Annotated in this window: 51 protein-coding genes (2 of these 51 running past the window's edge); 30 read left to right on the plus strand and 21 right to left on the minus strand. The window is 67.2% G+C overall.

The genetic code is table 11. The features are described from left to right. The 3 genes from EDF74_RS07335 to EDF74_RS07345 form a co-directional block, all read left to right on the plus strand. Positions 1-87: the 3' portion of a sensor histidine kinase gene (locus tag EDF74_RS07335; protein ID WP_123729446.1), read on the plus strand. 1,599 nt of this gene lie to the left of the window's left edge; 87 of the gene's 1,686 nt are visible here — the last part of the coding sequence; the start codon falls outside the window, past its left edge; it ends in the stop codon at positions 85-87. 96 nt (positions 88-183) lie between these two features. Then, positions 184-1,059: an acid phosphatase gene (locus tag EDF74_RS07340; RefSeq protein ID WP_428999148.1), complete on the plus strand. Its 876-nt coding sequence runs from the start codon at positions 184-186 to the stop codon at positions 1,057-1,059. A 134-nt stretch (positions 1,060-1,193) separates the two neighbouring features. Continuing rightward, positions 1,194-1,778 (plus strand): fasciclin domain-containing protein, encoded by a 585-nt coding sequence (locus EDF74_RS07345; protein WP_123729751.1) that lies wholly within the window; start codon positions 1,194-1,196, stop codon positions 1,776-1,778. Positions 1,779-1,976: 198 nt separating this feature from the next. Here EDF74_RS07345 and EDF74_RS07350 read toward each other — a convergent pair whose 3' ends face one another. The 3 genes from EDF74_RS07350 to EDF74_RS07360 all read right to left on the minus strand — a co-directional run bounded on the left by EDF74_RS07350 (position 1,977) and on the right by EDF74_RS07360 (position 8,298). Continuing rightward, the gene (locus tag EDF74_RS07350; RefSeq protein ID WP_123729448.1) at positions 1,977-2,840 is read right to left on the minus strand and encodes an OmpA family protein; all 864 of its coding nucleotides are present in this window, start codon (positions 2,838-2,840) and stop codon (positions 1,977-1,979) included. Positions 2,841-2,911: 71 nt separating this feature from the next. Then, positions 2,912-7,081: a YadA-like family protein gene (locus EDF74_RS07355; RefSeq protein WP_123729449.1), complete on the minus strand. Its 4,170-nt coding sequence runs from the start codon at positions 7,079-7,081 to the stop codon at positions 2,912-2,914. 227 nt (positions 7,082-7,308) lie between these two features. Beyond that, a complete protein-coding gene (locus EDF74_RS07360; RefSeq protein WP_123729450.1) occupies positions 7,309-8,298 on the minus strand; it encodes an AraC family transcriptional regulator in 990 nt (329 codons plus the stop codon). Positions 8,299-9,103: 805 nt separating this feature from the next. Here EDF74_RS07360 and EDF74_RS07365 point away from each other — a divergent pair. From EDF74_RS07365 to EDF74_RS07430, 14 genes are all read left to right on the plus strand, one after another. Next, positions 9,104-9,292, plus strand: a complete 189-nt coding sequence (locus EDF74_RS07365; protein ID WP_123729451.1) for a Flp family type IVb pilin — start codon at positions 9,104-9,106, stop codon at positions 9,290-9,292. 100 nt (positions 9,293-9,392) lie between these two features. Continuing rightward, complete coding sequence (locus tag EDF74_RS07370; RefSeq protein ID WP_123729452.1) at positions 9,393-9,935, plus strand: A24 family peptidase; 543 nt, start codon at positions 9,393-9,395, stop codon at positions 9,933-9,935. Beyond that, the gene (locus EDF74_RS07375; RefSeq protein ID WP_123729453.1) at positions 9,932-10,420 is read left to right on the plus strand and encodes a pilus assembly protein; all 489 of its coding nucleotides are present in this window, start codon (positions 9,932-9,934) and stop codon (positions 10,418-10,420) included. The genes EDF74_RS07370 and EDF74_RS07375 overlap by 4 nt, the downstream gene beginning before the upstream one ends. A 19-nt stretch (positions 10,421-10,439) precedes the next feature. Then, positions 10,440-11,471, plus strand: coding sequence for a Flp pilus assembly protein CpaB (cpaB, locus tag EDF74_RS07380; protein ID WP_123729454.1), 1,032 nt, complete (start codon positions 10,440-10,442; stop codon positions 11,469-11,471). A 19-nt stretch (positions 11,472-11,490) separates the two neighbouring features. Continuing rightward, the gene (locus EDF74_RS07385) at positions 11,491-12,855 is read left to right on the plus strand and encodes a type II and III secretion system protein family protein (protein WP_123729455.1); all 1,365 of its coding nucleotides are present in this window, start codon (positions 11,491-11,493) and stop codon (positions 12,853-12,855) included. Positions 12,856-12,922: 67 nt separating this feature from the next. After that, a complete protein-coding gene (locus EDF74_RS07390) occupies positions 12,923-14,158 on the plus strand; it encodes a fimbrial protein (protein WP_123729752.1) in 1,236 nt (411 codons plus the stop codon). Beyond that, positions 14,143-15,495 carry a CpaF family protein gene (locus EDF74_RS07395; protein WP_123729456.1) on the plus strand — a complete coding sequence of 451 codons (1,353 nt, stop codon included), beginning with the start codon at positions 14,143-14,145 and terminating at the stop codon, positions 15,493-15,495. The genes EDF74_RS07390 and EDF74_RS07395 overlap by 16 nt, the downstream gene beginning before the upstream one ends. Before the next feature lie 2 nt (positions 15,496-15,497). Beyond that, a complete protein-coding gene (locus EDF74_RS07400) occupies positions 15,498-16,439 on the plus strand; it encodes a type II secretion system F family protein (RefSeq protein WP_123729457.1) in 942 nt (313 codons plus the stop codon). A gap of 37 nt (positions 16,440-16,476) precedes the next feature. Then, positions 16,477-17,427 (plus strand): type II secretion system F family protein, encoded by a 951-nt coding sequence (locus tag EDF74_RS07405; RefSeq protein ID WP_123729458.1) that lies wholly within the window; start codon positions 16,477-16,479, stop codon positions 17,425-17,427. 5 nt (positions 17,428-17,432) lie between these two features. Continuing rightward, entirely contained in the window at positions 17,433-18,323 is an 891-nt protein-coding gene (locus EDF74_RS07410; protein ID WP_123729459.1) for a Flp pilus assembly protein TadD, read from the plus strand. Next, entirely contained in the window at positions 18,320-18,757 is a 438-nt protein-coding gene (locus tag EDF74_RS07415) for a DUF3613 domain-containing protein (RefSeq protein ID WP_123729460.1), read from the plus strand. The genes EDF74_RS07410 and EDF74_RS07415 overlap by 4 nt, the downstream gene beginning before the upstream one ends. 13 nt (positions 18,758-18,770) lie before the next feature. Then, positions 18,771-20,942: a TadG family pilus assembly protein gene (locus EDF74_RS07420; protein WP_123729461.1), complete on the plus strand. Its 2,172-nt coding sequence runs from the start codon at positions 18,771-18,773 to the stop codon at positions 20,940-20,942. A gap of 93 nt (positions 20,943-21,035) precedes the next feature. Continuing rightward, positions 21,036-21,755, plus strand: a complete 720-nt coding sequence (locus EDF74_RS07425; RefSeq protein ID WP_123729753.1) for a DUF2968 domain-containing protein — start codon at positions 21,036-21,038, stop codon at positions 21,753-21,755. A gap of 120 nt (positions 21,756-21,875) precedes the next feature. Beyond that, complete coding sequence (locus EDF74_RS07430) at positions 21,876-23,264, plus strand: serine hydrolase domain-containing protein (RefSeq protein WP_123729462.1); 1,389 nt, start codon at positions 21,876-21,878, stop codon at positions 23,262-23,264. 20 nt (positions 23,265-23,284) lie between these two features. Here the strand turns inward: EDF74_RS07430 and EDF74_RS07435 are convergent, their stop codons facing one another. Continuing rightward, positions 23,285-23,707 (minus strand): hypothetical protein, encoded by a 423-nt coding sequence (locus tag EDF74_RS07435; RefSeq protein WP_148045925.1) that lies wholly within the window; start codon positions 23,705-23,707, stop codon positions 23,285-23,287. 140 nt (positions 23,708-23,847) lie between these two features. After that, the gene (locus tag EDF74_RS07440) at positions 23,848-24,315 is read right to left on the minus strand and encodes a GNAT family N-acetyltransferase (RefSeq protein WP_123729464.1); all 468 of its coding nucleotides are present in this window, start codon (positions 24,313-24,315) and stop codon (positions 23,848-23,850) included. A gap of 29 nt (positions 24,316-24,344) precedes the next feature. Here EDF74_RS07440 and EDF74_RS07445 point away from each other — a divergent pair, with 29 nt between their 5' ends. Together EDF74_RS07445 and EDF74_RS07450 are read left to right on the plus strand one after the other, a co-directional pair. After that, positions 24,345-25,208, plus strand: coding sequence for an AraC family transcriptional regulator (locus EDF74_RS07445; RefSeq protein WP_260232204.1), 864 nt, complete (start codon positions 24,345-24,347; stop codon positions 25,206-25,208). Between the two features lie 74 nt (positions 25,209-25,282). Further along, positions 25,283-25,921 (plus strand): LysE family translocator, encoded by a 639-nt coding sequence (locus EDF74_RS07450; RefSeq protein ID WP_123729465.1) that lies wholly within the window; start codon positions 25,283-25,285, stop codon positions 25,919-25,921. Positions 25,922-25,982: 61 nt separating this feature from the next. Here EDF74_RS07450 and EDF74_RS07455 read toward each other — a convergent pair whose 3' ends face one another. Beyond that, complete coding sequence (locus tag EDF74_RS07455; protein WP_123729466.1) at positions 25,983-28,706, minus strand: TonB-dependent receptor plug domain-containing protein; 2,724 nt, start codon at positions 28,704-28,706, stop codon at positions 25,983-25,985. A gap of 163 nt (positions 28,707-28,869) precedes the next feature. Here EDF74_RS07455 and EDF74_RS07460 point away from each other — a divergent pair, with 163 nt between their 5' ends. Beyond that, a complete protein-coding gene (locus EDF74_RS07460) occupies positions 28,870-29,586 on the plus strand; it encodes an MgtC/SapB family protein (RefSeq protein WP_123729467.1) in 717 nt (238 codons plus the stop codon). A 74-nt stretch (positions 29,587-29,660) separates the two neighbouring features. Here EDF74_RS07460 and EDF74_RS07465 read toward each other — a convergent pair whose 3' ends face one another. The 4 genes from EDF74_RS07465 to EDF74_RS07480 form a co-directional block, all read right to left on the minus strand. After that, positions 29,661-30,428 (minus strand): SapC family protein, encoded by a 768-nt coding sequence (locus EDF74_RS07465; protein WP_123729468.1) that lies wholly within the window; start codon positions 30,426-30,428, stop codon positions 29,661-29,663. Between the two features lie 83 nt (positions 30,429-30,511). Further along, the gene (locus EDF74_RS07470; RefSeq protein ID WP_123729469.1) at positions 30,512-31,288 is read right to left on the minus strand and encodes a CDP-diacylglycerol diphosphatase; all 777 of its coding nucleotides are present in this window, start codon (positions 31,286-31,288) and stop codon (positions 30,512-30,514) included. Positions 31,289-31,387: 99 nt separating this feature from the next. Beyond that, positions 31,388-32,014 carry a decarboxylase gene (locus EDF74_RS07475; protein ID WP_123729470.1) on the minus strand — a complete coding sequence of 209 codons (627 nt, stop codon included), beginning with the start codon at positions 32,012-32,014 and terminating at the stop codon, positions 31,388-31,390. A 100-nt stretch (positions 32,015-32,114) separates the two neighbouring features. Further along, entirely contained in the window at positions 32,115-32,609 is a 495-nt protein-coding gene (locus EDF74_RS07480; protein WP_123729471.1) for a DUF1543 domain-containing protein, read from the minus strand. A gap of 171 nt (positions 32,610-32,780) precedes the next feature. Between EDF74_RS07480 and EDF74_RS07485 the strand changes: the two genes are divergently transcribed. Next, entirely contained in the window at positions 32,781-33,086 is a 306-nt protein-coding gene (locus EDF74_RS07485; protein ID WP_123729472.1) for a hypothetical protein, read from the plus strand. Between the two features lie 39 nt (positions 33,087-33,125). Here the strand turns inward: EDF74_RS07485 and lldD are convergent, their stop codons facing one another. From lldD to EDF74_RS07505, 4 genes are all read right to left on the minus strand, one after another. Beyond that, positions 33,126-34,325, minus strand: coding sequence for an FMN-dependent L-lactate dehydrogenase LldD (gene lldD, locus EDF74_RS07490; RefSeq protein ID WP_123729473.1), 1,200 nt, complete (start codon positions 34,323-34,325; stop codon positions 33,126-33,128). A 98-nt stretch (positions 34,326-34,423) separates the two neighbouring features. After that, complete coding sequence (locus tag EDF74_RS07495) at positions 34,424-34,855, minus strand: VOC family protein (RefSeq protein ID WP_123729474.1); 432 nt, start codon at positions 34,853-34,855, stop codon at positions 34,424-34,426. Further along, positions 34,852-35,310 carry an MgtC/SapB family protein gene (locus EDF74_RS07500; protein ID WP_123729475.1) on the minus strand — a complete coding sequence of 153 codons (459 nt, stop codon included), beginning with the start codon at positions 35,308-35,310 and terminating at the stop codon, positions 34,852-34,854. The genes EDF74_RS07495 and EDF74_RS07500 overlap by 4 nt, the downstream gene beginning before the upstream one ends. A gap of 99 nt (positions 35,311-35,409) precedes the next feature. Then, on the minus strand, positions 35,410-36,168 hold the full coding sequence (locus EDF74_RS07505; RefSeq protein WP_123729476.1) for an SDR family NAD(P)-dependent oxidoreductase: 759 nt from the start codon (positions 36,166-36,168) through the stop codon (positions 35,410-35,412). A gap of 207 nt (positions 36,169-36,375) precedes the next feature. Between EDF74_RS07505 and EDF74_RS07510 the strand changes: the two genes are divergently transcribed. Continuing rightward, on the plus strand, positions 36,376-37,470 hold the full coding sequence (locus EDF74_RS07510; protein ID WP_123729477.1) for an alkene reductase: 1,095 nt from the start codon (positions 36,376-36,378) through the stop codon (positions 37,468-37,470). Between the two features lie 11 nt (positions 37,471-37,481). On the opposite strand, the gene EDF74_RS07515 is transcribed toward EDF74_RS07510, so the two are convergent. The 4 genes from EDF74_RS07515 to EDF74_RS07530 all read right to left on the minus strand — a co-directional run bounded on the left by EDF74_RS07515 (position 37,482) and on the right by EDF74_RS07530 (position 43,219). Continuing rightward, positions 37,482-39,353 (minus strand): hypothetical protein, encoded by a 1,872-nt coding sequence (locus tag EDF74_RS07515; RefSeq protein WP_148045926.1) that lies wholly within the window; start codon positions 39,351-39,353, stop codon positions 37,482-37,484. Positions 39,354-39,477: 124 nt separating this feature from the next. Beyond that, positions 39,478-41,373, minus strand: coding sequence for a CocE/NonD family hydrolase (locus EDF74_RS07520; protein WP_123729479.1), 1,896 nt, complete (start codon positions 41,371-41,373; stop codon positions 39,478-39,480). A gap of 98 nt (positions 41,374-41,471) precedes the next feature. After that, positions 41,472-41,867, minus strand: coding sequence for a hypothetical protein (locus EDF74_RS07525; RefSeq protein WP_123729480.1), 396 nt, complete (start codon positions 41,865-41,867; stop codon positions 41,472-41,474). Further along, positions 41,864-43,219 (minus strand): MFS transporter, encoded by a 1,356-nt coding sequence (locus tag EDF74_RS07530; RefSeq protein WP_123729481.1) that lies wholly within the window; start codon positions 43,217-43,219, stop codon positions 41,864-41,866. The genes EDF74_RS07525 and EDF74_RS07530 overlap by 4 nt, the downstream gene beginning before the upstream one ends. A 106-nt stretch (positions 43,220-43,325) precedes the next feature. Here EDF74_RS07530 and EDF74_RS07535 point away from each other — a divergent pair, with 106 nt between their 5' ends. Continuing rightward, positions 43,326-44,222 carry a LysR family transcriptional regulator gene (locus EDF74_RS07535; protein WP_123729482.1) on the plus strand — a complete coding sequence of 299 codons (897 nt, stop codon included), beginning with the start codon at positions 43,326-43,328 and terminating at the stop codon, positions 44,220-44,222. A 43-nt stretch (positions 44,223-44,265) separates the two neighbouring features. Here EDF74_RS07535 and EDF74_RS07540 read toward each other — a convergent pair whose 3' ends face one another. Beyond that, entirely contained in the window at positions 44,266-47,085 is a 2,820-nt protein-coding gene (locus EDF74_RS07540) for a beta-glucosidase (RefSeq protein ID WP_123729483.1), read from the minus strand. A 267-nt stretch (positions 47,086-47,352) separates the two neighbouring features. After that, on the minus strand, positions 47,353-47,796 hold the full coding sequence (locus EDF74_RS07545) for a winged helix-turn-helix transcriptional regulator (protein ID WP_123729484.1): 444 nt from the start codon (positions 47,794-47,796) through the stop codon (positions 47,353-47,355). 75 nt (positions 47,797-47,871) lie between these two features. Between EDF74_RS07545 and EDF74_RS07550 the strand changes: the two genes are divergently transcribed. From EDF74_RS07550 to EDF74_RS07575, 6 genes are all read left to right on the plus strand, one after another. Continuing rightward, the gene (locus EDF74_RS07550) at positions 47,872-49,209 is read left to right on the plus strand and encodes an MFS transporter (RefSeq protein ID WP_184997121.1); all 1,338 of its coding nucleotides are present in this window, start codon (positions 47,872-47,874) and stop codon (positions 49,207-49,209) included. Then, complete coding sequence (locus EDF74_RS07555) at positions 49,131-49,565, plus strand: VOC family protein (RefSeq protein ID WP_070425312.1); 435 nt, start codon at positions 49,131-49,133, stop codon at positions 49,563-49,565. Before EDF74_RS07550 ends, EDF74_RS07555 begins: the two co-directional genes overlap by 79 nt. A gap of 223 nt (positions 49,566-49,788) precedes the next feature. Further along, positions 49,789-50,406 carry a translesion DNA synthesis-associated protein ImuA gene (imuA, locus tag EDF74_RS07560; RefSeq protein WP_123729486.1) on the plus strand — a complete coding sequence of 206 codons (618 nt, stop codon included), beginning with the start codon at positions 49,789-49,791 and terminating at the stop codon, positions 50,404-50,406. 9 nt (positions 50,407-50,415) lie between these two features. Beyond that, complete coding sequence (locus tag EDF74_RS07565; RefSeq protein ID WP_123729487.1) at positions 50,416-51,831, plus strand: Y-family DNA polymerase; 1,416 nt, start codon at positions 50,416-50,418, stop codon at positions 51,829-51,831. After that, positions 51,828-54,929, plus strand: a complete 3,102-nt coding sequence (locus tag EDF74_RS07570; RefSeq protein ID WP_123729488.1) for an error-prone DNA polymerase — start codon at positions 51,828-51,830, stop codon at positions 54,927-54,929. Before EDF74_RS07565 ends, EDF74_RS07570 begins: the two co-directional genes overlap by 4 nt. 111 nt (positions 54,930-55,040) lie before the next feature. After that, complete coding sequence (locus tag EDF74_RS07575) at positions 55,041-55,547, plus strand: hypothetical protein (RefSeq protein ID WP_123729489.1); 507 nt, start codon at positions 55,041-55,043, stop codon at positions 55,545-55,547. Positions 55,548-55,549: 2 nt separating this feature from the next. Here the strand turns inward: EDF74_RS07575 and ptsJ are convergent, their stop codons facing one another. Beyond that, the gene (gene ptsJ, locus EDF74_RS07580) at positions 55,550-56,842 is read right to left on the minus strand and encodes a transcriptional regulator PtsJ (protein WP_123729490.1); all 1,293 of its coding nucleotides are present in this window, start codon (positions 56,840-56,842) and stop codon (positions 55,550-55,552) included. A gap of 88 nt (positions 56,843-56,930) precedes the next feature. Between ptsJ and EDF74_RS07585 the strand changes: the two genes are divergently transcribed. Then, positions 56,931-57,186 carry the 5' end (the start) of a YggS family pyridoxal phosphate-dependent enzyme gene (locus tag EDF74_RS07585; RefSeq protein ID WP_123729755.1) on the plus strand. The gene runs 527 nt beyond the window's last position, so 256 of the gene's 783 nt are visible here — the first part of the coding sequence; the start codon lies at positions 56,931-56,933; the stop codon falls past the right edge of the window.

The raw sequence follows: 57,186 nt of genomic DNA on the forward strand, positions 1-57,186 counted from the left end.
CTCGGCGGCACCCGTATCGAAGTGCGTTTTCCGCTGTCCGGTACCGTCCGTTCGATGCCGCCGCTGCGGAGCGCCGTGCACCAGTAAAGATACTGATGGGGACCACGTAGAAAGGCGGTTGTACGCGCGGGCCAGGGCCGACAGAGTGAGCCGACACCCCTGCGGAGCGCCCGTATGCACAGGATTGCCTTGCCCTCCTTCCGCCGCCACAGTGCGGTTGCACTGGTCGTGGCCGTCACGCTCGCCGGCTGCAGCACCACCCCGCCGCTGTCGACCGCACCCGCGCCGCCTCCGCCGACCGCCGCCCCCACGCCGGCGCCCGTTCCGGAACTGCGCCCTGGGGTGCCGGCCGGTTACCTGGGTCGCGCCCTGCCCGACAGCCTGGCACTGCTGCCGCCGCCGCCAGCCAAAGGCTCGCCCGCATTCGCCAACGATCAGGCCGTCCATCGCGCAGCGCAGCAACTGCGCAGATCACCGCGCTATGCGCTGGCCACTACCGATGCGGACCTTCGGTTCCCGCAGGTTGCCAACACGTTTTCCTGCGCGCTGGGGGTGCCGATCAGCCAACAGACCTCGCCGGCGCTCTATCTGCTGCTGCAGCGGACCCTGGTGGACGCCGGCCTGGCCACGTATGCGGCCAAGGACCATTACAAGCGCACCCGCCCCTTCGTGCTCTTCAAGGAAAACACCTGCGCGCCCGCCGATGAGGCGTCGCTGCGCACCGATGGTTCCTATCCTTCCGGCCACACCGCGATCAGCTGGGCCTGGGCACTGGTGCTGACCGAGCTGAGCCCGGGCCAGGCCGATGCGCTGCTCGCCCGCGGCCGCGCCTTCGGCGAGAACCGGCTGATCTGCAACGCGCACTGGCAGAGTGACGTGCTCGAAGGCCGTGCCGTGGCGGCAGGTGCCCTGGCGATGCTCCACGCCAATGCGGATTTCAATCGCGACATGGCGCTGGCCCGTGCGGAAATACAGGCGTTGCGCAGCAACAGCGTCGAGCCGACCGGCTGTGACGCCGAGAAGGCCGCGCTGGCGGTGAAGATTCCCGGGGTGCTGTAGCCGTCGCGCCGCCTCGACGCGATCCTCACCTGCGCCTGACGAAAAAATATAGTGCGGAGGTACTGCATCCGCCGGCCCACTCCCGCCGTAATTGAAGGTGCGTCATACCGGCGCATCCATTTGGGAGTTTGGTCATGAAGATCCAGTTTGCAGGCCTTGTACTGATCGGCTGTCTTGCTGCTACCGCATCCCCGCTCGTCTTCGCGCAGGCGCCCGCCCCCATGACGGGCGCGCAGCACAGCAACCCGATGGTGGGCGGCGCAGCGATGTATGCCAACAAGGACATCATCGACAACGCCGTCAATTCCAAGGACCACACTACCCTGGTGGCTGCGGTCAAAGCAGCCGGTCTGGTCGATACGCTCAAAGGCGCCGGCCCGTTCACCGTGTTCGCACCGACCAATGCAGCGTTCTCCGCCCTCCCCAAGGGCACGGTGGAAGGCTTGCTGAAGCCGGAGAAGAAAGCGGACCTGACCAAGATCCTGACCTATCACGTGGTGCCGGGCGCGGTCACCAGCACCGACCTGATGGCCAAGATCAAGCAGGGCGGCGGCAAAGCCAGCCTCACCACCGTCGAAGGTGAAGCGCTGACGGCCCGTGTGGTCGGCAAGGGCATCACTCTGACCGACAGCAAGGGCCAGGTGGCCAACGTCACCATTGCCGACGTGAAGCAGAGCAACGGCGTGATCCACGTGATCAACAAAGTGCTGATGCCGTAACAGGATACGGCGGCCGCAGCATGCCTGCGGCCGCCCCGGGTGGGAGGAAGAGATGACCTGGCGCGCCGTCTTCAGAACGATGACGGGGGAGACATCACGCTGTGCGAACGGCGCGCCAGGTCAAGACGGTTCCTCGCCGGCGCACGTTTGCGCCGACGGGGTATGCGGGAGTGTGGCCGTTTGTCATGACGCCGCGGTTCAGCGCGGCAGTGCCCTGCCCGACAGCTCCACGCGGCGGTTGGGTGCCAGGCAGACGATCAGGGCCTGGCGCTGCGCCTGCTCGCACTGCACCAGCGGGTCCGCTTTGCCGCGTCCTTCGGCAACGATGGCCGCTGCTGGCACGCCGCCAGCAATCAGTGCAGCCCGTACCGCCTCCGCGCGACGCTGGGACAGCACCAGGTTGTAACGGTCGCTGCCGATCCGATCTGTATAGCCGATCACCTGGATGGTCTGCACCCGGCTGGCATCCCGCACCTGCTGCAGCAGGGCCGTGACGTTGTCGCGCCCTTCGGATGTGAGCACGGCACTGTCGAAGGCGAACATCGCATCGGCGGACAGGCGCAGCGGCTCAGCCGGCATCGGCGCAGGTGCGGGAGGTGCGGGTGCGGGAGGTGCGGGTGGACGTGGCGGTTCAAGCACGGCCGCGCAGGCCTGCGGCTTCCAGTGCGCGGCCTGGGCGATGCCCTTGCGGTCGAACTCGACCTTGAACTGACAGGTGAAGTAGTCACCGCCCGGGCTACTGCGGAAGTTGAACAGGTAGTTCCATTCGCGAACACCCCACATGCCCTCGCCGAAGTGCGGTGTGCCCAGCAGGACATACAGCTGACGTTTGCTCATGCCACGTGCGAACAGGCGCAGGTTGTCGACGTCCACGAACAGTCCCTCCTTCAAGGTGGCGTTGCCCGGATCCGGGAAGTTGTCTGCGTCGGTTCCGGCGGTAGTGCCGGGCGATGCCGGACGCGGGTCGCCGTGACTGGCGCAGGCACTCATCAGCAGTGCGGCCAGGCTCAGCCCCAGCGACCGCATCAGCGGCTGGGCCGTGGATGTGGGTTGCGTGCACATGGTGTTCCCCCTGTAAGCGTTGTATGCGGGCCGCGAACCCGGTGCCGGCGGCTGACCGGCACCGGATGCGATCACCACTGGATGCCGGCACCTACCGCGACGCCACCCTCGCCGCGGCTGTTGGTAGAACCGCTGAACTTGTAGATCCAGCGCCCGCCCTCGGACACCCCCGAAATGCCCACCGCCACGCCGGATTCGCCGTTGAAGCTGCCTGCGGCAAGCGAGGCCATGCTGCGGCCAGCCTCATAGGGCTGCGGCAAGGCCGCCACTGCCATCGCCGAGGCGACGCCCGCCGAGGCTCGGTTGTCAGTCTTCTGCAGGTTCCGATCGAACGAATCCATGCGCTCGTCGGTGTAGGCCTTGGACCAGTCCAGGGTCTGCGCCATGCCGGTACGCAACTGATCCACGTTGACGGCATCGGTACCGGCGGTGCCGGCGGCGACATTGCGCACCGTGGTCGGGCCGGTGGCGGTGCTGCCCAGGGTCACACTGTTGAGGTTGGTGGTTCCATTGATGTTGCTGTCATAGCGGATCGTGCCCTGCTGCGACGCCTGCAGCTGGCGGACGTTGACCGCGTCGGTGGCCTGGCTGCCATCGGCGACGTTGGCGATCTGCCGCTCCGCGCCACTGCTGCCCACCGAGACCGTGTTGGCGCGGTCGGCCACCGAACCCGCCCCCAACGCGACGCTGTTGCTGCCCTGCGCGCTGGCACCGTTGCCCAGTGCCGTCGCGTTGTTGCCTGCGGCGCTGGCACCGGCGCCACCGGCCACGGCGTTGTCGCCGGTCGCTGCCGGCGCAGCCAGGGCCTGCGTGTTGTTGACCTGGAACATGCCGGACGTGCCGTTGTTGAGGTTGTTGATCTGCGTATCGGTGTAGGTCCTGGACTCGCTGATCGCGTAGTTCACGCCGTTCTGCAGCTGGCCGACGTTGACCGCGTCGTAGCGCTCCGAGCCATCGGCGACATGGGTGACCTTGCGCTCGGCCCCGATGCTGCCGACGGCCACTTCACCCACCGAGTTGCTGGCCCCGGCCTGGCCGTAGGCACCGGTGTAACCGGTCTGTGCCCCCACGCTCGCCACCGAACCGGCACCGAGCGCGACGCTGTTGTCCGCACTGGCATTGGCGCCGTCACCGATGGCCGCACTGCCGCTGCCCGCCGCGCTGGCCAGCGGCCCGATCGCGACACTGTCTGCTCCCCCTGCGCTGGCCGCCGCCTTGGTCGAGTTGATCTGCACGTACTGGCTGTTGCCGCCCGGCTGCATCTGGTCGATGCGGGTGTTGAGGGTGGTCAGCGAGGTATCCACCGCCGAGAACGCCACGGTGACGTCGCTGTAGTCGTTGGCGATCACGCTGCCATCGGTGGCGATCGAGGAGATGCGAAACGTCGGCGCGGTCCAGATGCCGGTGTTGCCGTCGACGTTGGTGGTGCCACCAAAGTAGCCGACCAGCGCGTTGTTGGTCTGGAACAGCTGGTTGCCGTTGATCGCCTCCAGACTGCCGGCCAGCACGCGGCCGTCGGCAAGATTGGCCAGCGTCACGGCCGCACCGCTGGCATCGCCGGCCAGGGTGATGGCATTGGTGGCGTTGCCACCGGCATCGGCGTCGTACTTCACCGCCAGCCGATCCACAGTGTCGGCCTGGTCGGCGACGTTGGCCAGCGAGGTGCTGACCGCATCGAAGGCACTCCCGACGTTATCGTAGCTTCCCGACGTGACCTGGCCATCAGTGGCCACGCTGTTGAGGGTGTACGTCGGCGCGGTGACCTGGCCATTGGCATCCAGTGCCGCGCCGCCACCAAGACGGGTGGCCACGGCCTGGTTCGCATTGAGCAGCTGTCCCAGGTTGACCGCGTCGGTCGCCTGGGTGCCAGCGGCGACGTTGACCACCTGGCGCTCTGCACCGACCGCGCCAACGGACACCGTGCCATCCCGGTCAGCCATCGCGCCGGCGCCGACGGCAATGCTGCTGGCCGCCACCGCCGTTGCCCCGGTGCCCACTGCGATGCTGTCCAGCCCGGTGGCGGCAGCGTCGGCTCCGATCGAATTCACCTTGAGGTAGCGGCTGCCTGCGCCGTTGCGGATGTCGGTGATCTGGGTGTTGAGGTTGACCAGCGAACCGTCGACGGCAGAGAAGGCATCGCTGGCGTTGTCGTACACACCCTGGGCGACCACGCCGCCCGTAGACACCGTGGAGATCTGGAAGCTCGGCGCGGTCCACGCACCGGTACCCGGGTCATAGGCGGTGGCACCCCCGAAGTAGTCGACGATCGCGCTGTTGGTATCGAACAACTGGGCGCCGTTGATCGCCTCGGTGCTGGTCGCATCGACCGCGCCGGTGGCAAGGTTGGCGATCGTGGTCGTCCCGGTGCCGCCACCGAGGGTGATGCGGCGGAAGTCCGCCGCGCCGGTGCCGTCGTCGTCATAGGTCACCGCCAGCGTGCCGACCGCGTCGATCTGCGAGATAGCACCCTGCAACTGAGCGACATTCACCGCATCGTTGGCCGCGCTGCCCGCAGCGACATTGCTGATCTGGCGTTCCCCGCCGGCGAAGCCGACCGACACTTCACCGGCCGACACCTGCGTGCCACTCAGGCCGAATGCGGTGTAGCTGGCCTGTGCACCCCGGTTGGCCGCCGAACGGTAGCCCAATGCCACGCTGTTGGCCTGGCTGGAGGTAGCCTCCGCGCCCAGGATGGTCTGGCCGTTGGCCGTGCCCAATGCACTGTCACCGACGATCACGGAATGACCCATGCGCGCTGCGTAGTCCGCGGTCGGTACGCCGGTTGGATCGGTCGCGTCGTTCAGGCCCGCTCCCGGGAAGGCCAGGTTGGCATCCTGCCCGGGCAGCTCGTGCCGCGCATTGGCACCGATCACGACCTCCTTGGACCCGTTGGCATACGCGCCATCACCCACCAGCACCTGATAGTCCTGTGCCGCATTGACCGCCCAGCAGTCCACGCTGGCGATGAGTGCGTTGACGCAGGTGTTCGACCAGGCCGGCGAGCCGTCCGGCAGCAGCAGCCCCAGCAGGCCATTCGGGTTGCCGTTGTTGATGTTGTGGATGTAGCTGTCGGAGGTGACGCCACCAATCAGGGTGAGGTGCGAGCTTCCGCCCGTGCTCGCATTGCCCAGACCATCGAGCAGCGTACCCACCGGCGTCAGGTTCACGGTCGGGATGCCCAGCACGTTGGTCACCGCATACGTCTGCATGACGTTGGCGCTGCTGACCGCCAGGTTGCCGTTGCGCACATAGCCATCGCCGCCCAGCAGCCCCTGCCCGGTCGGACCCACCAGCTGCGACAGCGAGCCGACCAGCCCGCCGGTACCGATGATCAGCCCGGCATTCGGGTCGGCCGGCGCCGGGGCCTTGGGGTGACCCGGCGGCAAGGAGGTCGGTGACGGAAGTACCGTACCGATGATCGGCGAGGTGATCGCGCCCACCGTGCTGCCGACGCCATCGAGCAAGCCGCCCACAGCGCCACCTACGCCATCGAGCAGGCCGCCCAGTGCGTTGCCCAGCCCATTGGGTGCCAGCGCCATTGAGCTGGTCTGCACTGCCGTGATGCCGGCATCGACAAGCTTGGGATTGCGGTCGGCGGCATCGACCACATGGCCGAGCGCATCCACACGCACGCGGCCGGCTACGTTGCCGGCCAGCGCTCCGTTTACTGCGTCAGGTGCATCCGGCGTGACGGTTGCGTCGGCGATGAGCGCCGCCGTCGCCTCCACATCGGCCGCCGCCAGGCGTGCCTGTGCGGCAACATCGACCTTGGTGGACAGGGCAGCCTTGAGCGCGGACGGCGACGCCGCAACGGCGACGTTCGCGTTTGTGCGGACCTCTGCACGCACCGCGGGTGCGGCAACGCGCGTTGGCGGCGCCGGTTGGCTGGCCGGCGGTGTGCCGAGCGTAAGATGGACGTTGGCATCGGCACTCAGCAGCGGCGCGGTGCCACGGTCCCGTGCGGCCACCGCCAGAGCAACCTCGGCGTCCAGCTTGACCGGCAACGGCGCGGTGTACTTCGCCGCCAGTGCCTGGAGATCAGTGAGCGTCTGGTTTTCTCCAGCCCATGCACTGCCTGTGCACAGCGCCAGCGACAAGCCCAGCGACAGGACCGACATCGGCACCTTCAGGTGCACCACCACCGGGCCCGCGGCCAGGCTGCCGCGCGCGGTGGCGATTTCGGAGACGACCACCAGGGCATTCAGCCGGTGGCTCCACACCAATCGAAAGATACGGTTCATCAGGTATTCCCCCGTGTACGAACGCGTTGAACATCACCGGTGCCTGAGGGCACGTGGATGTCATTACAGACGAGGGGTCAAACCGCGGGCACTTCATTCCGGCAGCACGAACGTGCGTTCCGGCAAGACGACGGGTAAAACCGGCAGCGGCATAGGCAATTCCGGCAGGTTGCCGAATATGTGCACGCCGCATCGGCGCGGTGCAGAAGTCAATCAAACGAAGACGATCAGGCCGGGCTGCCCATCTGCGCAGGCGCGCGCATCAAGGTATCTCTCGGCAATTCACCGAATACCCGACGGTAGTTGTCGGCAAAGCGCGAGAGGTCCCACAGGCCGCAGCTCAGTGCGATGGCCTTGACCGATTTCCGGCTTGAATCGGCCATGGATAGGCCACGGCACGCTGCGCACAGGCGAAGCATCGAGAGATAGCGGTTGGGCGAGGTTCCGAAAAGATCTTCGAACGCATAGCGCAGCGCCCGTTCGCTGACACCGGCCGCATCACAGATTTCATTCATATAGATATAACGACGCAGATTCAGCCGCATGAAATTCTCGGCCCGCTGCGCAATCAGATAGTGCGTCCGCCGGCCACGGCTGCAGACCGGGTGGTCATCGCCACCGGCGCCAAGCAGCGCTTGGATGTGGTCGTGCAGCAGCGTGTCCACGGCATCGGTGGCGAGCGGTTCCTGCTGCACGGTCAGGCAGTGGTGCAGTGCTGCATAGCGTTCCCGCAACCGGATACCGACAGGCCCGCCACCGGTCTGGAACAATGAGAGGCCCTGGCCGGAAGGCAGTGTATTGCGCAGGCTGAGCTCGGTGAGTTTGCGCTGCACGCGCTGCACCGGTGCCAGCAACAACGTCAGATGGGTGCCGGCACTGAGTGTGAACTCGCTGATGCCTTCCGGCAGTACGGTCAAGGCCATGCCTGCCGCCAGCGGCATTCCGTGGCACCAGCTGATGGCCTCGTCGGTGTCATGGATCAAGCCCAGCAGGCACCAGTCCTGGGGCAGCATGAAGCGGCCGCGGAAGTGGAAGCCGCTCGTTGCGGTGCAGAACAGCGCCTGGTCGTGGACCTGCGATTCGATCGACGCGCGCGGGCCGTTTCCGTCCAGCAGCACCATTTCCAGATCGCAGACACGCAGCACGCCGCTGAGCGTGGCCAGGTCGAATGCCCTCAGCCCGTTCTCGATCCGGTTGTCCACTACACCATCTACCATGACAGTGATGCCCCCTCTGGCCTGGATCCCCGGTGCCACTGCTGCACGCCTACCGGGTTCGCACTCCTGCGTTTCCTGTTGCGCCTTGTGTTGCAGCGCACCTGCCGCGACGATGTCCACCGGCATCGCCTTGGTAAATCAGCCGGCGCTGCCGATTAAGTCACTCCGCCAGGTTACCTCCCGGCTGCGCACGGGATTATCAATGCGCATTTTTGGCAAGTATGCCCGAACTGCACGCAGGATAAACAGAATCACGCTGGACGTCACAAATATGGCCCAGCACTGCGAAACCCAGCGTTTATGCGCCGCGCGAGCGCGTCAATTAAATGACATCACGCGGCCATCACATAATGTGCACCCGTGTTTCACTTTGCGGCAATTACATGGGTCCCTATCCATCGCAAGCACGCGGCATGGATATCTGCTCAAGTTGACGCGATGCCTGCCGATTTTGTGCATTGGATACCGTGTGATTCGCCGAGCATCCAGATCAGGACGCCCGGCTGCACCGAAGCGGTCATCACGACGTAGAGAAACAAAAGGGGGAACGCCATGGACAGCAACCTTCACCGCAACTGCCGTCACCGCCGATGCCGCGCATCGGCAACAGTGACCGCATTGTCCAACGCGATCTGCCACCAATGACGTCGACCGGGCGCTGCCCGGCCGACAGCGCAGGCCAGTAATGGCCGCACCACGCAGGACGCGTGGTCTGGATGGCAGTCCTGGCGGAGCCAGGCAACGCCATCGGTACAGGGGCTGTATCCGCCCGTTCGGGCTCTGATTGGGAAAGGGAGAAACCGTCATGAATGCATCCGTTCGCAAGTTCCTCGTGGAAGAAGATGGTGTGACCGCACTCGAGTACGGCCTGCTGGCCGCGGTGATCGCGGGCATTCTGGTAGCGGTGGGCAAAGACCAGATCACGGATTTCTTCGAGAATCTGTTCACCAAGCTGGGCGAAGTCGTCGACGACGCCACCGCGAAAGCCGCCTGATCCAGCGGTGTTGACTGCGAGCCTGTCGCCCGGTGCTGCCGCGGCGACAGCGCAGCGTGGGCCGGAACGTCGCACGACTGATTCGGGGGACTCAACGCATATGGAACTTCTTCCCCTGGTGGCACTGGTGCTGGGCGTACAGGTGGTGATCAACGACCTGTACGCCCGGCGCGTGTCCAACCGCGGGTTGCTGATTGCCTCGGCAGCAGCGCTGGTCGGGTTGGCCTGGCAGTGGCTTGGCGCCGCTCGGGGCTTCCCTGCCACGCATCTGATCGGCTTCGCGTTGGGCCTGCTGTCGCTGTTGCCGTTCTACGCGATCGGCTGGATGGGCGCGGGAGATGTGAAGTACTTCGCCGTGCTTGGGCTGCTGCTCGGGGCCGCGCCGTTGCTGCCGATCTGGATTGTCGCCAGCCTGCTCGCCGGTGCGCACGCGGTGTGCGTGATCGTGGGGCGTCGACTGGCGCCGCGCCTGGCGGGGCTGCCGCTTGTCGATGCAAACGGCCCGCTGACACGCCGGCTGCAGCCGGTCTTCGCGCAGTGGCGGCAGGCCCGCCAAGGGCGCGTCGGCATTCCGTACGCCGCCTACCTTGCACTTGCCAGCATGGGGTGGGTATTGCAGCAGTATCCGGGAGCTTTCAGATGAGAAGCGGCTTCCCGCACCCCGGAACCAAACGGCGGCAGCACGGCATCGCCACGCTCGAGTTCGCGCTGATGCTGTTGTTCGGTCTGTTGCCCTTGCTGCTGGTGATGTACTCCGGCGTGATGATCATGGCCGTGCAGCAGACCCTCTCGGCCGCTTCGGCGGAGGGCGCACGCGCCGCCTTCCGGCATGCGACGCCCACAGAGCGGCGCACCGCGGCCTGCCTGGCAGCGCGCCGCTCGATGCAGTGGCTGCTGACCTACTCCAGACAGGCGCCCAGCTGCACCACGCCGGGCGCCGCACCGATCAATGTCTCTTCCCCTGCCCCATGCGCGGACCTGCCCAGCGCGCAGTGCATCAGCGTGCAGGTGAGCTACGACTACCGCACGCACCCCTTCCTGCCGGGCACCGGGCGTGTGTATGGCTGGGTGATGCACACGCCCTTGCGCAGCACCGCCGTGTCGCAGCTGGATCTGGGCGGCAACTGATGATTCTCCGGAGAACCCCATGCTCAAGTTGACCCGCGTCGCCGCGGTACTGCTGATCGGACTGGCAGTGATCCTGGCGATCGTCGCCTTCGGGATCAGCCGCCGCGCCGCGCCGGTGCCGCCGGGGATCCCTGCCACGGCCAGTGCGCCGGCCCAGCCAGCCACCTGGCCGGTGGTCGAGGCCGCCGCCGCATTGCCGGCCGGACGCCCCATCGCGTCCAGCGATCTGCGTCTCACCGGCCACGCTGAACAACCGACCGGCGGCTACACATCGATCAATGCACTGATCGGCGCGGTCCCCACGCAGGACATCGCCATGGGGACCCGCATCACCACCGGCCAGATCGCCCAGGGCTTCTCACTGCGCCTGAACCCGGGCGAGCGTGCGCTGGCCGTGCCGGTCGATGAACTGGCCGCGGCCGGCAACCGCATCCAGCCGGGCGACTTCGTGGACGTATTCCTCAACCTGCGCGCCTCCGGCGGACTGCGCAACGACGGAGACGCCCAGACGCGGTTGTTGTTGTCGCGCCTGCGCGTGCTCAGCTATGGCGCGCACGATCTGCAGACCGCGACCGACCTTGCCACCGATGGCAGCCAGGCGACCACGGACAGCCGCGCGCAGGACATCACCGGCGGTGGGCGCACCAGCAGTTCGCGCAGCGACACGGCCACAGCCCCGGCACGCAGCGCCGTGCTGGCGGTGCCGGTCGCCGAGGCGAACAGGCTGCTGCTCGGCGCGCAGCAGGGAAAGCTGTTCCTGGCCCTGCGCAACCCCGCCGATATCGGCCTGCCTGACCCGTCCTTGTACCCCGCGCCAGGGCGCGTGCTCAGTCCGCGCCGGGAACTGTCCGCCGAGGAACGCCTGGCGCTGCAGCGACCCGAGAACGACGCCTATGCGGGGCTGGATACCGACGCACTGGCCGGACGCGGCCGCAGCAGTGTGGCGGCGCTGCCCGGTCCATCCAGCACGCCGCGCCGGGCATCACCGCGAGCGGATCGCGGCATCGAAATCATCCGTGGCGATGTTTCCTCCCACAGCGGGTCGCGTTGAGCCCATGCCGAGACAGCCCATGACCGAACGCCTCACCTCCGCACGCCGCCTTCGCCACGCCCTGCCACGCTGCCTGCTGCTGGCCATGTTGATCGGCAGCCCGTTGCTGGCCAGCGCCGATGCCGAGCTGGTGCTGCAGACGCGCGAGCAGCGTCCGTGGTCATTGCCCGCCAACCTGGAGCGGGTGGCGATTGCCGACCCCAGCGTGGCCGACGTGGTCATGCTGCGCGGCCGCGAGGCCCTGCTGGTCGGCAAAGCGCCGGGCAGCACTACGCTGCTGCTGTGGCGCAACGGTAACCGCGAGCCGGAGCGGCTGCAGATCGAGGTACGCAGCGCGGTACAGGGCGCGTTGACCGCACAGGGCGGCGGCACCGGGCTGCTCGTGCAGGATGGCCAGGGCCTGCTGCAGGGCCTGAGTCCGTCACTGCTGGATCACCAGAACAGCATCAAAGCCGCGGCGATGGCGGTGGGCAAGGAAGGTCAGCTGGCCGACATCTCGACCATCGCCAGCGGCGGCGTGGTCCAGGTGGAGGTGAAGATCGTGGAGTTCAACAAGTCGGTGCTGCGCCAGATCGGCATGAGCTTCGGCAACAAGAACTTCAACCGCAACAACGGCTTCTATTACGGCATCACCCGCCCGGGCGCGACCCTGCCCGGCGTGCTGCCGGCCGGAGAGTCGGCAGGTGATGACCTGATCGTCACCAACCCGCTCTCCTCCGCATTCGGGCTGGTGTTCAAATCCCTCACCCACGGGTGGGATGCCAACATCGAACTGCTGCAGAGCAACGGCATGGCCCGCGTGCTGGCCGAACCGACCCTGGTCGCGCTCTCCGGGCAGAGCGCGAGCTTCCTCGCCGGTGGCGAACTCCCGATCCTGGAACCGCAGGGACTGGGCACCACCACGGTGACCTTCAAACCATTCGGCATCGGCCTTACCGTGACCCCCACCGTGCTCGGACCCAATCGCATCGCGCTGAAAGTCGCCCCGGAAGCGAGCGATCTGAACTATGCCGCCGGCATCACCTACAACGATGTGCAGGTGCCATCGATCACCACGCGCCGCGCGGATACCACCGTGGAGCTTGGCGATGGTGAGACCTTCGTGATCGGCGGCCTGGTCAGCAACAACGTCTCGTCCAACGTGGACAAGGTGCCGCTGCTCGGCGATCTTCCGATCATCGGCTCGTTCTTCCGCACGCTCAATTACAAGAAAGAGGAAAAAGAACTCGTCATCATCGTCACGCCACGGCTGGTGCAGCCGCTGGCCCAGGGCACGGAAGTTCCGTTGCCGGGTCAGCGCGAGGCATCGCCGAACCTGCCGGTCTGGGGCGCCTGGCTGTTGAGCCCGGCCTCTTCGGACCAGCTGCCCGGGTTCTCGCGCTGAACCCGATGCCAGGAACCCGCCCGTCATGTCCACCGCCCTGCAGCTTGTCCACCCCCAGGATGCGTCGATGAAGCTCGTACTGTTCGCGCCCGATCGCGAGCTGGCCACGCTGTTGTCGGCGTTGCTGCCGTCGCTGGGCGTGCAGTGGCTGGACAGCGCGGCGCCGGCCTCGGCGCTGGAACCGCTGCGCGATACCGGCTGCGTGGTGCTGCTCGATTTCCGTCATCAGCACGCGGTGTTTTCCGCAGCGCTGACCCGTCAGCTGCAGGCGCAGGCACCGGAGCTGCCACTGGTGGCGATCGGATCCACCCATGCCGAGCACATGGACGGCGTGGTCGCCGCGCTGCGAGCGGGGCTGCGCGATCTCCTCGATCTGGACGGTGCGCCGCAGGAAATGGAGGCGGTGCTGCGCCGCGCCGCTGCACTGGCCCTGCGCGGCGAGGGCGCCGCCACGGCCGCGCTCCCGGCACCGGCCAAGGCGCGGATGGTGCTGCTGCTCGGTGCCCGCCCCGGCGTGGGCAGCAGTACGCTGGCTGCGCACCTGGGCGTACTGGACCAGCAACTGGCCGCCAGTCAGACGCCGCCACCCGATGCCGCACACCCCGGCAACCATCTGCTGCTGTTGGACCTGGGCCAGCCCACCGGCGATGCAGCGCTGTACCTCAATGTCGACGCGACCTTCCACTACGAGGATGCGCTGCGCAACGTGGGTCGGATCGATGCCACCCTCGTCCGCACCGCGATGGCGCAGCATCCCACCGGGCTGACCCTGCTGGGCCAACCACCGGGCATGGAAGGCACCGCACTGGCCGATCCGGGCATGCTCATGCAGCGCCTGCGCGGGGTCTTCCATACCGTGCTGTGCGATCTGGGCGGCATCTGCCCGCGCCAGTTGCCGATCTCTCTGCTCAACAGCGCCGACGAAATCTGGCTCATCGCCGATCAGTCGATCGGCACGCTGGTCTCGCTCGATCAGCTGCTGCGCCACCTGGAACAGGTCGGTGCACGCGACGCCCGCCTGCAATTGGTGATCAACCGCCACGACGATGCCAGCGGACTGAGCCCGGACCAGATCGCCGCGCGCTTCTCGCTGCCCCTGCTGGCCACCCTGCCCGACCGCGCCGCCCTGCGCTCCAGTGCCAGCCATGGCCGCCTGTTGCTTCAGGATGCCCCCCGTGACCCGTATGTGCGTGCCCTTGCCCCGCTGTTGTCGCACCTGGACCCGGCGGCTCCCGCGCCGGCCAGGGGCTGGCGGGAACACCTCGCCCTTCGCCTGAGTGGTTCCCCATGGAAGACAAAGTGACCCCGTTCCCTTCCGGTGCCACGCGTGCCGACGCCGGTCCCGAACCGGACGGCCAGCCGCCCTCGTTCGAGCAGTCCGAGCAGTACCAGAAGGTACTGATCGCCGCGCATGAGCACCTGCTCAACAGCATCGAGGATGAGCGCATCGACATCGACGCGTGGGCGCCGGATACCGTGTCGCGCTATGTGCACGCGCAGACCGCCGGCTTCGTCCACGAATGGCGTATCCCGATCAACGAAGCGGAGAAGGACATCGTGGCCAATGCGCTGGTCAAGGAGCTGACCGGCTTCGGCCCGCTTGATGACCTGCTGCACGATCCGGAGATCGAGGACATCCTGATCAACGGCTACAAAGACATCCACGTCTCCCAGGGCGGCATGCTCAAGCGCGCGCCGCAGCGCTTCAGCGATGACAGCCACCTGCTGCGCATCCTGCGCCGCATCCTGGCCCCGCTCGGGCGCCGCCTGGACGAATCCAACCCGATGGTGGATGCCCGCCTGCCCAATGGTGGGCGCCTCAACGCCATCATCTCGCCGCTGGCCGTGGATGGGCCGATGGTCTCCATCCGCAAGTTCCGCAAAGACCCGTTCACGCCGGACGAGCTGCTGCGCATGGGCACCTTCGACCGGCCGATGCAGGCACTGCTGCACGCGATGGTGCTGGGCCGCTGCAACATTCTCGTGTCCGGTGGCACCAGCTCGGGCAAGACCTCGCTGCTCAATGCACTGGCCAACTACATTCCGGCCAATGAGCGTGTGATCACCGTGGAGGACACGGCCGAGCTCTCGCTCAACCACCCGCACGTGGTGCGACTGGAAAGCCGAATCGGCGGTGCCGACGGCAACGGCGCGATCAGCATCCGCGATCTGGTCCGCAACAGCCTGCGCATGCGCCCGGACCGGATCGTGGTCGGCGAAGTGCGTGGCGCCGAAGTGCTGGAAATGCTGCAGGCGATGAACACCGGGCATGACGGATCCATGGCCACCATCCACGCCAATTCGCCGCGCGACTGTCTCTACCGCATCGAGATGCTGGCCGGCTTCGCCGGTTTCCAGGGCAGCGAGGACAGCCTGCGCCGGCAGATCGCCAGTGCCATTGATTTCATCGTGCAGATTTCGCGTCTGGGCAGCGGCCGCCGGGTGCTGGTCTCGATCACGGAAATCACCGGCGTCACCGACAACATGATCGCGACCCAGGAGATGTTCCGCCACGAAGTGCAGCTCGATGCCGACGGCAAGGAATACGACCGCTGGGTCGGGCTGGGTTTCCAGCCGCATTCGCACAAGCTTGAGCCGTTCCGTCGTCAATTGCGCGAAGCGCTCGGTGGAGGTTTCTGAGCATGGTCACGGTCCTGCTCCTGTGCAGTGCGGCGCTGGTGCTGGTGGCGCTTGCCGTCGGCCTGTGGAGCAGTGCCAGTGCGCGCGAGCAGCGCCGGCTCTCCACGCAGCACGCCGAGCAGCGCCTGACCCGGGCCTACAGCGCACCGCGGCTGGCAGGGCTGGGCGACGCGCCCGCACCGATGCCGGTCAGCAGCGCCGTGCCGGCCGGTGCGCCGTGGGACGCACTGATGCGCCGTGCCGCCCTGCCGACCGGCTGGCGGGTACCGTTGCTGATCCTTGCGGGCGCCGCGTTGCTGGCATGGATCACCGCCGCACGCCTGGGCACTGCGTGGGCGGTGCCGATCGTCCTGGTGCTGAGCGCATTGGCAAGCGGGTTCTGGATATCGCGACGGATCTCTCGCCTGCAGTCCAAGCTGCTGCGCCAGCTGCCGGACTTCCTGGACAACCTGGTCCGCCTGGCGGCCCTCGGCAACAGCCTGCAGATGGCCTTCCAGACCTCGGCGGCACAGGTGCCGATGCCGTTGCGCGGGCTGCTCGACACGACGCTGTCCTACACGCGCAGCGGGCTGGACCTCGATCGTGCCCTGGCGCAGGCCGCCCAGCCCTATCGGCTCGAAGCGTTGAACGTGCTGTCGGTCGTGCTCGGGGTCAGCGTGCGCATCGGTGGGCGTGCCGACCAGATCCTGCAGCGCATGGCCGATTTCATGCGCGACCTGGATCAGGCTCAGCAGGAACTGATGGCCACCACCTCCGAGACGCGCATGTCGGCGTGGGTGCTTGGCCTGCTGCCACCGATCAGCGCCGTGCTCATGGCGATCACCAGCCCGGACTTCTTCCAACCCATCATCCACGAGCCGCTCGGCCACAAGCTGCTGCTGTGGGCGCTGGGCCTGGAAATGATTGGCGGCTTCCTGCTGTACCGCCTGGCGAAATCGATATGACAGGTCTTCGCAGCACGCCTGCCCAAGGGGGCCATCGATGACCGCCGATCACTGGTGGATCGCGGCCCTGCTGGCGCTTGCCGCCGGGATCGCCCTGCTGGGCCTGCGCGGCTGGGTGGTGAGCAACCGTGATCAACGCAGCCAGCAGGCCCTGCAGTCCGCCCTGCGCCCCCGCGATGCCGCAGCCACACCAGCAGCGCCGCCCACGCCCAGGCGGTCGCTGCGGCAGCACTGGCTCGATGCTATCGCCGCGTTCGGCGAGCGCTTCAACGGCGGGCGCATCGAGGCTGCCCTGCTGGCGCCGGAAGATCGTCTGCTGCTTGACCAGGCCGGGTGGAACACCCAGGCCGGTACCGCGATCTTCCTGGGTCTGCGCGTGCTGATCGCCGTGGCCACCGTACTGGCGGTGCTCGCCTTCAATGAGAGCACCGGCTTCAGCCGCGTCATGGTGATATTCGGAGCACTGGCGTTTGGCATCCTGTTGCCCAAGTTCGCCCTGCGTGCATGGGCCATGCGACTGCGCAAGCAGGTCCGTGCCGAACTGCCGCTGCTGATCGACCTGCTGCGCCTGCTGCAGGGCGTCGGCTTCAGCATGGACCAAAGCCTGCAGACGCTCGGCGACAAGCTGCGCAACGCCATTCCGGTGCTCGGCCGTGAAATCCACCAGGCCAACCTCGCCTACATGCACGGGCGCAGCCGCGAGCAGTCACTGCGCCGGCTGGGTGAATCCTTCGATGACGAGGATCTGCGCAGCCTGGTGCAGCTCATCCTGCAGGTCCACGCACACGGCGGCGCGGTGCAGGAGCCGCTGCGTCAGTTCAGCCTCCGCCTGCGCGAACAGCGCCGGTCCACCCTCAAGGAGAAGGTCGGCAAGCTCTCCGTAAAGATGACCGTCGTGATGATGTTGACGCTGCTGCCAGCGCTGATGCTGGTGCTGGCCGGCCCGGCCATCATCGCCCTCGCCTCCGCCCTGACCAAACTGGACTGACCACCATGCGCCATGCCGTGCTGTCCCGCGCCTGCCTGCTGCTCGCCGCCACCGTGGTGTGCGCCGCGTGTTCAAACATGCGCAACGGTTACCGCCAGGACCCGATGGCGCTCGCCTCGCCCGAGGTCCCGCCGCAGGATGACAAGCAGCTGTATGCCGAGCTGATCGCCAAAATGCAGCAGCAGGGCGCGTACTACGCCTCGCTGGCGCATGTGGATGCCTACCGCCAGCGCTATGGCGACAGCCCGCAGCTTCGACTCTTGAACGCTGACGCCCTGCGCGAGACCGGTCAGCGCGAGGCTGCCGTGGCCATGTACAGCAGCCTTACCAACGGGCCGCAGGCCGCCGCCGCCTGGCACGGGCTTGGCCTGATCGCCGCCCGTGATGGTGACGCTGCCCGCGCCGAACAGGCGCTGGCCCGCGCCGTCCAGCTGCAACCACTGAACACCGGCTACCTTGGCGATCTTGGGTTCGCGCGGCTTCGCGCGGGCGACTGGTCGCGCGCGCAGGAACCCTTGGCCAAGGCCGCCGAGCTGTCTCCGGGCAGCGCCAAGGCGAATGCGAATCTGGCGGTGTGGGCTCTGCTGCGCGGCCAGAATGAGATGGCCGAGACGATCATGCGCAATGCACGGCTGACCGATGCAGCACAGGCCGAAGTCCGCCGCCTGGCCGACCAGCTCCGCCAGCAGGCGCCCCCCGCCCCCTCGATGCAACGCGCCCCGGCCAGCGTGGCAGCAACGGACGTCACGCCCACACCCCGCGCCGCGCGAGTGCCCGCAGCAGCACGCCGCGTCGCGCTCGATACCGAACGCCGCAGCAGCGCCGACGCGCGGCTTGCCCCGTCCATGCTCGAGCGCTTCGGCGCCTCCACCCCTGCCAGCGAGATCACCCCATGACCCGGTTGCCACGTCTTTCTGCCCCGCTGCGGCGCGTTGGGACGACCACGGTGCTTCTGGTCGCTGTGCTGCCCGCGCTCGCGGCTGCGCAGCAGCCCCCCCTGACGGGCCAGATGCTGGGGGGACACAACGCCGCCCCAGCCGCCCCTGCGCCACTCCCTGTCGCTCCGCCGGCAGGACCTGCCGCGCTCCCCGCGGCGAGCGCGCCGGTCGAGCGGTACACGCCTCCGCCACCGCCATCACGGACCGAGATCGGCCAGACCACCCGCGATCTGCTGCGCATGCAGGCCGAAGGAGCACACGCCGGGCCGCGCCTGCCCATCCTGGGCGATCAGGCCGCCGCCAGCTACCAGCGCTACCTGAAAAGCTTCGAGCATGAGATTCCCGAGTTCCTCAAAACCAGCGTGAAAAAGGACGTCAGCGGTACCAACTAGGGAGGTTGAGGCCATGTACCAGTCCAGCGCCCGTGCGCCGCGCCCCTCCAGGCAACGGCTGCGCGGCGGGATGTCGGTCACCATGATGCTGGTCCTGTTTGGCTTGGTCGGCATGCTCGGCCTGGTGGAAGTGGGCTATCTGTACTGGGCCAAGCGTGATGCGCAGAAGGTGGTCGATCTGGCCGCGCTCGCCGGTGCGCAGCGGCTGGACCTGTGCGCTGCCGACCACCGCGACAACAGTGCCGCACGCGGCAACGCAGAGGGCGACAACGGCTTTGCGGGCACGCTGACGATCCAGTGCGGCAACTGGAATCCCGCGCACAGCAGCCATGATCATTTCACCGTGACGCTGGATGCGGGCAACCCGCTCAATGCGGTCAAGGTCGAGGCGACCCGCTCGATCGTGCCGTTCTTCGGCCAGAACGCCCGCCTGCCGATGATCCGCGCACAGGCGGTGGCGACGCGCGCACCACCAATGGCCGTGTTTTCGGTGGGCTCGCAGCTGCTGCGGGTCAATGGCGGTACGCCGCTGGGCAACGTGCTCAGCCTGGTCGGAGTGAACCTCGACCAGACCACCCTGCTCGGCTATGACGGTCTTGCCCAGGCTACGATCACCCCCGGCGGCCTGCTCCAGGCACTGGGCATTCCGGTAAAAGCCGATATCGGCGTCGCCGAGTTCAACGCGCTGCTGGCTGCCCATCGCGTGTCGCTCGGGCAACTGCTCGATGCCACGGCCACGGTGCTCACCAACAGCGGGGTCGCCAACGTGGATCTCACTGCACTGCGCGCTGCGCTCGCCGCACGGATGGATCTGAACCAGCTCAACGTGCAGCTCGGCAGCACCGACAGCACGGGCGGCCTGTTCGCGCGCGTCGTGGCACCCGAGGGCCCTGCATCGCCCGCCCTGCAGGCCGACGTCAGCGCGCTGGACCTGATCACCACCAGCATCGGCATCGCCAGCGGCGGCAATGGCGTTGCAGTGAACAACCTGGACATCCTGGGCCTGGTCCAGACCCGTGCGGCGATCATCGAGCCGCCATCCATCGCGATCGGTGGGGTCGGCACACGCGCTTACAACGCACAGGTCCGGTTGAAGATCCACATCGATACCGCCGGAATGACGCTGCTCGGACCGGTACTCAGCGGGCTGGGCATCCGCCTCAATCTGCCGATCCATGCCGACGTGACCAACGCGATGGGCACGCTGGAATCGCTGCAGTGCGGCGCCACCCCGCCCACCGCGACGGTGCGTGTGCAGTCCTCGCTGCTGCGCGCCTGCGTCGGCAAGGTCGGCGAAGCGAATCAGTTCTCCCAACGCAACGTCTGCGATGCCGGGCTGCAGAACGAACAGCTGCTGACCCTGCTCGGCGCGCCGCTGGTGACCGACAAGATCATGCTCGATACGTTGACGCACACCGAGAGTGTCACCCTGGCCGCGGGCGAGACCGCCTCCACCCGCTTCAACCAGGCCCAGGTAGGCGCTGCGGTTTCCGGGCTGGTGAGCGAGCTGCTGCGCGTGCTGAGCAATGTGGTCACCCCGGGCAAGCAGGGCAGTACCGATGCCGCCACGGCCACCCGCCTGGCAGATCAGTATCTCAAGGCAGCCAATCCGGGTAACGGGTTCTACGATGCAAAAAAAACCATCGAGCTGCTGCGCAATGGTGATCCGGCCCGTGGCATCGGTGCGTTGGGTGACTGGGACGTCCCCAACGGCGTGCCCTATCCGTGCGGCCTTCTGAATCTTGAAACCTGTTTCAAGCCGGGCTCGGTCTGGGTCGGTTACAACGCCACAGTCACCGGTGAAGGCATGGGCGGACTGAGTGGTGTACTGGGCCCCATTCTCGGCGGATTATTGATCAACCGCTGCAACAGCCTGCTCAGCACGCTGCTCAACTACAACAACTGCGTCAAATCCAATCTGACCTCGTACCTGCAGACCCGGCCCGGTGGTCTGCAGGACCTGGGCGGCGGCACCGGGGTGACCGACCCCGGCACCGATCAAGTCCGGTGCAGCGGCCTGCTGTGCCTGGCACTGACACCGGTACTGGAAACGCTCAAGCCACTGCTCAATGGCGTCGGCACACTCCTCTCGCAGACGCTTGGGCAGATACTCGGCGTGGAGCTGGGGCGGACCGACGTGCACATGCAATCGATTCAATGCACGCCGGCACAGTTGGTTTACTGACGCAGTCGTGGAATGCAGACCGGGGGAAAGTGCATGCTAGACTCCGGCTGGGGACATTACTTCACTGATAATCCACTTGTGGATGGCCTGAATATGCGAGAGAGAAAAGGGGTTGCTTCAATCGTCACGCACACGCTGACCGGTGGAATGGTTGTGCTGCTGTCGTTGAGCGTTGTACCGCAGGCGCTGGCCGCGCGCGCGACGCGTGCCGAGCCGGCGGTCGACGCCGAAGCGCGCCAGGCGCCGGCGGTCCGCAATACCGTGGACGAACTGCGCCAGCTGGTGGACTCCAAACAGCTGACCGAACTTCGGACCACCTATAACGGCAGTTATGGTGCCAGCCTGCTGTTCAATACCAGCACGCTGAATTACTACGTGGCGCTGTTCCACGAGAAAGACTTCTGGCGCGTGATCAAGACCGATTCGGTGGACAACGCCGAAAAGGTCTACCGCACGTTCGTCGAACAGACCGAACAGCTGGCCCAGGTGTATATCGACACCACCCGCCTGCAGGCCGGCAAACGCTATACGGAAAACCTGGTCGCCTACAACGAAGAGCGCCTGCGCAGCCTGCAGCAGGAAGCGGATCTGCAGCGCCAGCAGTCGCTGCAGGTCAGTGCCGCGCTGGAACAGGCCAAACAGCAGGCGGTCAGCCTGAGCACGGACCTGCGCAGCAGCCACAGTGAACTGGACGCGTTGAACCAGCGCATCCAGACGCTGCAGGCCCAGCAGCTGAACCCGGCCCTGTCGCTTCCCTCGGCCGAGGCGGCCACCTCGCAACCAGCGCCGCAGGGCAACCCGGGCAGCCCGTAGCGGCACTGAACGGCCTGCCTCGACAGGCCACCTGACGGACGGCGCCGATGGCGCCGTCTTTCTTTGGGGTGCAGTACCCTTGGCGGCGCAGACGTACTGCGCCTCAGCAAGGAGTGCACCATGCCTGTTTCACGTCCTCGCATCACCCTGTCGCGCGCACGCTGGTCACAGGCATCATCGCGCGCCCAGCTGGCCGCGGCGCTGGTCGCGATGCTCGCGCTGCCAGGTGCCACCGCGGCTGCCCCGGTCTCGCCTGCCTCATCACCGCTGTCGGCAGAAGCCTCCGATCCGAAACGGCTTGGCTGGATGCAGGGCGCGCCGCCGCCGGAAGACAAGCGCATCCGCTACACCGACGACGACTATTTCAGCTTCCCCAAGCTGCGCTGGACGGCCTGTCACTTCCGTCAGCTGATGCCCACCGTCGGCGTCAGCCGTGGCCCTGGCGCTGCCCGTGCGCTGCCGCGCCGGCTGGACGACGCGATCGATGCGTTGCCATTTACACCCACCGGCAGCAACACCCGCATGACCTGGGCGCAGTCGTTGGCCGCCAACTACACCGATGGCATCGTGGTGCTGCATGACGGCGTGGTGGTGTACGAACGTTATAGCGGCTGCCTGGACGAGCTCGGCCAGCACGGCGCGATGTCCGTCACCAAATCGATCACCGGGCTGCTCGGTGAAATGCTGGTCGCGGAAGGCGCGATCGATGAGACCCAGCGTGTCGGCGCGATCATTCCCGAATTGAAGGACAGCGCCTTCGGTGATGCCACGGTCAAGCAGGTGTTGGAGATGACCACCGCGCTGCGCTACAGCGAAGACTACGCCGATCCCAATGCCGAGGTCTGGGCGTACGCCGCCGCCGGCAGCACCCTGCCCCCGCCCGCCGGCTACACGGGCCCCCGCAGCTACTACGAGTACCTGCAGGCCGTGCAGAAACAGGGTCGCCACGGCGAGGCGTTCGGCTACAAGACGATCAACACCGACGCCCTCGGCTGGATCATCGCCCGCCGCACCGGTCAATCGGTGGCGCAGTTGCTGCAATCGCGGATCTGGCAACGTATCGGCGCCGAGCAGGACGCCTATTACACCGTCGATTCCACAGGCACACCGTTTGCGGGCGGTGGCTTCAATGCCGGCCTGCGCGATCTGGCCCGGGTTGGACAGCTGCTGCTCGACGAGGGCAAGGTGGACGGCCAGACCGTGGTCCCCGCCGCGGCGATCGACCGGATCCGCGCCGGCGGCGACACGCAGGCCTTCGCCAAGGCCGGCTATCCACAACTGCCGGGCTGGAGCTATCGCGGCATGTGGTGGATTTCGCACAACGACCACGGTGCCTACATGGCGCGCGGCGTGCATGGCCAGGCGCTGTACATCGATCCCACCGCACGGGTAGTGATCGCGCGGTTCGGCTCGCACCCGGTGGCCGCCAACAGCGCGAATGACCCGACCACCCTGCCGGCGTTCGATGCCGTGGCTCGATATCTGATGGAGCGCCACCGGGGGCAGTGATCGTTCACGATGACTGGACCTCAGCGGCAGGCATCGTGCACCAGGTCATCCATCTTCCGGCTCAGCGCCAGGCTCGGCCGGTCGCCTGCCTTGCGGTAGGTCACCTCGCGCTGACGGCGCGCGGCGGCGCAACGGACCGGATCGGCATGCACGGAGATGACGGCACCCCGGATGGCAGGCAGCGGCCGCAGGCCGGGCCGCTGCGATCGGCGCGGGCGCACCGGCGTCGCTTTTTCGCGCTGTCTGGCCTTGAGCGACTGGCGAAGCGATTCGATGTACAGCGCATTGGCCCAGGTATCGGTCGCCGGCGGCATCTCGCGGATGCGCTCGGTCGGGCCTGTGCAGGGCATGGACTGGTACTGGCGGAGGCCATCCACGACACAGGTATGTACCTGTCGCGGCGCAGGTAGGTTCACGACAGCACCCATCATCATGGCGAACATCCACACAGGCATGGCTCAGCTCCATCCAGGATGGCTGCAGCATGGCTTCGTCCCGTGGCCCATGGCCGTGACCGACCGCACGCTGGCCGCGCGATGCGCAGGATCCCGACACGGAATCACTGCCACGCCCTACGCACCTGTTACGGCGCCGCACCCACGTGCAGTTCCAGCACTTCATCGCCCAGCGCATCGATTTCGCCGGTCGGCCGCCAGCCCAGGTAGCGGTAGAACCCATGCGAGCGTACCGCCGGATCGGCCGCGCACCCCAGGATCAGACGCGCATGCCCGGCCTGCACCAGATCGGCGATGGACAGATCCAGCAAGCGCCGACCGATGCCCTGCCCTTCATACGCCGGGAGCAATGCGAGCACCACGATCTCGCCGCCCTCGCGATCGCCGAAGCAGTAGCCGACCATACGTTCGCCATCCAGCGCGATATGTCCCGGCAGTCCGCCGTCACGGATACCGGCGGCCCAGCTGTCTTCGGTGATGCCAAGCTCGGCAAGGTCGGCCGCGGAAAAGGCATTCTCGCGGGTGCGGCCACGCAGATCGATGCAGGCAGCGGCATCGTCGGGTAGCGCGCGGCGGTAGTGGATGTGATTTACCATGGCGCATGGACTGCAGTAAGTTTCAGGCGGTGAGCATACGCGACGCGCCGAGCGTGCGCAGCCCACTCGCCAGCGATATGACCTCGGCGGCGGAGTTCTGGCGCGATCCTCGCCTGCCGTGGGTTGAGTCACGCCGCGCGTGCAACAGCCGGGCCTGTTACCGCCCGCACAGTCACCCCACCTGGTCGATCGGCGCCGTGGATGCGGGCGAGAGCATCTTCAGCGGCGCTCCGGGCGGACAGCACCGCCTTCAACCGGGCACGTTGGTCATCGTGCCGGCGGACCGTGTACATGCCTGCAATCCAGCGCCCGACACCGCCTGGAGCTATCAGATGCTGCATCTGGATGCGGCATGGGTGGAGGCAGTCAGTGCAGACACGCAGCCGCCCGACGCAGACGCCGCAACAGCGTCGTTGATCCGGATCGAGCGCAGCGCGGCGCGCTATCGGATGTTCTGCCACATGAATGCGCTGCTGTTCTCCAGTGCCGATCCTGCGGAAAAGGAAGCAGCGGTCGTCGCTTTCATCGACGACCTCGACGTCGCCGCCGCGACACCGGTTCCTGCCCCGCACGCAAGCCCGCAACAGCACCGGCGACTGCAGCCGGCATTCGCCCTGCTGGACGCCGCGCCGATGTCGAGCGTATCGCTGGACGATCTGGCCAGCTGCACCGGTATGGACCGCTACGCGATGATCCGTGCGTTCCGCACTGCCACCGGACTTACGCCACATGCCTGGCAACTCAACCGGCGGATCAATGTCGCCCGGGAGCGGCTGGGTCAAGGGCAACCGCTGGCCGAGGTCGCACATGCCCTCGGCTTTGCTGACCAGAGCCATTTCCAACGCCTGTTCAAGGCCCACGCCGGCATTACCCCAGGCCGCTATCGCCGCTGAGTGCCGCGCAATATCGTGCAATACGTCATCACGCAACACCGGCACAGTGATGCGCCCCGTTGACGCCAGCCCTCATGGAACAGTTTCTGCTCGTTGCTGCCGTGCACTTTCTGGCGTTACTGTCGCCGGGCCCGGATTTCTTCCTCATCGCACGCACGGCGATCCATCAGGGCTGGCGCATTGCCAGCGGTGCGTGCCTCGGCGTGGCGCTCGCCAATGGTGCCTATATCGCGCTGGCATTCTCCGGAGTAGCCGGGCTGCAACCGGACAGCGTGCTGTTCCAGCTGATCCAGGTGGCCGGATGCGTCTTCCTGCTGTATGTCGGCGTGCTGTTCCTGCGCCATGCGGGGGCAGCGACGCTGCGGGCTCCAGCAGGGCAGCCGGCCGTGTCGTCCCGCCCAGCACCAGAATCCGCGTGGTTCCGTGCCTTCGGGCTCGGCGCAATGTCCGCCCTGCTCAACCCCAAGAATGCCCTGTTCTACGCCAGCCTCGCGGCCATGTTGAGCGGGCCGGACAACGGTGCCGGAACACGGTGGTTCTACGGGGTGTGGATGTTCTCGGTGGTGCTTGGCTGGGACCTGCTGATCGCCGGTCTGGCAGGACGCGCCGCGGTGATGGAACGGTTCAACGACGCATTGCCGTGGATCGAGCGCCTGTCTGGTGTCCTGCTCATCGCCCTGGCCCTGGCGGTGCTGGGCAGGATGGTGATCTGAGCCCCAGCGATACGTCCGCCCCAAACGCAGCGGGCCCGGCATTGCCGGGCCCGCGAGGCGATCACAGAAAGCGGTAGTCGAACTCCAGCCACAACTGGCGGCCGTAAGGGTCGTAGTTGCCGACCGGATAGAACGGCCAGCCACCACCGTTCTTGTCCGCCGGTGGGCGGCTGTCACGCAGGTTGTTGACGATCAGGCCGAGCGTGGCGTTGTCATTGAGCTTGCGGTACAGGCTCGCGTTGTAGGTCATGTACGGGGCAATGCGGCCGCTGCCGTCGGTCCTGGGCAACGAGCCGTAGCGCATGCCGTACAGGGTGGCAGTCCAGTCGTTGATCGCCCAGGTGACGCTGCCGTTGACCTTGCTGCGCCACTGATAAGAATCCAGCGAATTGCGCTGGTCCTGCACGTCATCGCCGGCAAACTGGCGGTAGCTGTGATCGATCACCAGCGAGTACGCCACACGTGCCGAGAAACGACCGTAACGGCCCGCATCCCAGCGCATCGTCGACTTCAGGTCGATACCCCGCACGGTTTCGGAGGCGGCGTTGATCGGATTGATCAGCACGCGCACCACCTGGTTGGGCTGCACGGCGGCATCGGCCGGGTTGCGGATCACCCGACGCAGCGCGTCCTGGCACTGTGCCGAGCCGATATCGCGTGCGTCCCCGCCGACGGTCTGGCCGAGGCGGCAGTCCGCTTCGTCCTTCAGGATGCGGGTCGCATCAAGGTTGGTGACCTCATCGTCGATGCGGATGTCGTAGTAGTCCGCCGTGAAGTCCAGGTTGGCCGAGGGCGACCACACGAAGCCCAGGCCATACGATGTGGCGGTTTCCGGCTGCAGCTGCGGGTTGGCGCCGCTGGTGTAGTCGATTGCCAATCCGCTGAAATCGCAGTCGTCATACGCCTGGCCTGCACTGCGGCACCGCCAGTAGTCGGTCATGCCGGGGTTGTAGCCACGCGTTTCGGTCGCGAACACGTAGTTCATGTCCGGCGCACGGAAGCTGGTCGCCGCACTGGCGCGCAGCAGCAGCGTATTGAACGGACGGAACTCCAAACCGGTGCTCCAGGTCGCCTTGCCCAGGTGATCACCGGCCGCACGGTACTGGTCATAACGACCGGCCACCGTGGCGGTCAGGCGCTCCAGCAACGGCAGCTGCAGCTCCACACCGGCCGCGTAGCGGTCACGCTCGCCACCGGCGGGGACGCCCGCGTTGAGGTTCCAGAACACGCCCTGCGCCAGCGCCGGGTCCGGGCGGTTGCGGTAGCCCTGGCTGCCCGCTTCAACGACCGCTGCCAGCGCGGCACGGCCACCGGGCAGATCGAACAGTTGCCCGTTGACGCTGACGCTGGCCGTCTGCAGCCACGCGGCGTTGCGGCTCTCGTACCGGCCCGACAGGCCTTCATATTCGCCAGGGGTCAGCGGCTGGTACAGGCGCGACGGATCCGGTGCATACACCTCCACGCCGTCTCGGGTGCCGAGCTGCGGGCCAAGCAGGTACGTATTGATGTCGACCAGCAGGCCCGGGCGCTGCGTCTTGTTCTCATAGCGCGAGCGGCTGTAGGCCGCTTCGTAATCCCAGTCCGAACCGCCGATGCTGCCACGCGCGCCCACGTTGAACGACCAGGACTGCTCCAGGAACCGGTTGGCATTGCGCTGTACGCCGCCGATTTCTTCCGGTGCGAAACGCCGGTACCAGCTTTCCAACTGACCGCTGTTCTGGTTGTAGAAGTAATTGCGCGAGGAGGTCCAGCTCGGCGCACGGGTGTTGTTGTAGATGCGTGCGGTGCCGATGGCCGCATCGGCGAACAGTTCCTGGCGATCGTTCAAGCGCCAGGTCACCGCGCTGTACGCATCGATGTTGCGCTTCTCGGTCTGCACGGTCCAGAACGTGGGCGACGCTTCATTGCTGCCGCAGTACCAGCCCTGGCGCGGATTCTGCGCGCGGAACACGCTGCCACCGTACAGGGTGCTGGAGGCATCACAGCCGTTGGCACCGGGATCGATGTAATTATTGGTGGAGGCGTTGCGGCGATACGCCACTGCCGTCGCCAGCGGCGCCACGCCCCGCGGGTCATCGGTCAGCGAATCCATGAAATCGCGCTGCGAGCCGTAGATCGCCTTGCGGTTGGCGATCTCCAGGCCGAAGATCGCGTCCCACTGCTCGCCCGAGCCGCCGCCGACCGCCTGCAGGCGCTGATTGTCGCCGCCGCCCTGTTCGGTGGTGCCGGCGCGCACATTGATGCCGACGCCGTCATAGGTTTTCTTGAGGATGATGTTGACCACACCGGCGATCGCATCGGAGCCATACACCGCCGAGGCACCGCCAGCCAGCACTTCGATCCGATCGATCAGCGCGCTTGGAATGTTGGCCAGGTTGACCACATTGACCGAGCCTTCGTAGGCCAGCGGGTAATCCGACTGGCGGCGACCGTTGACCAGCACCAGGGTGCGGTTGGGGCCGAGGCCACGCAGATTGATGGTGTTGGCGGCCGGGGTGAACGTATTCCCGAAATCCTCACCCTGCACGTTGCCGGTGTTCTCGGTCAGCGCGCTGAGCGCTTCGAAGGCGCTGCGGTAGCCCTGGGCCTCGATCTGTTCCTGGGTGATCACGGTGACCGGGGAGGGGCCTTCCACGCTGGCGCGGGGGATGCGCGAGCCGGTGACCGTGACCGCATCCAGCTGCGTGGGCGGATCGGCGGCGTGGACCAGTGAACTCGCGCCAATCAGGGGCAACAACGACACAACCAGGACCCGCCGACGCAGCGGGCGATACAGCACAGACATGCAGATTTCCGGTAAATAAGAACGCGCCAGCGCGGGCAGGCCCGCGCCGGATCGTGGTGGAGAGAGGGTCGGGATTCTGCTGAACAGGCGGGAAAGGAGGAAATGACCGACCGGGATATGCTTATCGGGTTTTCGCCTAAGCCCTGCCCTGCAAGGACTCCACATGCGCTTCATCCAGACCTTCCAGCTGTATCCCTTCCTGGACACCGTGGTCAGCCTGGCGGCTGCCTTCGTGCTGGGCACGCTGATCGGCGCCGAGCGGCAGTACCGCCAGCGCACCGCCGGGCTGCGCACCAATGTGCTGGTGGCGGTCGGCGCGGCGGCCTTCGTGGATCTGGGCATGCGCATCGCCGGCAGTGTCGAGGCGGTACGGGTGATTTCCTACGTGGTGTCCGGGGTCGGCTTCCTGGGCGCGGGCGTGATCATGAAGGAAGGCATGAACGTGCGCGGCCTCAACACCGCCGCGACGCTGTGGTGTTCGGCGGCGGTCGGTGCGTGCACCGGTGCGGACATGCTGGCCGAGGGCGCGCTGCTGACGGTGTTGATCATCGCCGGCAACACCCTGCTGCGGCCCTTGGTCAACGCGATCAACCGCATCCCGATCAATGAGGCCGCCTCTGAAGCAACCTACGAGGTGCGCCTGAGCGTGGATCCTGCCGCCACGCCCCTGGCACGCGAACGCCTCGTCGACGCGCTGGAGGCCGCACAGTATCCGGTCAGCGATGTGCAGGTGATCGAGCACGGCGACGGCCCGATCGAGCTGGTGGCGATCCTGGTCAGCACAGCGGTCGCCGCCGACGAGCTCGACGCCGTGGTCGCTCGGCTGCAGCGTCAGCCGGGGGTGGTGCACGCCAACTGGGAAGTCAGCACCCGCGACTGATCGCGGCGCTTCCCGAACAACGAAAAACGGCGGCCCTGCGGCCGCCGTTTCTGCTACTGCCTGCGTGCCGGGACTCAGGCCTCGGCAGGCACCTGGCTCTGGCGGTTCACCAGCGCGCTGAAGCGCGCCAGCGAGCTCAGGTGGTGATGCACCAGGGCCAGCCAGCCGCTGCGGTGCCATGCCACGACGGTCTCGTCCGGCAACGCGGCGAACTTCTCCACATCCACCACCTGGAAACCGTTGACCGACATCTTCCGGCCATCGGCCAGAGTGACATCGATGTTGCGGTCGATCAGCAGCTCGTTCTCGATGAGGGCGGCCGTGAAGCGACGGGTATGCTCATGCTCGCGGGTGTAATCGCTGCAGAAACGCATCGCGTTGTCGACCAGCTCGGTCGCCTTGCCATCCTGGAACAGCGGCAGGCCTTCTTCGCTGTCGCCCTGGTTGACCTGCTTGGCGGCCGCATCCACGGCGAGCACGTAGTTGTCCGGCTCACCGGCCTGCATGAACACGAACGGATAGCGGCGCACATACGCCGGCACGTAGCTCTGTTCATCCCATACGCCATCGGCGACAAACAGATTGCGCTGGGACAGGCCCACGGCCACCAGCGGCATCGCATCCTGGCCGGTGAAGATGATCGGGTAGTGCTGCGCCAGCGAGCCGAACTCGCCGATCACGGCCGGGATCGCGTTGGTTTCAGCCGCGAAGTTCGCCGTTTCCGGCAGCAGGCGCCAATTGGCGTGCTCGTCCGAACGCAGCGGCACAGCCTGTTGGTAAAACAGCGGACCGGTGGCCTGGGACGGCGCAGCGGTGGGCGGAGTCGTGGTTTCAGCAGTCATGGAATAAGTCGAATACGACGCGCCAGTAAGCCCGGGCGCGAAAGCGGGAATCGCATTGAAAGGCCACTATAACGTGCCAGGCCTCAGAGCACGCCATCCAGCGGGCCTGCCGCACCTGTCAGGGCGGCGCAGGCGTGGTCCTGAAGCTCCTCACCGCTGGCCTTGTTGCCGGTATCAAGATCCAGCCGGGTTGCCAGAAGAAGGAAACCGGGCGCACCCGCCGCGTCGGTCTGCCCGGTCACCACCAGCGACCAGTTGCCGATATCGGCGGGGTCTTGCAGATAGTCGGCAAGCAAGCGGACCGGATTTCCCGTCAGCTCGGCACCCGGCAGGTGGCGGGCCAGATACGCATGCCCACGCAAGGGCTCGGGCAGCGGCTGCCAGGTGCTGCCGATGGCAGGCTGCAGCCGGCGCAATTGCGTCAGGACATCGGCCCGCAGGCAGTCCACGTGGATGTGCAGCTGGTGCTGGGAGCGTCCGTGGGGTGAGTTCAGGGCCAGGCTGGCCACGTCACGGGGTAACGGCCGACCCAGCGCCTGCTCGGTGTGGCTGCGGGCCGCCCAGGCAGCGGCGAAATAATTGGGTGCACCGGCCCGCAGCAGCGCCGGACTCTCGATGCCCGACACCCGATCCAGCGGCAGCAGCAGGAACTGATAGTGGCCGTGCGAATCCTTCAACAGGACGTCGCGTCGCCGTGCCTCGGCGGCGACGGCCAGGCAACTGCCACGGGGAGCTGACTCGCCGGCGCAGTCGCGCTGGATGATGCCCCACAGGGCGTCCGGATCGGGCTGGGGTTTTGCTGGCGGCAACATCGGCGTTGCGCAGGCGGTCAACAGCAGCAGCGCACAGGACAAGGACACTCGGGCGATCACGGACAGGCTCGTACAGGGATGCAGGCCCAGCCAGGCACTGCCGGCGGGCGGGCGCGATTGTACCGTGCCGTTTCTGTCGCTTCCGTGTCAGTAGGTGCTGTACGGCACCTCGACCACCACCGGGGCGGCGGGACCAGGCGGCTGCAGGGTGTAGCGATCCAGCGCGCCGTTGTCATCGGCGAACCGCTGCGACTGGGTCTGCAGGCGGTAGCTGGTCGCACCGAGCTTGATGTTGCCGCCCTCTTCCAGCGCGGCACCGGCCGGCAGCAGCAGCCCGCCCAGATCGCTGTAGGCCCCTCCGGCATCGGAGAAAACGTGGTCCAGCAAGGCGTCCTCGCGCTTCATCGCGAACACATGGCGGTCGCCATGACGCTGGTTGAAGTCCTCGTTGCCGAGCAGATCGGCAATCCAGACGCCCGGCAGGCGGTAGCGGGTTTCCAGCCCGATCGCATCGAGGCGCTCGCTGTCGACGACCAGGCAGCACACCGCCTGCTTGTTCTCACGGTCCAGGATCGCAAAACGACTGCCCTTGGCCACATCGCGCGGCAGGATCGCGAACGGCAGATTCTCCAGCAACGGCGATGCGCCATTGGCCGAATGCAGGTTGCGCCAGCCGCCAAACACCGGCGCCTCCGGCTCGGCGGCCGATACGCTGCCTGCCAAGGCCATTCCCACCGTCACGATCAAGGCGGCCGTGATCTTCCTGCTCTGCATACTCTGTTTCCGTTGGTGGACCTGTCGCGGCGATACCGCCGGACCTCACAAGACCGCGACACTATGCGCCAGCGACAGGCCGACGGGCAATCGGTGCCGCTCAGCCGATCACGATGTAGTCACTGACCAGGGTGATGCCCTGGTGGTCCCCGCGTTCGAGCTGCACGTGGCGGCCGCCGACCTGATCGATGGCGATGCAGTCATCCACTTCCAGCAGCGCATCGGTATGCGGCTTGAACCAGCTGGCATCGCGCAGCGCCTTGGCCTTGTGCTTGGCCTCTTCGACACTGGTGGCGACCAGCAGCCGATAGTCATGCGCCTCGCCCAGCGCGCCGGCGGCATACCCACCGAGATTGAGAAAATACAGCCGCAGCCCACCGACAGCCGGAGCCACATCGGCGAAGCGAACCCGGTACTCCTCCACCCCGTCCACGGCGAGCCAGCCATCGACATGCAACCCTTTGCGCTCGCCGAACCAGTCCTGGCGCAGCTGCGGGTAGGCGTCCTCGATGACATCGACGTTGGCGAAGGCCACATCGTGGACCTCGATCCGGGCGCGGGCGTGCCGCCCACCAAGCATGAACACGTGCAGCACCTGCGACTCCCGGCATGACCGATGTTGAGCGGGTATCCAGTGTAACGCCAGGCCGGCGGCGTCCTGCCCCGCGCGCGCGATCCACGCTGCGTCGAACAGTCGCGGTGGCCACCACACGTCCGTGCGCACCGCGGTGGTATGGTCGGCGCCTGACCCCGCAGGAGCGACCCGATGGCATCCCTTACCCGTTATCCCCTCGCCGCGATCATGTTCGCAGGCACCCTGTCACTGACGGCCTGCGTCAGCACGCCGGGGCCGGAAATCAAAGGGCCGGGCCTGTGCAAGGCCGACGCGCTGGGCTGGGCCGTGGGCCAGAAGGCCGACGAAGCCAACATGCGCAAGCTGCTGGTGCAGAGCGGCGCCGGCCTGATCAATCCGATCGGTCCGGCCACGATCACCACCCGTGACCTGCGCCAGGACCGCCTGCGGGTGTTCATCGACAAGGACAACGTCATCACCGCCGTCCGCTGCGAGTGATTCCACGCAGGTAGAGCCACCCCACGGGTGGCTTGGCCACTAGATGGCAGGGTTTTCGTGCAGCCACCCATGGGGTGGCTCTACCGGTGGTTGGCGCCGTTGGGTAGCGTCCACCAGCGAATCGGCACTGATATCGGCGATGGTCTTGGCGCCGGTAAGCGTCATCGCCACGCGCATTTCCTTGGCAATAAGATCCAGCAGATTGGCCACGCCAGCCCCGCCATGCGCGGCGAGCGCATACACGAACGCACGCCCCAGCAGCACGCTGTCCGCGCCGAGGGCAATCATGCGGACCACATCCAGGCCGTTGCGGATGCCGGAATCAGCCAGGATCTTCAGCTCGCCCTTCACCGCGTCCGCAATCGCCGGCAGCGCCCGCGCGGTGGACAGCACACCGTCGAGCTGGCGCCCGCCATGGTTGGAGACCACGATGCCATCGGCACCAAAGCGCACGGCATCACGCGCATCCTCCGGATCGAGGATGCCCTTGATCACCATCGGGCCAGTCCAGAACTCGCGGATCCACTCCAGGTCTTTCCACGAAATGGACGGATCGAAGTTGTTGCCCAGCCAGCCGATGTAGTCGGCCAAGCCGGTCGGGCTGCCGCGATACGTGGAGATGTTGCCCAGGTCATGCGGGCGGCCGAACAGACCGACGTCCCACGCCCAGCGCGGGTGGGTGACCGCCTGCAGCATGCGCCGTGCTGACGCGTGTGGGCCACTCATGCCCGAATGCGCATCGCGGTAACGTGCACCCGGCGTCGGCATGTCCACGGTGAACACCAGCGTGGTCACGCCGGCCGCCTTGGCCCGCTCCAGCGCATTGCGCATGAAGCCGCGGTCCTTGAGCACATACAGCTGGAACCACATCGGCCGATCGATGGCCGGGGCTACTTCCTCGATCGGACAGACCGACACGGTGGACAGGGTGAACGGAACTCCCCGGCTCGCTGCCGCCCGCGCCGCCTGCACCTCACCGCGGCGCGCGTACATGCCGGTCAGCCCGACCGGCGCAAGCGCCACCGGCATGGCCAGGCGCTCACCGAACAGCTCTGTTTCCAGGCTCAGATCGGACATGTTGCGCAGGATCCGCTGGCGCAGCGCGATGTCCGACAGGTCGGCAACGTTGCGCTTCAGGGTGTGCTCGGCATATGCGCCGCCATCGATGTAGTGGAACAGGAACGGCGGCAGGCGGCGTTGTGCCGCTGCGCGGTAATCAGTGGAGGCGGAAATGATCATGGCTCATCTGCGCTGGAACGGCCCCCAGTGAACCGCAGATCGCAGGGCATGCCAACCAGACCATTGGTCGAGCGCCTTTCCGGCCGCCCTGCGGGGTATCAGCCGCAGTCGCTGGAGCGACCCTTCAGTTCCACCAGATTGCCGTCGGGGTCACGCAGGCGCAGCGACAGCCCATCACCTTCCGCGCCGTAGTTGCGCTCGGCCTTCCCTTCCAGCGTGAGCCGCTGCCCCTCCAGATGCGCGCGCACGTCTGCCTCATCGAAGGGCTCCACGCGCAGGCACAGATGATCGAGGTTGCGTCCTTCGCGTCCCGGCGCCGCACCGCCCTTGACGCCCAGGGGGCCGTCCACGCTGACAAGGTCGATCATCGATTCGCCCGCATGCAGATGCACCATGCCCAGCGAAGGGCGCTCGCGGGCCACGGTGCAGCCGAGGATGTCGCGATAGAAGTGTACGGCCCGCGGCAGATCCTGAACGCGGAGCACCACATGGTCGATGCGCTGAATGTTGAACGGTCGTTCGCTGCTCATGAGGACTCCAGTTTCTTGGCGATACGGCTGAATACGACCAGCACGATCAGGCACAGCACACTCACACCCGTGGCGATCACGTACTCGCCGATGCCAACCGCGATGCCGATGGCGGCGGCCATGATCAACGAGCTGGCGGTGGTCAGTCCGCTGACCTGATCATCGCGCGAGCCCCGCAGGATCGTACCGGCCGCGACGAAGCCGACGCAGGCCACCACCGCTTCGATCAGACGGACCGGATCGACCTGCAGCAGGTCGCGGTAACGCTCTTCCTGGAAGTGTTCGGCGATGCTGTCACCCAGCCCGACAATCAACGCAGCCGCGCCTGCGATAAGCATGTGTGTCCGCAGCCCGGCGGCGTGCTTGCCCATCTCGCGCTCGATGCCGAGCGTGGCGCCCAACAGCATTGCCACGGCAATCCGCAGCAGGATTGATAGATCTTGTTCCAGTCCCATCTACGTCTCTCATCCGGCAATGAACGGAGCGTCGCAGACAGGGGCGTCTGAGGACCGTGAAGCCGACGGCAGGCCTTGGTGAGCCTGCCGTCGCAGGGCTTACTGCGCCAGATAACCGCCATCGATGGCGTAGTACGTGCCGGTCGCAAAGCCGGCGTCCGCGCTGGCCAGCCAGGCCACCAGGGCAGCCACTTCCTCCGGCTTGCCGAGCCGGCCAAGCGCATGCTTGCTCTCCAGCGCCTGCTTCACCTTCGGGTCCATCTTGTCCAGCAGCGGCGTGGCGATGAAACCGGGGCCCACCGCATTGATGCGGATCCTGTCCGCGGCATGTTCCCACGCGGCCGTCTGGGTCAACCCGACCACACCGTGCTTGGCAGCCGCGTAGGCGGAGGAGTTGCCGAACCCCACCTGGCCCAGGATGGAGGCCATATTGATGATGCTGCCACCCTTGCCCGCGCTGCGCATCGCCTGGATCTGCGCCCGCTGGCACAGGAACACGCTGTTGAGATTGACGTCGATGACGTTCTTCCAGCCATCCACCGGGTAGTCACCGCTGGCCGCGGACGGCCCGCCGATACCCGCGTTGTTCACTGCGATATCCAGCCCGCCGAGTTCCTCGACGGTCTGCTTCACCGCCGCTTCAACGGCGTGCTCATCGGTGACGTTCAAGGCGATGCCGATCGACTTCACGCCTTTCTTGCGCAGCGCCTCGGCGGTCTTCTCGACGGCGTCGGCCTTGAGATCCCACACCGCCACCGCCGCACCGGAATCGGCCAGCAGTTCAGCCACGGCCAGGCCAATGCCGGAGACGCCGCCGGTGACGATGGCGACCCTTCCCTTGAGTTGATAATCAATCATCGCGTTGTTCCTCGGGTTGGAATAAGGCTGCGGGCAGTGCCTGCCCATGCCTCGACCATACGCCGCGAAAACGTTACAGAACGTGCACAGCAGGCTCCGCAACAATCCTTCCCATCGCTGCAACGCACCTGGGCCTATGCTCGGGGTCGTACGCCCACATACCTGATTCCTCCGCCGATGGCGGCAGCCCTCCCCCAAGGTAAACCCATGACAGACTCCAATGACGGCAAGTTGTTCTCCCCCATCCGTCTGGGGGCCATCGACGTTGCCAACCGCGTCGCGATGGCACCGCTGACGCGCAACCGCGCGATCAACGACCGCATCCCCAATCCGCTTGCGATCCAGTACTACGAGCAGCGCGCCAGTGCTGGCCTGATCATTGCCGAGGCCACCCAGATCAGCCCGATGGGCCAGGGCTATCTCGACACGCCCGGCATCTACAGCCAAGCCCAGATCGACGCCTGGAAGAAGGTCACCGATGCGGTGCATGCACGCGGCGGCAAGATCGTGTTGCAGTTGTGGCATGTCGGCCGCATCTCGCACACCAGCCTGCTGCCCGAGGGCGAGGTCCCGGTAGCACCGAGTGCACTGCGTGCCAACACCAAAACGTTCACGGCCAAGGGCTTTGAAGAGGTTTCCGAACCACGTGCCCTGCGCTTGGACGAAATTCCCGGCCTGATCCAGGACTTCCGCCAGGCCGCGCGCAACGCGATCACCGCCGGCTTTGACGGCGTGGAAGTGCATGCCGCCAACGGTTACCTGATCGACCAGTTCCTGCGCGATGGCAGCAACCAGCGAACCGACGAATACGGTGGCAGCATCGAGAACCGCACCCGCCTGCTCGATGAAGTGGTCCGCGCGATCGTTTCGGAAATCGGCGCCGAACGCACCGGTGTGCGCCTGTCGCCGGTGACGCCTGCCAACGACGCGGAGGATTCCAACCCGCAGCCGTTGTTCGAACGCGCCGTGGAGCGCCTGGATGCCATCGGCCCGCTCGCCTTCATCCATGTGATCGAAGGGGCGACCGGTGGCCCGCGCGACAACATCGCCTTCGACTACGCCGCCCTGCGCGCCAAGTTCACCGGTGCCTGGATCGCCAACAACGGCTATGACCAGGCACGCGCGGAAGCCGCCGTGGCGTCGGGCTATGCGGACATGATCGCCTTCGGTCGCCCTTTCATCGCCAACCCGGATCTGGTCGAGCGCTTCCGTCTCGGTGTAGCGCTGTCCGAGCTGGACCAGGAGACGTTGTACGGCGGCGGCGCGCACGGCTATACCGACTACCCCAGCGTTTCCGGCTGATCCGCGCGCGGTTACCGGTCGCGCATCGCATCGGTCACATCGCCGCCGGCAAGCACCGGCAGCAGCGCCGCAGGTAACTTGCAGGGGCGCGTGGGCACACTGTCCACGCGCCACCCGCGCCCGAGCAGGACGCCCTTCCCCTTCGAGGGCGGGCCATTGCCGGGTGCCGGACAGCTGATGTCACTGAGCAGCACCTGTCCGTCGCGATCCAGCCATTGCTGGACGAAGTACTCGCCATCGGCAAAGCGCATCGTGCCGAGATTCACCAGCGTCAGCGCCTGGCTTTCCTCGTCCCCTTGCCAGGTGGACTGCAGTTCGACGCCGCTGAACAGCAGGCGCCGCCGCAGCAGCACCTGATGGTTGGCATCCAGCAGGACCAATTCCTCATCGCCCCCGTCCAGATAGCGGCGCGTCCAGCTGCGGTCCGTGCCCCAGGGCAGGATCTCGAAGCTCTCTGGCGGCGCCGCTTCGCTGCCATCGGCCAGCAGCATGCCCAGTTTTCCGTCCCGCCGGAACACCACCCGGCCACCGTCCATGTGCACCACACCTTCGAAGGGACGACCCACGATGCGGCCACGCTCCAGGTTGTACAGGTGGTTGACGCCGGCGGCCTGCTCCCGGAGCAACAGCAACGGCGGAGTGACGTGGTCATCGTCGATGGCCATGTCGGCAGGCACCGTGTAGGCCGTGCGTCCATCCCACCACAGGCGGGGTGAGGACTCGCCGACGAATGTGCCCAGCAACCCGCCCGCAACCGCATCGAAGCTGTTCACGTTCGGCGGCGCGAACACCACCTCGCCGTCGCAGTCCAGCACCGCTGCGGTGTCGTTCCCGGTGGCATGGCGCACCCGCCACGGCGGTGCCTGCCGCTGTTCTGCATCGGGTTCGTCGAGCACCGCTGCCAGCGCGGCCGGGGCGGCGGTGGGCGGGCGGACACCCTCCTCGTCCAGCACCTGCCAGCGGCCACCACAGTAGTCCAGGCGAACGTTGCCGTGCTGTGCGGCGAAGTGTCCGTCGGCCATCAGCCAGCCGGGCTCGGGCGTGTCGTCGGCGCTGCCGGTGGCATGCCGGTTGACCCGCTCGGGCCAGTCGCGCCGGCCTGCGGTACCGCCATACTGTCGGTACCGGGGATACAGACCATCCTGCTGGTAGCGCGCACTGTCCGTTGCCCTGCCCTGTGCATCCACCCGCCGCCACAGCTCGCCCTGGCGCAGCCACCAGCCACCGTCGGTGACGGGCAGCAGCGCGTCGATGTCATCGGAAAACAACGTCGTACCGGATTCATCCCGCACCTCGCAGTGCTCAGGCACCTGGACACTGCACGCGACATACACGTGGCGGCCGACGAAGGGCCCAGCCACCCACTGGACCTGCTGCTCGTCCAGTTCCATGACCGCGCGGCCGTGCAGGTCATGGAAGCGCAGCGGACCACTGCGGGCGTTCCACAGCACGCGATCGGGTATCGCCAATGGCACCCATTCGCCATCCTTCAGCGCTGGAAAGCGAACCTGACCCAGCGCATCCACCACGCCCCGGCCACCGACTGCCTCACCATCGGCCTGGATGAACGCCTCCCACAACGGATCACCGGGCGCGGCCTGCGGCAGCACCAACCGTTCGTGGTACTCGGTGTAACCGCGGTCCTCACGCAGTAGTCGTCCTGCATCGTCGTACCACTGCTGCGGCGTGGTGGGGCCCTGCGCACGCATCCAGCGGTCGGCGGACAGCCGATGCATGCGCGCCCCATTGGGCGGCACCAGCAGGCGGCCATCGAGGGACACCAGCGCCTCGGCGCCGAAACTGTTGCCCAGTGCGGTGAACGACTGCGCCTGCGCGCCGCCTGCCAGCCAGACCAGCGCGCTTACCACGAACATCCTTTTCATCGGTCGCATCAGACAAAGTGGAGCTGCACGCTAGCGCCTGTGCCTTGACGATGCAATGCAGTCGGCACTCCCCACGCGCGCGGCATTCCCCTGCCGCGGCGTGGCACCGGGAACGCGCTTGCGCTCAGTACACCGGCAATGAAATGAAGCTGGCCTGCTGCGGCGCGTGCCAGATCTGCTGCGTCGCCTTCTGGTAATCGCCCGGCTTGGCAAGATAGATATTCGGCACGAACATCTGCGGATTGCGGTCATACAGCGGGAACAGGCTCGACTGCACCTGCACCATGACCCGATGGCCCGGCTGGAACACATGGTTCGCGGTCGGCAGACCGAATTTATAGTCCAGCACCTGGTTGCTTGCGATCGCCTTCGGGTCGCTGAAGCTCTCGCGGTACCGGCCACGGAAGATCGCCATCGAGACCGACAGCTCGTAACCGCCCATCTCCGGCGTCGACGGCGTCTGGTCGGGATACACATCGATCAGCTTCACCACCCAGTCGCTGTCGCTGCCGCTTGTCGCCGCCTGCAGATTGACCTGCGGCGCACCACCGATCCGCAGCGGTTCGGTCAAGGGCTCACTGACGAAGGTCAGCACGTCCGGCCGGCCATCCACGAAGCGCTGATCCTTCACCAACCAGCTCGTCCACATATCGCGGTCGGCGAACCGCACCGGGCGCGGCACGAACGGCACCGGCTTGGCCGGATCGGACACATACGCCTCAAAGGTCGCCTCACCGGCCTGCGGTGCCTCGAAGGACAGCTTGCCGCCCGCGCGCAGATACAACGGCTTGGACTGCGCCACGCTGCGCGGCCATTGCTGCAGTTTGTCCCAGTGGTTTTCACCGGTGTTGTAGATCAGCACCGGCGGCGTCTGCGCCTTGGGCGCGCCATCCACCAGGTACTGATCGAAGAACGGTTTGAGCACATCGCGGCGGAACTGCAGCGCGGTGTCGCCATCGAACTTCAAGGCGCCCAGACTGCTGCCGTCATAGTTGACCTGGCTGTGCCGCCACGGCCCCATCACCAGATAGTTCAGCGTGTTGCCGGTGTCGCGCGACTCCATCGCCGCATAGCTGTGCACCGCGCCCCACATGTCTTCCTGGTCCCACAGGCCCTGCAGCCACATCGTGGGCACCTTCAGCTCGGTCCTGGCCATGCGCGCGTCCAGCGCCTGTTCCTGCCAGAACGCGTCGTAGCTGGGGTGCTCGATCAGCTTGTGCCACCACGGCAACTGATCCAGGCCATTGGCCTTGGCGTAGTCCCCGGCCGAGCCGGCGCGCAGGAAGGTGGTGTAGTCGTCATAGCCCACGCTGGGAATGGACGGCCCTTTGCCGCGCTTGGCCAGCTGCCCGGTGAAATAGCCGAAATTGACCTGCCGGAACGCGCCGTAGTTGAGCCAATCATCCCCCATCCAGCCATCGATCATCGGGCTCTGCGGCGCAGCCACCTTCAATGCCGGGTGCGGGTTGGTCAGCGCCATCACCACGGTGAAGCCCTCATAGGACGAGCCCAGCATGCCGACCTTGCCATTGCTCTCGGGCACGTGCTTGACCAGCCAATCGATGGTGTCCCACGCGTCGGTTGCGTGGTCCACCTTCGTGGTGTTGAGCGGCCCACGCAGCGGCCGGGTCATCACGTAATCGCCCTCGGAGCCATACTTGCCGCGGATGTCCTGGAACACCCGGATGTACCCGCCATCGACGAACACCTCATCGCCCTGCGGCAGGATGTCGCGCATGTTCGGCGACTCCATGCGTTTGGCGCGGTTGGCGGCATCGTACGGCGTGCGGGTCAGCAGGATCGGCGCGTGCCTGGCGCCCTTGGGCACCACGATCACCGTGTAGAGTTTCGTTCCGTCACGCATCGGCACCATCACCACGCGCTTGTCGTAGTTGTCCTGCGCCGTGGGCGTCACAAATCCTTTGGCGGGAATATCCGGGGTCATCGGCGAGGTCTGCGCCGACACACTGGCCGCCACCATCAGACTCAACAGCGCAACTGGCAATACACGCACACGCATGGGGCTCTCCCGGCAGTGATGGCAACTCCCGCAGCCTAGCGCCGCGCGGCCTGCGCCGGTAGATGCCGATCGGCGTGCTGTCGGACTGTTTCGCGCATTCAGCCGCCAACCACCGTTTCGTGCAAAGCCTGCCAGCGCAGCGTGCCGTCCGGGCGGCTCACGAGAACCGCCAAGGCCTCACGTCGATTGCCGGTGCGATCCGCGCCGATCTGATCCTCGCGATAGCGCACCGCGCAGGCGGCTGGCGCGAGCGGCAGGTACTGCATTGCATCGACCGTGATCTGCAGCCCGGGCCGGCTGCCATGGGCGGAGGCGAAGAGGTCGGCGAGCGCGGGCTTGTCCAGGCGGATGCCACGGATCCCGACCATGCTGAAGTCTTCGTTGAAACGGGCGAGCAGCGCGTCCAGCGCAGCCACCGGCGAGCGGCCGCTGAACCAGTCTTCGATCAGCACATGCAGGTCATGGATCTCGGTGAAGGCAAGCGTGTCATTCATGGGGAGGCTCTCAAGGCAAGGGAAGACGCCGGCAGGCGCCATAGCAGAAGCATCGGCAGCAGGCTCATGGCCGCCGCCAGCATCAGGGTGAGCGGGAACGCGTGCGTTGGCAGCACGGAGGACAGCACCGCCAGCACACAGGCCAGCAGTGCGGCGGCCAGGCAGAAACTGAGCTGGCGGTTGAGATTCCACAGCGCGCTGCCCGGCAGCAGCTCCGCGTCCGCCAGCCCCTGGAAGGCGAGCGTCTGCGCGCTGCTGCTGCACAGGCTCCCGCCCAGCCCCATCAGCGCGAAGGCCACCGCGGGCAGCCAAAGCTGACCGGTCTGAACACCGATCAGCAGCACGATGCCGACGGCCTGGCACCCCATGCCGACGCTCAACAGCGGGCGTGCCCCGATCCGTGGCAGCCAGTGCCGTGTGGTGGCGATCGCGCAGGCCGAGGCGATCGCCCACGGGAGCATGAAGCCACCGATGGCCGCGGCGCCGTAACCCTGCCGATGCAGCATCAGCGTCGCCACCAGTTGCGTGCCGATGAAGGTGCCCGGCACCAGTAGATAGACCAGCATCGCCAGCCGCAGCGAGGCATGTCGCAGCAGCGACCAGTGCAGGACCGGATGATCCGTACGGCGCGCACTGCGCGCATAGAAGGCCAACACCAGCCCGGCGACCACCAACAACGCGGCGCCCAACATCCGCTGGCCCGCTTCGGCCACCAGGCTCAGCGCGACCAGCAACACGCTCAGGCCCACGGAGCCCAGCAACAGCCCGCGACGGTCCAGCGCCGGCACTGCCACCTGCGCCCCCGGACGCACCCACCACCCCGCCAGCACCAAGCCCACCACGGCCAACGGCACACTCACCAGCAACACGCCCCGCCATGAGCCCCACTCCACCAGCACGCCGCCCAGTGTGGGCGACAGCGCCGGCACCAGCAGCGCGACAGCCATGATGCGGGCGGTCAGTCGCGCACGATCGGCCGGCGGGCATTCGCGGTAGGCCATCGCCTGCCCCACCGGAATCAACAATCCGCCACCCAGCCCCTGCAGCAGGCGCCAGCCGATCAGCCACTCGATGCTCGGCGCGGTGCCTGCCAGCACAGCGCCCACGGTAAACAGGGCCAGCGAAAGGCACAGCACACGGCGCTCGCCAAGGCGCGCGGCCAGCCAGCTGCCCAGTGGAATCACCAAGGTCAGGCCGAGCATGTAGGCGTTGCCGATCCACGCCAGCTGCGGCACGGAGGCCTGCAGGTCGGCGGCGATGGCCGGATATGCGACGGTACCGATGAACATGTTCACCAGGTCCAGCGAGAATCCCAGCAGGTACAGCGTTTCCACCCTGGCCCGGTATGTCATGCGGTGCTCCGATTGCGAGGCGGCAGCATGCGCGTTGGCGGCGCCTGGATAAACGGGCAACCGGATGCAAGACTGTCAAACCATTTTTGACAGTCAGAGCGCCGCCATGGTCAGCCTGGACCGCTTCGAGACCTTCAAGACGATTGTCGATGCCGGCAGCCTGACCGCTGCCGCGCAGCGCCTTGGCCAGAGCCGGGCCGTGGTGAGCTTCAACCTCAAACGGCTGGAGCAGGAACTGGGCGTGACCCTGCTGGTGCGCAATACCCGCAGCCTGGCACTGACCGAGGCCGGCGAACGCTTCTACCAGCACTGCACCGCCCTGTTGGCGACTGCCGAGCTGGCGATCGATGAGGCCCGCAGCGAACAGCTGCAGCTGCGTGGCACGCTGCGGCTGACCACCACGCCGGAGTACGCGATCGCCCGGGTCGTGCCGGTGCTGGAGTCGTTCCGTGCCCTGCATCCCGAGCTGCGCCTGCACCTGTCCACCTCACCGGCGCCGGCGGACCTGATTCCCGAGCGGTTCGATCTGGCGATCCGGTTGGGGCGGCTGCAGGATTCGCAGCTGCGCGCGACCCTGTTGGACGAACACGCGCTGTGCGCGGTCGCCTCACCGTCGTTGCTGTCCACGCTGCCGGATGATGCCGCGCGTGATGACCCGCACTGGATCCGCACGCTGCCACGATTGGGGTATCCGCGCCTGGCGGATCTACCGCTGGTGGCGCCCGACGGCAGCGACCAGGTGTTTGCCTGCAACCCCGCCCATGCGGTGGTTACGGTTGATAACGCCTCCACGCTGCGCGCCTTCGCGCTGGCCGGGGCTGGCGCGACCGTGTTGCCGCAGTGGTTGATCGATGACGATCTGGCGCAGGGCCGGCTGCTGCCGATCCTGCGCCGTCATCGTTTCCCGCGCCAGGGCGTCTATGCGGTGTTTCCCAACACCGCCCAGCCCTCGCGTCGGGTCCGGCTGCTGCTGGCACACCTGCGCGAGCACCTGCCGGGGTGACCGGAGGCACGACCCACGGTCGTGCCCTACCCGTCCCGTCAGCTCAGCGGACCACCTGCTCGGCCAGCTCCAGCGGCACGCGCTGCACCGGTGCATTGGCCGCGCGCGAGAGCTGCACTTCGTACTGCCCACCGGCGATCTTCCACTGCTTGGCAGCGGTATCGAAGCTGGCCAGCGTCTTCGGCTCGGCTTCGATGCGGATACGGCGGCTTTCGCCCGGCTGCAGCGTCACCTTCTGGAAGCCGATCAGGCGGATCGGCGTGGTGCTGCCCTGCGGCAGCTGCAGGTACAGCTGCGGCACGTCCGCACCGGCGACCTTGCCAGTGTTGCGCACGTCCACGCTGGCGACCACACGCTGGCCTTCCACCACCACCTGCAGGTTGTCGTAGCCGAAGCTGGTGTAGGACAAGCCGTGGCCGAACGCGTACTGCGGCGTCAGGCCCTTGGCGGCGAACCACTTGTAGCCGACGTTGGCGCCTTCGATGTCGTAATCGATGGTGTCATCCGGCTTGTTCTTCGGGTTGAAGCCCAGGCCATTGACGTGCGGGCGCGGCAGCTGGCTGACATCGGTCGGCCAGGTCACCGGCAGGCGACCGGACGGATTGACCTTGCCGGTCAGCAGCGCGGCGATGCCTTCACCACCCCGGATACCCGGGTACCAGGCCTGCAGGATGGCCGGCACCTGCTGCAGCCACGGCAGCTCGACCGGGCCATTGGTTTCCAGCACCACCACCGTCTTCGGGTTGGCCTTGGCCACACCGGCGATCAGCTTGTCCTGGTTGTCCGGCAGCTGCATGTGCGGCAGATCGACCGATTCGGCCGACCACTGCGTGGCGAACACGATGGCCACATCAGCGGCCGCGGCAGCGCGCGCGGCGGCGGCCACATCGCGGCCATCCACGTAATCGATGCGGGCATCCGGACGCTCGGCGCGCAGCGCTTCCAGCGGCGAGGACGGGTGGAAGATCACCGGACCCGGCCAGGTGGTCGGCATCACGCCCGGCACCGCATTGGTGCCCCGCGCGGTCCAGCCCACCATGGAGGAACCGCCGCCGCCGATCACGCCCTTGTCGGCATGGCCACCGATGATGACGATGCGCTGCACGTCCTTGCCCAGCGGCAGCAGATCATCGGCATTGCGCAGCAGCACGCTGCCTTCTTCAACGGTGCGCTGCGCGGCATGGAAGCCGGCTTCGTCGTCGATCGGCTCATGCACCGGCGGCAGATCGAAGTTGCCGTGCGCGAACATGGTGCGCAGGATGCGACCGACCATGTCGTCCAGGCGCGCCTGCGGCACCACGCCACCGGCCACGGCCAGGCGCAGCGGCTCGTCGAAATAGACCGCCTTGTCGAACACCTCACCGGCCGACTGCTGGTCCAGACCGGCCAGCGCCGCCTTGGAGCCGCTGTGCACGCCGCCCCAATCGGACATCACGAAACCGGGGAACTTCCATTCCTGCTTGAGCACCTCGTTCATGAGGTAATCGTGTTCGCAGCCGTAGGTGCCGTTGATGCGGTTGTACGAGCACATCGCCGAACCGGGCTTACCGATGTCCATGGCGATCTCGAAGGCCAGCAGGTCCGATTCGCGCATCGCCTGCTCGCCGATCTCGGCGCTGTGGAAATTGCGCGAGGTCTCCATGTCGTTGAGCGCGAAGTGCTTCATCGTGGAGATGACGTGCTGGCTCTGCACGCCGCGGATCGACTCGCCGACCAGCACACCGGCCAGCAGCGGATCTTCACCAGCGTATTCGAAGTTGCGGCCGTTGCGCGGATCCCGCTGCAGGTTGACGCTGCCGGCCAGCAGGATGTTGAAACGCTGCTGCCAGGCTTCGCGACCCATGGTGGCACCGCCAGCAAAGGCGATATCCGGGTTCCAGCTGGAGGCCGTGGACGGGCCGGACGGCATCGCGGTGGCGTGGTCGCCCTTGCGGATGCCGCCCGGGTTGGTCACGCCAACACCGGCATCGGCCGACTGCTGCGAGGGAATGCCCAGGCGCGGCACGCCCGGCACGAAACCGGCCGAGCCGACCGCGCCTTCCGGCAGCGGACCGCCGTCTTTGCCCAGCCCGAAGTAGCTGTGCAGCATCTGGAACTTTTCGTCCACGGTCATCTGCGCGACCAGCGCCTTGGCACGGGCATCGGCGTTCAGGCCGGTGTCCATCCACGGCGTTTCGCCACCGACCGGCGCGGCATAGCCCAGGGTCAGCAGCGTGGCTGCGGTGGTGCCCTTCTTGCCGTCATGGGTGCGCAGCTTGATCGCCGCCGACGTGGCGGACTGGAAGCCATCGCTGAAGTAGCTTTCGTTGGCTTCCAGCGCGACGCGCGACGGATCAAAGCCTGCGGTGGTGGCCGCATCGGCGCTGACCGCGCCCAGCAGCACGGCCGGTGCACCCAGGCGCGAGCCGGTGACCAGCGGCGGCAGTGCTGCGGCATCGGCGGCGCTGGTGTACAGCGCGACCACGTGGCGGCCATCGTTGAGGCGCAGGTAATTCAGCGATGGCCGCTCGGTGCCCGACTCGGCCTCGATCGGCAGGCGGGTCAGCACGACGCTGCCGGTCTGCTGCGCAGCGGCCGGATCGGCGGTCACGAAACGATAGTGATAACCCAGCGCATCGGCCAGGCTCTGCAGCGGATCCACGCGGTCGGCGCGGCGCTCCACGTTGCGCACGGTCAGGGCATCGACCTGCAGCTGTTCCAACTGTGCGGCAACCACGGCCGCATCCAGATCACCCGGGGTCTGTTCCAGGGTGAGCACGGTGAACGCGTCGGTGGTGGCGACCGGGGCGGCAGCCCAGGCGGAAGCGCTCAGCGAGAGCGCGATGGCGGCCGTCAGGGCCAGGGGCTTTGAAATCGTTTTCATGAGCGGACGAAACACCTTTGCTTGCGCAATAAATCCAGGGAGTCTTGCCGCAGAAGGGTGCAGCGCCATGTCGGCGGGAACCACGCGCGGGCGCGCGGAACCGTTTACAACGCAAGGCGATGACGGCTACGTCCAGGCCCCTCCGCCCGTCGTGACAGCCGCACCACCCGGGAGGCCCTGACCAGCGCCTCACCCCCGAAGAGTGTCCGAGCCTGTTCATGCCTGTCAACAGGATGCTTACATTTGAGACGCCAGCGGCGTTCCCTTTTACGCCGAAACCGGCTTGATCACTGTTGTAGCGGCGGCCTCCACGACCTGCCCGCGTTGGTCACGCGGCTGCATCGGTGCCAGCGGCAACCCATCGCTGGCGGCCTGCAGTACCGAGCGCGGCTCGCCCGGCGCGAACAGGAATGCCTCGCCCCATTGGCGCAGCGCCACCACCAGCGGGAACAGCGCGCGGCCGCGCTCGGTGAGCACGTACTCCTGATAGCCCCGGCCCTCGCCCAAGGGCTGCTGGGCCAGCACGTCCGCCTCCAGCAAGGCCTGCAGGCGCTGGCTGAGCATGCTGCGCGACATCCCCAAGCGGCGTTGGAAGTCACTGAAACGGCGCGCCCCATCGAAGGCCTCGCGCACGATCAGCAGCGACCAGCGGTCGCCGACCAGATCCAGCGCGCGCCCCACCGGGCAGGAGGTAGTGGCATCGGTTGTCATGAGCGGACTCCTTTCTAAGTTTCATTTTAGAACCAGATGACCCAGAATCAACTGGTTCTATTTTGAGACTAAATAATGGCGATCATCGCCCAACCCCCTACCTCCCGCCTCCCGTTCGCCCTGCTGCTGTTGTTTGCCTGCGCCGCGGGCCTGAGCGTGGCCAATGTCTATTACGCCCAGCCCTTGCTGGACGCCCTGGCCGCCGATCTCCAGATCAGCACCGCCCGCATCGGCGCGGTGATCGCCGCGACTCAGCTGGGTTCGGTCGCCGCGCTGCTGTGGGTGGTCCCGCTCGGCGACCGCATGGACCGTCGCCGCCTGATGGCGATCCAGACCGGTGGCCTGGTGCTGTCCCTGCTGGCTGTCGCGCTCGCGGCCCAGACCTGGAGCCTGCTGCTGGGCATGCTGATGGTCGGCCTGCTCGGCACCGCGATGACCCAGGGGCTGATCGCCTATGCCGCCACCGCTGCAGGCAAGCACGAGCGCGGCCGCGTGGTCGGCGCCGCACAGGCGGGCGTGGTGGTCGGGTTGTTGATGGCGCGCGTGGTGGCCGGTGCGGTAGCCGATCTGGGCGGATGGCGGGCGGTGTACCTGCTCTCTGCGGCGCTGATGGTGGTGACGGGCACCTTGCTGTGGGCACGCCTGCCACGGCTGCCGGCCTCGACGCCTCCCACCGCGAGAACCGGGTTGATCGCCTTGCTGCGGCAACAGCCGGTGCTGCGCCAGCGCGGGGTGCTGGGCCTGTTGCTGTTCACCGTGTTCGGCCTGTTCTGGAGCAGCATGAGCCTGCCGCTGGGCGCGCCGCCGTATGTCCTCAGCCACACCGCCATCGGCGCCTTCGCGCTGGTCGGCCTGCTCGGTGCGTTGGCGGCGGCACGCAGTGGGCACTGGAGTGACCGGGGCCATGCCGGGCGGATCACCACCGCTGCCCTGTGGCTGATGCTGCTGAGCTGGCTGCCGATCGCCGCGATGTCCCACCACCTGGGCTGGCTGGTGCTCGGCGTGTTGCTGCTGGATCTGGCGGTGCAGGCGCTGCATGTGACCAACCAGAGCCGGATTCTGGCCGCAGCCGCGCACGCACAGGCCCAGGTGATCGCCGCCTACATGCTGTTCTACGCTGCCGGGAGCGGGCTGGGTGCGCTGGCCGGCAGTGCGTTGTATGCCGCGTTCGGCTGGCCCGGGGTCTGCATGGCGGGTGCCGGTGTGTCGCTGCTCGCGCTGGTGGTGTGGTGGGCGATGACGGGTTATCACACCATCACCGGTGGTCATGAGCCCTGCCCGGTTCCCGCCGGATCGCGGCTCGATAATGAGCGATCACGTCCCGGAGCCGCCGCATGCCCCCACACCGCCACTTCGATCAACTCTGGCGCGACCGCAACGATACCTCCCGGCAACGCAGCCCGCGGGTGCTGATCCGGGTGTTCGTCGGCCCGGGCGAGCTGGAAGCACGGGTGGCGTTCTACGAGCAGTTGCAGGGCGTGGTCGCCGATGCGGGCTTTCCGTTCCCCGAGGCCGGCCTGCGCCTGGCGATGGTCGGGGCATTCCTGCTGATCGAAGGCGCGCCGGACAAGCTGGCCCCGTTCACCTCCACCACCGGCACGCTGCTGGTGGATGACGTGCAGCCCTATTACGACCGGCTGGTGGCGGCCGGGGCGCAGATCATCTTTCCACTGCAGGTCGTGCCCACTGGCGCGGCCTTCAACGCCGTGCATCCGGACGGCACCGTGGTCGAGTACGTGCATCACCGGCCCGATCCGCAGGGGCGCTGAGTCCCCCGCCCCGCAGAGATCCACGCCCTGCGTGGCGGCGCTGCTGAAGCATTCAGCACCCTCAACGGGTTCGGAATCCGGCTGCCGAATTCGTTAGCATTTTTACTAATTGCGGGTAGGATTGTCGGTCTCAGCCTTTGACACGCGTGCTGCCGATACTTGCCGCCATGCCCTTGATTCCTGCCCGTTTCCGCCTGTTCCAGCCCTGCCGGGTGGCCCGCTGATGGGCGCCGTGCTGGCCCTGGACCGGCTGCTGGAAACCCGCCGGGTCTGGCGGGGGCAGCCACGTGCGGCCTTCCCGGAGGTGGCGCCCCACCCGACCGGGCACCCCGCGCTGGATGCCCGCCTGCCCGGCGGCGGCTGGCCGCCCTCGGCGCTGTCGGAGGTGCTGCTGGCCTCGCCCGGGGTCGGTGAGCTGGCCCTGGTCTGGCCGACCCTGGCGCGGCTGAGCCAGCAACAGCAGACCGTGGTGCTGATTGCCCCGCCGCACCTGCCGCATGCCCCGGCCTGGGCCCGCGCGGGGCTGGCACTGAGCCAGGTGCAGGTGGTCCAGGCCAGCCCGCGCGATGCGTTGTGGGCCGCCGAACAATGCCTCCGCTCGGCCGCGTGCGCGGCGGTGCTGTGCTGGCCGCAGCAGGCCGATGACCGGGCGCTGCGCCGGCTGCAGGTGGCCGCCGAAACCGGCCAGTGCCTGGGCTTTTCCTTCCGCGATGCCCGGCACGCGCGCAATCCCTCCCCGGCCGCGCTGCGCCTGCAGCTCGACGATGGCCAGGTGCGTGTCCTCAAATGCCGTGGCGGGCTGGCACCGGCGCAGCCGCTGCCGCTGGCCGTGGCCCATTGAGCCGCCGCCATGGACTGGGCCTGCCTGCTGCTGCCGCACCTGGCGCTGGATGCTGCCCTGCGCCAGCAACCGGACCCGGCCGCGCCGCTGGTGCTGGTCACCGGCCCGGCGCAGCGGCGCGTGCTGCATGCGGTCAGCCCCTCGGCGCGGCAGCGCGGGCTGCGCCGCGGCATGCTGCTTTCGGCCGCGCAGGTGCTCACCCGTGACATGCTCACCGTGGAGTACGACCCGCGCGCCGAACAGGCCACCCGCCAGCTGTTGGCCAGTTGGCTGTACGGCATCAGCTCGCAGGTCAGCCTGGATTTCCCGCACGCGCTGGCGTTGGAGATCCGCGCCAGCCGCGCGCTGTTTGGTGATTGGCCGAAGGTCGAGCAGCGGCTCACCCGTGGCCTGACCGAACTGGGTTTCCGGCATCGGCTGGTGGCCGCACCCAATCCGCATGCCGCCAGCGTGCTGGCCCGCGTGCATGGCCGGCTCGGCGTGGATGCACATCAGTTGGATGCCGCGCTGGCACAGGTGCCGATCGAACGCAGCGGGTTGCCGGTCGAAGCGGTTACGGTGCTGGCACGCTCGGGATTGCGAACGCTGGGCGCCGCCTTCGGTCTGCCGCGCGAGAGCCTGGCCCGGCGCTTCCCACCGCAGGTCCTGGCGCATCTGGATGCGCTGCGTGGGATCAGCACGCCGCCACTGCGCTACTTCCAGCCGCCGGACCGTTTCGATGCGCGCATCGAGTTCGAGTACGAGGTCGAGTCCACCCAGGCCATGCTGTTTCCGTTGCGGCGTCTGACGGCCGATCTGGCCGCATTCCTGTGCTCACGCGATGGCGGCGTGCTGCAGTTCGATCTGTGGTTCGAACACGAACACCATCCCGATACGCGGCTCTCGATCGGCCTGCTCGCGCCCGAGCGCGAACCGGCGATGCTGTTCGAGCTGGCCCGCAACCGCGTGGATCATCTGCAGTTGCCGGCCGGCAGCCGCGGCCTGCGCCTCCAAGCCGAGCAACTGCCGCCGTTCGTCCCAGCCGCACGCGATCTGTTCGACCCGCGCCCGCAGCAGGCAATGCCCTGGGAACAGCTGCGCGAGCGTCTTCGCGCCCGGCTCGGCGATGACGCCGTGCAGGGGCTGGGACTGCGCGCCGACCATCGGCCCGAACGCGCGACCGGTGACACCCAGGGCGCGCCCAAGGCCCCGCCCCCGGCACTGCCTATGCGCCCGGGCTGGCTGCTGGCCCAGCCGCAGGCATTGCAGGATCCGCACCTGCGCATCCTGTCCGGGCCGGAGCGGATCGAGTCGGGCTGGTGGGATGCCGACGACATCCGCCGCGATTATTACGTGGTCGAAACCACGCAAGGTCAGCGCGGCTGGGCCTACACCGCCGCCGATGCACGCAGCGGACCGTTCATGCTGCACGGCTGGTTCGCATGAGCGCACCGCTGCCCGGATACGCCGAGCTGCATTGCCTGTCGGCCTTCAGTTTCCAGCGCGGCGCGTCCATCGCCGAAGAGTTGTTCGCGCGCGCCAAGGGCCAGGGCTACCATGCGCTGGCGATCACCGATGAGTGCTCGCTGGCCGGCATCGTGCGCGCCTGGCAGGCCGCGAAGAAGCACGCACTGCCCCTGATCACCGGTGCCGAATTCCAGCTGGAGGACGGCCCGAAACTGGTGCTGCTGTGCACCGACCAGGGCAGCTACGCCGCGTTGTGCCAGCTGATCACCACCTGCCGCCGGCGCGCGCCCAAGGGCGAGTACCGCTGCCTGCGCAGCGACATCGCACAGCTGCACGCCGGCCTGCTGTGCCTGTGGGCAGACCCTACCCCGGGCATCGAGGATGCGCAGTGGCTGCAGGCCTGCTTTCCGCAGCGGCTGTGGCTGGCAGTCGAGTTGCACCGCGAGGCCGATGATCGCGCGCGCCTGCAGCGCCTGCGTCGTTTCGGCCGCGACCAGGGCATTCCACTGGTGGCCAGCGGCGATGTGCACATGCACGTGCGCCGCCGCCGCGCGCTGCAGGACACCCTCACCGCGATCCGCCACCACTGCACGCTCGGCGAAGCCGGCTGGCGGTTGTTTCCCAACGGCGAGCGCCACCTGCGCACCCGTCAGGCCCTGGCCACGCTGTATCCGCCCGAGCTGCTGGCCGAAACCGTGCGCATCGCCGAGCGCTGCCACTTCGATCTCAAACAACTGAAGTACACCTACCCGCGCGAGCTGGTGCCGGCCGGTCACGACCCGGCCAGCTGGCTGCGGGTGCTGGTGGAAGAAGGCATGCAATGGCGTTGGCCAGCGGGCGAGACGCCCCAGCAGCGCCACCAGATCGAACACGAACTGGCGCTGATCCACACCAAGCAGTACGAGTCGTACTTCCTGACCGTGCACGACATCGTGCGCTTCGCGCGCGGCCAACAGATCCTGTGCCAGGGCCGCGGCTCGGCCGCCAATTCCTCGGTGTGTTACGTGCTGGGCGTGACCGAGATCGACCCCAGCGAAATGGCGCTGCTGTTCGAGCGCTTCATCTCCGCCGAACGCGATGAGCCGCCGGATATCGACATCGACTTCGAACACGAACGCCGCGAGGAAGTGCTGCAGTACGTGTTCAACCGCTACGGCCGCGAGCGCGCCGCCTTGACCGCCGTGGCGATCAGCTACCGTGGCCGCAGCGCGGTGCGCGATGTGGCGCGTGTACTGGGCCTGCCGCCGGACCAGGTCAACGAACTGGCTGCCTGCCTGGACCGCTGGAGCAGCCACGAGCCACTGCCCGAGGCCCTGCGCGAGCGCGGCTTCGATCCGGAGACCCCGCTGATGCGGCGCGTGGTCGCCCTGACCGCCGAACTGGTCGACTTCCCGCGCCACCTGTCCCAGCACCCGGGTGGTTTCGTGATCTCCGAACACCCCCTGTCCACAATGGTGCCGGTGGAGAACGCGGCCATGGACAACCGCACCGTGATCCAGTGGGACAAGGATGATCTGGATGTCACCGGCCTGATGAAGGTCGACTGCCTGGCGCTGGGCATGCTCACCGCGGTACGCAAATGCCTGGCCATGCTGGAGGCGCATGGCGGACCGGCGATGACCATGGCGAAGATTCCGCAGGACGATGGCCCCACCTACGACATGATCTGCCGCGCCGACACCCTGGGCGTGTTCCAGATCGAGTCGCGCGCGCAGATGGCGATGCTGCCGCGCATGCAACCGCGCTGCTTCTACGATCTGGTGATCGAAGTGGCGATCGTGCGCCCTGGCCCGATCCAGGGCGACATGGTCCACCCGTATCTGAATCGACGGAAGAAGCTCAAGGAAGAAGGCATCGAAGAGGTCGACTACCCGCCCGAGCTGGAGAAGGTCTTCAAGCGTACCTTGGGCGTGCCACTGTTCCAGGAACAGGTGATGCAGCTGGCGGTCGCCGCCGCCGGTTTCAGCCCCGGGCAGGCCGACGCACTGCGCCGCTCGATGGCCGCCTGGAAGCGCCACGGCGGACTGGAGCCGCACCGCGACAAGCTGCTCGCCGGCATGGCCGCCAACAATTACAGCCGCGAATACGGCGAGCGCCTGTTCGAGCAGATCAAAGGCTTCGGCAGTTATGGCTTCCCGGAAAGCCATGCGGCCAGCTTCGCGCTGATCACCTATGTCAGCTGCTGGCTCAAGTGCCATCACCCCTCCGCATTCGCCGCCAGCCTGATCAACAGCCAGCCGCTGGGGTTCTATACCCCGGACCAGATCCTGCAGGACGCGCGCCGCCATGGCGTGCCGGTGCTGCCGGTGGACGTACGCTACAGCGACTGGGACTGCACGCTGGTGCCGCCCACCTCGTCGGGACGGCCGTTCGGCATCCGGCTGGGGCTGCGCATGGTCGATGGCTTCAGCGAGGCGGTCGCCACCGGCGTGGTGCAGGCACGCCACCGTTCGCCCTTTGAGAGCGTGGCCGATCTGAGCCAGCGCGCACAGCTGGACCGTCGCCACCAGGGCCTGCTGGCCGATGCCGGTGCACTCAAGGGATTGAGCGGCCATCGCCATCGTGCACGCTGGGAGGTTTCCGGCGTGGAAAAGCCGCTGCCGCTGTTCGAGGCTGCACGCGCCACCGCCGAAGCCGCCGTCCCGCTGCCGCTGCCCAGCGCGTTCGAGGACATGCAGGCCGACTACAACACCACCGGCACCACGCTGGGCCGGCACATGGTTTCCTTCATCCGCAGCCAGCTGCGCCAGCGCCGCTGTCACCGCTCCGACGAACTGGCCGCCCTGCCACACGGGCGCAGCGTGCGCTTTGCCGGGCTGGTGCGCATGCGCCAGCGCCCACAGACCGCCAGCGGGGTCACCTTCCTCACCCTGGAAGACGAGTGCGGCATGGTCAATGCGGTGGTCTGGCGCAAGATCGCCGACCGCCAGCATCGCGTGCTGGTTGAAGCGCAACTGATGCAGATCGACGGCCGGCTCGAACGCGTGGACGGCGTGCAGCATCTGATCGTCCGCCAGATGCACAACATCGACACCCTGATCGACGGTGTGCGCACCCACAGCCGCGATTTCCGCTGAGCCATCCCGTGACCGACTTCACGCCCTGAATGCAATTCCAGACTTTTCCGACTGGTGTCGTGAACGGCCTATCCGGTATCGTCGCAGCCTTCCAAGGATCCGGAGAACTGCATGTCGCGCGCGTTGACTGTCACCACGCTGGTCATTTCCAGCCTCGCTCTGGCTGTCTCCGGCTGGACCGCGCTGCAACTGCATCAGAGCCAGTCCGATGAGCGCGTCATCACCGCACGCGGCCTGGTGATCCGCGATGCCACTGGCCAGGCACGGGTGATCCTCGGCGCCCCCGTCCCCGATCCGCTCACCCAGGACGCCGGCCAGGGTCCGCGCGCCTCACCGTTGTCCGGCATGGTCCTGCTGGGCGCGGATGGCGCCGAGCGTGGCGGCTTCGGCACCGCCGATCTCGGCGATGAGGCGATCCTCACCCTGGACGATGCCACCGGCACCACCGAGGTGTTCAAGGTGACCGCCAATCCGGACCGTGGCGCGACCCTGGTGATCAAGCACCAGAACAGCACCGGTGCGATGCTGACCTCCTGGCAGGGCAAGCCGGAACTGATCTTCGTCAATGACAACGGACAGTCACACTACGTCAGCCCGAACGCCGCCGCCGCCCCCTGAGCTCAGCCGGCCATCGCCTCGCCCAGATCCTTGGCGAAGCGTCGTGCCTCCGTGGCAGTGAGCGTTGCAGTGGTGATACGCAGCCCGTGCACGGGCATATTCACCGAGAACACCTCGCCGGCCCGCACCTGCCAGCCACGCTGGGCCAGGGCCATCACCAGCGGTTGGCTGTCCTGCTTCAACGGCAACCACAGATTCAACCCATCCATCGCCGCAGGCACCGCGACGCCTTCATCCTGCAACGCCTGGCGAAGCAGTTCCCGCCGCGCCTGGTAATCGTCCCCGGTCCGCTTCATCCGCGCAGCGACCCGCGGCGACCCCAGCGCCGCCGCCGCCGCGTCCTGCAACAGATGGCTTACCCAGCCAGTACCCGGCGCCATCCGCAGGCGCAGCCGTGCCGCCGTCTCGGCATCGCACCCGATCAGGGCCAGGCGCAGGTCCGGCCCCAGTGACTTGGACAGCGAGCGCACCAGTGCCCAGCGGCGGGTCGTTGGCGGAATCACGGCGTGATACGGCTGCCGGGACAACCATGCGAAATGGTCATCGACCAGCACCAGCACCTGTGGGTACCGTTCCAGCACCTGCCGCAGCGCGCGCGCACGGCGCCGGCTGAGGCTGGCGCCGGTCGGGTTGTGCGCCCGCGGGGTCAGCAGCACTGCCCGCGCGCCCGTCGCCAGGGCCTGCTCAAGTGCCTCGACCTGCATGCCCTCTTCGTCGGTTGCCACGGCCAGCGCGTCGTAACCGGCGGCACGCAAGGTATTGAGGCTGCCGAGGAAGCACGGATTCTCCACCGCCACTGGATCGTCAGCCACCAGCCAGCACGCCAGCACCCGCTCGATCGCGTCAACCGCCCCATGTGCCAGTTCCAGCGCATATCCGGGCGGACAATCACCGGCCAACTGTTGATGCGCGAGCGCGGCCAGGACCGGATCGATCGTCGGTGTGCCATACAGACGCGGCGACCGCGCCGGCAGCAGCGCGCGCAGATCCGGCAGGCAGCGCGGATCGGGATTGCCACTGGCCAGATCGTGCAGCGCCGAGCCCGGCTGCGTGCCTTCCTGCGCGCCTTGGCTGGGCCGTGCGCTGACTACCGTGCCACGCCGGCCCTGGGTCTGGGCCAGCCCTGCGGCATCCAGTCGTTTGTACGCGGACGCGACCGTGTTGCGGTTGATCCCCAGCGCGAGCGCGAGGTCACGGACCGGTGGCAGCAGCTGCCCGGGTGCCAACGCACCACTGAGCACCTGCTGACGGATGCTCTCGAACACCGCACTGGCGGTCTGGCCGATGATTTTCATTTTGTCCTATGCCAATATATCCATCGTCACGGGACAGTGTTGCATGTGCGCCGCCGCCGTGCAGCCGTCCCCGCCTCCGGAGCTGTTCATGCCCATTGCTGCCCCCACCTGGCCACAGGCCACCACCGTCGACGAGATCCGTCACAACCTCGCGGCGGTGCGCGAGCGCATCGCCCGCGCCTGCGCGCTTGCCGGCCGCGACCCGGCCAGCGTGCGACTGCTGCCGGTCAGCAAGACCGTCGACGAAGCCCGGCTGCGCCTGGCCTGGGACGCCGGTTGCCACGAACTGGGTGAGAACAAAGTTCAGGAAGCCCAGCGCAAAGCGGCTGCCTTGGCCGACCTGC

Source organism: Stenotrophomonas rhizophila, assembly GCF_003751305.1.
Classification (GTDB): domain Bacteria; phylum Pseudomonadota; class Gammaproteobacteria; order Xanthomonadales; family Xanthomonadaceae; genus Stenotrophomonas; species Stenotrophomonas rhizophila_B.

Excerpts from the sequence above, each read along its gene's own strand:
- EDF74_RS07365 (WP_123729451.1), top strand. The coding sequence starts at position 9,104 with ATGAATGCATCCGTTCGCAAGTTCCTCGTGGAAGAAGATGGTGTGACC.
- EDF74_RS07570 (WP_123729488.1), top strand. The coding sequence starts at position 51,828 with ATGAGCGCACCGCTGCCCGGATACGCCGAGCTGCATTGCCTGTCGGCC.
- EDF74_RS07545 (WP_123729484.1), bottom strand. The coding sequence starts at position 47,796 with ATGACAACCGATGCCACTACCTCCTGCCCGGTGGGGCGCGCGCTGGAT.
- EDF74_RS07455 (WP_123729466.1), bottom strand. The coding sequence starts at position 28,706 with ATGTCTGTGCTGTATCGCCCGCTGCGTCGGCGGGTCCTGGTTGTGTCG.
- EDF74_RS07485 (WP_123729472.1), top strand. The coding sequence starts at position 32,781 with ATGGCATCCCTTACCCGTTATCCCCTCGCCGCGATCATGTTCGCAGGC.
- EDF74_RS07430 (WP_123729462.1), top strand. The coding sequence starts at position 21,876 with ATGCCTGTTTCACGTCCTCGCATCACCCTGTCGCGCGCACGCTGGTCA.
- EDF74_RS07540 (WP_123729483.1), bottom strand. The coding sequence starts at position 47,085 with ATGAAAACGATTTCAAAGCCCCTGGCCCTGACGGCCGCCATCGCGCTC.
- EDF74_RS07440 (WP_123729464.1), bottom strand. The coding sequence starts at position 24,315 with ATGGTAAATCACATCCACTACCGCCGCGCGCTACCCGACGATGCCGCT.
- EDF74_RS07400 (WP_123729457.1), top strand. The coding sequence starts at position 15,498 with ATGGTCACGGTCCTGCTCCTGTGCAGTGCGGCGCTGGTGCTGGTGGCG.
- EDF74_RS07465 (WP_123729468.1), bottom strand. The coding sequence starts at position 30,428 with ATGACTGCTGAAACCACGACTCCGCCCACCGCTGCGCCGTCCCAGGCC.
- EDF74_RS07510 (WP_123729477.1), top strand. The coding sequence starts at position 36,376 with ATGACAGACTCCAATGACGGCAAGTTGTTCTCCCCCATCCGTCTGGGG.
- EDF74_RS07410 (WP_123729459.1), top strand. The coding sequence starts at position 17,433 with ATGCGCCATGCCGTGCTGTCCCGCGCCTGCCTGCTGCTCGCCGCCACC.
- EDF74_RS07500 (WP_123729475.1), bottom strand. The coding sequence starts at position 35,310 with ATGGGACTGGAACAAGATCTATCAATCCTGCTGCGGATTGCCGTGGCA.
- EDF74_RS07390 (WP_123729752.1), top strand. The coding sequence starts at position 12,923 with ATGAAGCTCGTACTGTTCGCGCCCGATCGCGAGCTGGCCACGCTGTTG.
- EDF74_RS07475 (WP_123729470.1), bottom strand. The coding sequence starts at position 32,014 with ATGCAGAGCAGGAAGATCACGGCCGCCTTGATCGTGACGGTGGGAATG.
- EDF74_RS07420 (WP_123729461.1), top strand. The coding sequence starts at position 18,771 with ATGTACCAGTCCAGCGCCCGTGCGCCGCGCCCCTCCAGGCAACGGCTG.
- EDF74_RS07405 (WP_123729458.1), top strand. The coding sequence starts at position 16,477 with ATGACCGCCGATCACTGGTGGATCGCGGCCCTGCTGGCGCTTGCCGCC.
- EDF74_RS07395 (WP_123729456.1), top strand. The coding sequence starts at position 14,143 with ATGGAAGACAAAGTGACCCCGTTCCCTTCCGGTGCCACGCGTGCCGAC.
- EDF74_RS07415 (WP_123729460.1), top strand. The coding sequence starts at position 18,320 with ATGACCCGGTTGCCACGTCTTTCTGCCCCGCTGCGGCGCGTTGGGACG.
- EDF74_RS07435 (WP_148045925.1), bottom strand. The coding sequence starts at position 23,707 with ATGTTCGCCATGATGATGGGTGCTGTCGTGAACCTACCTGCGCCGCGA.
- EDF74_RS07450 (WP_123729465.1), top strand. The coding sequence starts at position 25,283 with ATGGAACAGTTTCTGCTCGTTGCTGCCGTGCACTTTCTGGCGTTACTG.
- cpaB (WP_123729454.1), top strand. The coding sequence starts at position 10,440 with ATGCTCAAGTTGACCCGCGTCGCCGCGGTACTGCTGATCGGACTGGCA.
- EDF74_RS07555 (WP_070425312.1), top strand. The coding sequence starts at position 49,131 with ATGCCCCCACACCGCCACTTCGATCAACTCTGGCGCGACCGCAACGAT.
- EDF74_RS07535 (WP_123729482.1), top strand. The coding sequence starts at position 43,326 with ATGGTCAGCCTGGACCGCTTCGAGACCTTCAAGACGATTGTCGATGCC.
- lldD (WP_123729473.1), bottom strand. The coding sequence starts at position 34,325 with ATGATCATTTCCGCCTCCACTGATTACCGCGCAGCGGCACAACGCCGC.
- EDF74_RS07530 (WP_123729481.1), bottom strand. The coding sequence starts at position 43,219 with ATGACATACCGGGCCAGGGTGGAAACGCTGTACCTGCTGGGATTCTCG.
- EDF74_RS07345 (WP_123729751.1), top strand. The coding sequence starts at position 1,194 with ATGAAGATCCAGTTTGCAGGCCTTGTACTGATCGGCTGTCTTGCTGCT.
- EDF74_RS07370 (WP_123729452.1), top strand. The coding sequence starts at position 9,393 with ATGGAACTTCTTCCCCTGGTGGCACTGGTGCTGGGCGTACAGGTGGTG.
- EDF74_RS07520 (WP_123729479.1), bottom strand. The coding sequence starts at position 41,373 with ATGCGTGTGCGTGTATTGCCAGTTGCGCTGTTGAGTCTGATGGTGGCG.
- EDF74_RS07550 (WP_184997121.1), top strand. The coding sequence starts at position 47,872 with ATGGCGATCATCGCCCAACCCCCTACCTCCCGCCTCCCGTTCGCCCTG.
- EDF74_RS07525 (WP_123729480.1), bottom strand. The coding sequence starts at position 41,867 with ATGAATGACACGCTTGCCTTCACCGAGATCCATGACCTGCATGTGCTG.
- EDF74_RS07505 (WP_123729476.1), bottom strand. The coding sequence starts at position 36,168 with ATGATTGATTATCAACTCAAGGGAAGGGTCGCCATCGTCACCGGCGGC.
- EDF74_RS07375 (WP_123729453.1), top strand. The coding sequence starts at position 9,932 with ATGAGAAGCGGCTTCCCGCACCCCGGAACCAAACGGCGGCAGCACGGC.
- imuA (WP_123729486.1), top strand. The coding sequence starts at position 49,789 with ATGGGCGCCGTGCTGGCCCTGGACCGGCTGCTGGAAACCCGCCGGGTC.
- EDF74_RS07495 (WP_123729474.1), bottom strand. The coding sequence starts at position 34,855 with ATGAGCAGCGAACGACCGTTCAACATTCAGCGCATCGACCATGTGGTG.
- EDF74_RS07425 (WP_123729753.1), top strand. The coding sequence starts at position 21,036 with ATGCGAGAGAGAAAAGGGGTTGCTTCAATCGTCACGCACACGCTGACC.
- EDF74_RS07515 (WP_148045926.1), bottom strand. The coding sequence starts at position 39,353 with ATGAAAAGGATGTTCGTGGTAAGCGCGCTGGTCTGGCTGGCAGGCGGC.
- EDF74_RS07565 (WP_123729487.1), top strand. The coding sequence starts at position 50,416 with ATGGACTGGGCCTGCCTGCTGCTGCCGCACCTGGCGCTGGATGCTGCC.
- EDF74_RS07360 (WP_123729450.1), bottom strand. The coding sequence starts at position 8,298 with ATGGTAGATGGTGTAGTGGACAACCGGATCGAGAACGGGCTGAGGGCA.
- ptsJ (WP_123729490.1), bottom strand. The coding sequence starts at position 56,842 with ATGAAAATCATCGGCCAGACCGCCAGTGCGGTGTTCGAGAGCATCCGT.
- EDF74_RS07385 (WP_123729455.1), top strand. The coding sequence starts at position 11,491 with ATGACCGAACGCCTCACCTCCGCACGCCGCCTTCGCCACGCCCTGCCA.
- EDF74_RS07350 (WP_123729448.1), bottom strand. The coding sequence starts at position 2,840 with ATGTGCACGCAACCCACATCCACGGCCCAGCCGCTGATGCGGTCGCTG.
- EDF74_RS07575 (WP_123729489.1), top strand. The coding sequence starts at position 55,041 with ATGTCGCGCGCGTTGACTGTCACCACGCTGGTCATTTCCAGCCTCGCT.
- EDF74_RS07355 (WP_123729449.1), bottom strand. The coding sequence starts at position 7,081 with ATGAACCGTATCTTTCGATTGGTGTGGAGCCACCGGCTGAATGCCCTG.
- EDF74_RS07460 (WP_123729467.1), top strand. The coding sequence starts at position 28,870 with ATGCGCTTCATCCAGACCTTCCAGCTGTATCCCTTCCTGGACACCGTG.